The sequence below is a fragment of the Myroides sp. genome (assembly GCF_032073645.1).
Classification (GTDB): Bacteria; Bacteroidota; Bacteroidia; order Flavobacteriales; family Flavobacteriaceae; genus Flavobacterium; species Flavobacterium odoratimimum.
In genome coordinates, this window is the sequence record NZ_DAMANB010000010.1 from 1 (window position 1) to 57,671 (window position 57,671).

Below are 57,671 nucleotides of genomic sequence, written 5' to 3' on the forward strand. Positions count from 1 at the left end.
AATCAATATTTTTTGCTTACATAAAAGTGCTGTTTTTTGTAATCAAACTAGTTAGCCTTCAAAAATTGTAATCAATATTTTTTGCTTACATAAAAGTGCTGTTTTTTGTAGTCAAACTGATTTGTATGAAAGTAGTGAACTTTTGGCGTTTTTTTAAATTGTGTAATTAAATGGCCTAAAAAAGAAATATATATACTGTTTGCTCTTTTAGCTTTTTTTGTAATACACTAAGGTTATATACCTTTTTATATTTGCTTTATTTTGCGGGTATCTTGTTCGGTTTGAGGTATAGTTTTTATTTAAGGTAACATAATTATTGTTAGGTTCTTGTATTGATTAGTATAGTTTTAAGAAATTCTAGAAATGCCCGATTCTAACTAAGAATTGAAATTGCTTAAAATCAAGCTTTTTTTATTTGATGGTTATTTGATACAAACCTAGTTTTAAAAGTTAAACTACTTAAAATCAGTTGTTTTTTTATTTGATGGTTATTTGATAAAGGGGATTTTTAGCTTCTAAGTAAAATTCATTTGAGTTAAATACAAAAGTGAAAACTAGAGTAATTAAGAATATATAAAAAAACAAAGACACCTATAAGGTGCCTTCGTCTGCAAAGGAGTAGTAACTCTCTTCGGTTATAATTAAGTGATCTAAAAGATTAATATCAAGTATCTTACTTGCTTCTTTTATTTTTCTTGTAATTTGTCTATCAGCATCACTTGGATCTAACTTTCCAGATGGATGATTGTGAATAATTATAAAAGCTGTAGCATTAGCCTTTAGTAAAGCTGAGAAAATAATTCTTAAATCTACTATTGTTGCGGTTATTCCTCCCGTTGAAGCTTCTAATACTCCAAGTACTTTATTGTTGTTAGAAAGCATAAGAACTTTAAACTGTTCTAATAATTCAATCTTATTACCATCCCAAGCCTTTAATGCTATTTGATATGCACTATAAGAAGATGTAATTTGAGGTCTCTGTGAAGCCTTTACTTTTGATTTGTAAATTAATTCTACTTCTGAAGCGATAAGCCAATCTTTGTTTAAAACTGTAGTTTCCATAATATTAAATTTTTAAATTAATTATGGAGCCACAGTTGGTAATGGCTTAGCAAGCGCAAGAAACGGGCGCAATAAAGCGAAGACTTTAGTCAAGCATTTATGGGGGTTTTCTTGCTAGCGAACCGCGAGGCATTGCCTAACTTTGTGTAATTATTAATAAAAAATAAAACTAAAAATCAATGTACTATAAAGGCTTTTTTGTGTTATTTTCAGAAGAAATTTTCCACTTTTTATATACCTCAAAGTTCTTTGGATTCTCTTTAAAGAACTGATTCAGATACATTAATTCAAGATTCGATTTCTTATTATTTTCTATTAACTGATTATAATCAGAGTAATGAATTGATTTTTTAATCGCAACGTAAATTGATAAACCACTTGTGAGTAAAAGAAAAATATTAAGGGCTATGATGTAGAACATCTTCTTATGACTAATAGCCCTATATACTTTTAAAAGGTCTTCTTTAGTATCATAAAGTGTGGACTGAAATGCAGTGAAATCATCTTGTAATCTTTGTCTATTATTTGACTCAATTTTGTGTAATTCAGACACATTTACTTTTACTTCAATATTATTTATCCTGTTTGAAAGCTGAGTTTGCAGAGTAATATTTTGCTTGAGTTTTTCTTGCAAGTGAACTACCTGCTGAAATAGTAACTCAGTGAGTTCTGTGAGTGTAGGTTGTTTCTTTGCCATAGTTAAAGATTTAATGTTTGTGTTTGTTTTCGTTTTTTCTTTTTAGTTATATCAGGCATATAATCCTCATAGTAATTTCCATAAGCGTTTAAAAAACTAAATAGACTTACTGTATTTGTATTCCAATTTTCAAAACAGATTTGTTTGTCTTGGTCTTTATATAGTACAGTATGAAATAAATCATTATTTGGTTTTGGTATCTTATTTTCAAAGAGTTCATTCAGTTTTAAATTCCGATCAACCTCACTTGCTTTTAGGTTCGTGTTGGTTGGTAAATGAATAAATCTATAGCCTTGAATATTACCTTGTTTGTTTACAGTTGGTTTTACTTCTATTTGATGTGCTAGCATCATATTGATGTACTGATCTAAGTTTTTAGGACGCTCTTTTAAAACAAAATAATGAGCCTTTTTTATTATTTCAGCTGTCTGTTTCTGATTAGTTTTTAAAAGCTCTTTTCTATTTAGATTTTCTTGTCTTATTGAAGTCCAATTGTATTTTAGGGCTATTTCGTGAGCGATACTCTGTGCTTGAAATCCGATATAGTTATCTTTTAGTGCTTTTCCATTCTCATCAATACGGTTAATCAAAATGTGAATGTGTTTGTGCTCTTTTTCAGTATGTAAGTAAGCGATGTATTGCGCGTCTTTGGGATTTAATTTTAAACCAACTAAAAAATCTTTTACGAGATTTTCTAAATCTTGGTCTGTCATTTTTCTACTATCTTCAATAGTAGGAGATATAACAACGGAGATTGTATTGTTTTTACAGCGAGTGTTTTGATTTTGTAGAATCTGCATGGTTTGATACATATCTTTCGGAGTTTCCCCCGAAAGATTGTTTCTAGCAAGTTCATAACCTTTGTTTGGATTAATTACATAATTAAAAAGTGCTGCTCCTCCAATACATGTTTTTGCTTTAGCTATCATATTACTTTAGTTTTTCAAGGTGAGCTCTAATTAAGTTTGCTGTTTCAATGGTGGATTCTTTTACCTTAGTGGTATCTCCAAGTTTAAAAAGGTTACCTATTCTTCTAAAGTTATCAGCAAATTTGTTTAGTAGTTTGTAAGTTTCAATTTCATCTTGAGTTAGTTTATAACTTACAGAATATCCCAGGGCAGTACTTCGTAAATATTCAGAAACGCTACAACCAATTTTATTTGCTTTGTTTTTTATAAGCAGAGATTCAGTAAGGGTAACTCTAAATTCTATCTTGTGTTCTCTTTTCATCGTCTTACCAATTTTGCGACCTTCGGGAGAAAAACGAGTGGTCTTTGTTCCGGTTCAAATTTTCAATTTGTAAGGACAAAGACACATCTCGATGATTCTCACGTCAGTTTATCGCGGTTAATACTCAGTAAATAATCATTGACATCCTTGTAATCTTTATATTTAGCTCTTGCATCTTTTGTAATTAATGGAAATGCTGCAATTAATTTCTCAGTTGCTTTATCTCCAGCAGTATCATTGTCAAAACAAGCAACTATGGTTTTATATTTAGATTCAAATGTTTCTGAATCGTCTAAGGTTTTATATAAAAACTTGTTCGAGGATTGAATAAGGGTACTTTCTAAAGTGTTAACGGAGTTTAAAATGATGTAATCAAACCTATGTTCTAAATTAGGTTTAAGAGTTATAAAGGATAAAAAGTCGATAAAGGCTTCAAATAAAAATACGGTAGATGAATCATTATTTATATAGGTAGGATACTTGGAGCCAAAGCACATTTGAACATATTTGTTTCTGAGTTCTACTCCATCAAGTTCATTTTGAAAGCCTATTGCATAATAAGCTTTATCTTTAAGGATATAATGTATTTCCTTACAATACCTTTGAGTTGTTTTAATGCATAAGCCTCTTTGCTTGATGTAATATATAAGGTATTTATTTCTCAGAGGTTTAATGGCTGTAATCTCATAATCTTTCTCATCTTGATTAACCTGTGGATTAAAAAGTTGCTGGTGAACAGAAAAAGAATTGTTTGCTAAGATTTTTAGAGCTTCTTTTATATCACATTTGTAATATAGCATTACAAAGTCAATTACATTTCCTTTATATGTACTATCACCAAAGTCATAGAATACATTTTTAGTTACACTAACACTAAACGAAGGGGTGTTTTCTGCTCTAAAAGGAGAATGGTACCAGGCTTGTTTATCATTGATTTTAGTTGGTTTTATACCAAGGCTATCTAAAATAGAAATAATCGATATGTTTTTTGCTTCTTGAATATTCATAATTTGGGTTGTTTAATTGTATGTTATTGATTTATAGTGTTTAAAGTAATATCTGTATGTCATTTAGTTGTCATCTGATCATCTGATCATAATTGTACTAATAGTGAATTACTTTCTTTAGATGAGCGCAGATGAATCGTAGATGACAATCAGTTTATGATTTATTAATACTTAAGTTATTGGTAAATAGTTTATTAGTTATTTATTTCATCTGTCATCTGATTTAAAAGTGTTTCTTTTGAAATCCTGTAATATTTACCCTTGTGAATAGTCCGTTTTAAAGTACTATCCTCTATCTTGACTCGTTCATAATTATTTGAGTTAGTTGATCTAACTAAAGCTATGTTTTCAAGTATTGTTTGTATCTCTCTCATTGTGATATTATGACCTCTGTTATAATAATTCAGAAGAGCATTAATATCAGAAGGAGTGGTGTCTATTTGATCCATATCAAATTCATTGAAAATAATATCAAGTATATCAAGCACCAGGTTTTTGTTTTGAAGATCTACATCGTGTTTTAGTTTATGTAAGGCTTCTGTGTGTAGAGTCTCTGGAGTAAACCACATTCGGGTTTTCTTTTCAGTCGTGAAAGGAACTCTATAGAGATAGTTTAAGAAAATAGGAATCTCCTGAATGAGTTTGGTGAAAAATTCAGTAGATCTCTTTCTTATCGGAGGGACTTTAATAACCCAAAACCTTGTTTCTTCTTTATCTATCTTTAGAAAATTATGCTCGTGATTACTTGTCATGATAATCTTAAGAAAAGACTTCTGCTCAACTTTTTCTTGGCCTTTGTATTCAATTGATTGATACATAGCCGTTGAAATGTATTTGATTGCTTCAACAATATCTTTGTTCTCAGATTTTACTTCTTCTATTAATAAGAGAAGTTTACTATCCATCTCACTATTGAATTTTTCTGTAAATGCATTTGCCTTTACAAAAACAGCATTTTTATCAAAGATTTCTTTTATCCAATTTAAAAATGTGGTTTTTCCTGTTTCACGATTCCTAGATACAAGCACTATAATTGGCAATATTTGTTCTGGATAGAATAATAGAATTTTAAAATAATCTATTGCAAGTAGATATTGATTTCCAAAGATGTGTTGTAGAAAATAATAAGTAATAGGTATCTGTTCTTTAAGTGAATTTAATGAAAGTTCAGAAGTAGTGTCAATGTTATATAGAATAGGAGAGTAGGAATTAAAGTAATCTCCTATAAAATGAGTGTAATGAATGTGATTAGGTTCACATTTATAACCAAAGAATTTAGGTAACTCTTTGATGATATCCTTTCCAAAGTCAGTGATGATTTCAGACTTTCTCCACAGTTTACGTTCAACAATGATTTCTTTACCGTTGACGTTCTTCTTTCTTATCGCATAGTACTCTGTTCCTATTCGAATATATTCTGTTGCAGTTGTATTCATATCAAAAAATTTTCAGAAAGAAGTAGTTATATTTACTACTGTTTTCTTTTGTTATAGAAATAGTTATTTAAGCATTGATAGTAGGGCTATCAATGCTTTTATTTTTTTAACTGTTTTGAAAATTGTGATAGAACTTCTTGGTCGGTAAAGACTCTATATTGTTTAATCCACTCAACTATCTCAAGGCGGTCAAAGAATAAGGTGCCATTGGTAGGTTTGTGATGAGGGATTAAGTTTTTAGAAGTTAACTTATGAATAGTACTGTCTGAAAAGCCAGTATAAGCCATCAAATCTTTAATAGTAAAGATTTCTTTTTGAAACTGATTACCTTTAGTAATCATTAGCTTGATCTCGTTAAGCTCTTGAATGATTTTTAGCGTTGTCATAATAAATGTTTTTTGAATTATGACGCTAAACTATTGCAATGAAGCTACTTGAAATGGTTGTTTGTCAGTTAACTGACATTTAATTTTAGTCTTAGGACAGTTTTTTAGATAACTGACTTTTTACATTTTCTAAGATTTTAGCATAAGTTTCTTTATGAGCATTTGTAATTAACTTTCTGCCCTTTTTATTTATTGAATCATAGTTTATAGCTGAATAATCTTCTACAGTTGCATATTTAAAGTAGCGACAACTTTCTTTTAGTGTGGTTTTGTGTAAAGTAAATAAATGTACAAATGGTATAAAGAAAGCTTCTAAGAACATGGCACAATGTTGAGACTGAAGTTCTAACTTAATAGAAGAATCAGGATTATCTGTTTTTTTACTAATACAAGATTCTATAACTCTTTTAAAATCTTCCATTGTTGTGTCATCATTAATAACTTCTTTCTTTAATTCATACAAAGTTTCTTTAATGATAGCCTGATGTGCTGTGCTAAAAACAAATACATTGTCTTTCTTTTGCTCCTGTTTCTTTTTAGAAGGAGTAGTGATATTAATTGTAATTGTTTTTTTAGAAGGAGATATTAGTAGATACTCTTTAGAATTTTTAAATGATTTAAAAGATTCTTTATATATCAAACTTAGGTGACTGATTAAAAATATGTTCTGCCCTTTGTCAAAATTAATTGCAGCACTTAATAATAATATAGAGTAAATCAATGCTGTTAAAGGCAAAAGGATGTACCATTTAGATATACTATAAAAATATGGTAATTGAAAAGTGGATGTTACCAGGGATATTATTGGTAATAATGCGGCAATTATGTAAGTGAACTTCTTGGAAAGAGTTACAGAGCTTAGCTTTTCAAGCTTCTGGTGAAAGAAAAAAAACGGAGTTTCAATAATAGTATTCATAGTGTCTTGTTGTTGGTTAGTAATAAAAGTACTAAAAATATAACTAACTGCAAGAAAATGAAAACTTTACTATCTTTATAGGGTAAAACAAATTGTTGTACTTTTGTTGTACTGATGAAAAAAAAGGTGAAAAAAGGGCAAAAAAAAAGCACCTATTTTACAATAGATGCTTCTCTGAAATTTTAGTGGTCCCACCTGGGCTCGAACCAGGGACTTACTGATTATGAGTCAGTTACTCTAACCAACTGAGTTATAGGACCGCTCATTTTGAGCGAAAAATTTCGTGGTGGTCCCACCTGGGCTCGAACCAGGGACTTGCTGATTATGAGTCAGCTACTCTAACCAGCTGAGTTATAGGACCAGTTAAAACGTGTTTAACGGGTGCAATATTATGGTTTTTTATTGGTTCATGCAAGAGTTTTAAAAGAAATTATTTAATTTCTTGACATAATTCTATAAGCACCCCATTGGTTGTTTTTGGGTGTAAAAAGGCAACTAATTTATTATCAGCTCCTTTTTTAGGAATTTCGTTTAATAATGTGAATCCTTCTGCTGCTAATCTTTTCATCTCTGCTTCTATATCTTCGACATCAAAAGCGATATGATGGATGCCTTCTCCTTTTTTTTCTAAGAATTTGGCGATAGGGCTATCAGGGTTAGTTGCTTCTAATAGCTCTATCTTATTAGGGCCATTCATAAAGAAAGAAGTTTTTACTCCTTCGCTTTCTACAGCTTCTTCTTTATAAGCTGGAGCACCGAATAGTTTTTCGAATAAGGCATTAGACGCTTCTAAGTCTTTTACAGCTATTCCGATGTGTTCTATTTTTCGCATTTCTTAGTGTTTTGGGTTATATAAACAAAGATAAAAAAGTTTACTATTCAAAAAATTGTATTTTTGCATCATGGAAACTAATAGACAAAAGAAGATGGGAGCCTTATTGCAAAAAGATATCGTGGATATCTTGCAAGGTGAGGTGCGTAAGAACGGGATAACTAACTTAGTTATTTCGGTTTCTAAAGTGAATATAACAAGTGATTTATCAGTAGCGAGAGTGTACTTAAGTATCTTCCCTATCGATAAAGGTGAAGAGCTACTAAAAGGGATAAAATCTAATGCTCCGTTAATTAAACACGAATTAGCACAGCGAGTAAAACACCAAATGAGAAAGGTGCCAGACTTACTGTTCTATGTGGATGATAGCTTAGAGTATATCGATCAAATCGACAAAGCGCTTACGGGTGATGAAAACCCTATCGCTAATCCTGACTTATTAGAAAAGAGAAAGAAAAAATAGATTGAAGTTTTCCCTATACATAGCGAAACGTTATGCCTTTAGTAAAAGTAAGAGCAAGGCAATTAATGTTATTACGACAATATCTTCTGTAGGTATTGTGGTGAGTGCTATGGCTATGTTTATCGTGTTATCGGTATTTAGTGGGTTAAAAGCGTATAGTCTTTCTTTCGTTGATGATTTAGATCCAGATTTAAAAGTTTTTACCCCAAAGGGTAAAAGCTTTGTAGTCGAGGACAGACAGATTCTGGATTTAGAAGAGTCAGGTTATTTTAAGGGTGTAGCTAAGGTAGTAGAGGATCGCTTGTTGTTTTCGTTTAAGGATAAGCAGGCAGTCTCTATGATTAAAGGGATTGACTCGGACTTCGTTAATGTGACTGACTTTGACGAAAAGGTAGAGTACGGTAGTTGGTTAGAACCAGATACGCATGATGCTGTAGTAGGAGTGGGTATGTCTCACTTACTATCTATGGGACTGTTCGATACAGAGAATGCCTTTGAAGCGCTGGCTTTAAAACCTGGTAAAGGAACTATCGAAAATCCTGAAGATGCTTTTATTAAAAGACATTTAAATCCTACAGGAGTATATGTACTAGGTAACGATGATCTAGATAATAAGTATGTGTTCGTCGATATAGATAATGCACGTGCACTACTGAATATACCTACTAGTGAGGTGACTAATCTAGAGCTGGCTATCGCTGAGGGAGTATCTGAAGGTAAAGCTATTCAGAAGATTAAGGAGGTACTCGGTGAAGAGTATATCGTAAAAAATAAAACACAGCTAAACGATGGATTGTACCGTATGTTGAATATGGAGAATCTAGTTGTTTATCTGATATTCGTATTGGTGGTGATTATGGCTCTGTTTACATTAGTAGGGTCTATGATTATGATCATTCTTGAAAAACAGCCTAATATTAAAACGCTGAACCAAATAGGTGTGCCTGTGAGTGACCTGCGCAAGATATTTTTATTCCAAGGATTAATTATCTGTGTGTTAGGGAGTGTGATAGGATTGGTGTTAGGTGGTATTGTTGTTTCGTTACAAGTTGCTTTTGGGTTTATTTCTATCCGAGAAGGACTTGCTTATCCAGTTGCTTTTAACTGGGTAAATATCTTCGTTGTATTAGTATCTATTATTGTGTTAGGCTTGTTAGCCTCTCTTGTCTCTTCGTCAAGAGTAAATAATAGTTATTTAAAATTATAATTTATTTGCCTTCCACTTTAAAAGGAAATTGTTAGTTCGAAAGCTTGTCGAACGGTTTTTGAATATTCTTTATTTGATTTATTTACTTATTTGTTGACTTAATTACGGTGCTAATGTTTTGATAGGGTGGGTGTAAGCTGTTTTTAAATTACAGTATGTGTACTTTATAACTAACTTCTTCTACTATTTGTGAGTGTTTTTCTAAAAGAGCCTTTTTTTCTTTTTTTTCTGTTATTTTTAAGTAAAAAGCATGTTTTTTTGAAATATTGGTAGTATTTTAATTAACTGTTTGAGGGTGGTATGTGTGTGATTTAGGAATTTATTATTTCATGTATTAATTGCCATTTTCCTACATTTGCTATAAAATGAAAAAGAACTAAAAAAATCAGCTTGTTTACAAGGTAGTTATGAAACAGTTTACTATGGAATATTTAAATTACGTTAGAGAATTTGCAAATGACAGTGTGTCTATTACAGCACATGCTGAAGAGTTTTTAAATAAGAATGATTACAGCAATCCACATGAGTGGTATAAAGCGCATGCAATCTGTATGCTGGCTGAACAAATAGGGAAGAATAATGAGGTGCTGGAGAAGCTGTATGATCAGCTGAATGAGGACTCTAACTGTCTTCATAGTAGTATGAGTCTTAGTGATGAGGATTATGCAGACTGGTTTACAGATGTGAAGGCATTGAATGACATATTTATAGATAGAGGATATAAACATGCTTATGCGTATCAATATGAATTATTCATTAACTCTAGATACGGATTTAGAGATGAAGAAAGAGCTGTAGGCTATCTAAAGAAAGGTGTGGAATTAGGAGATGACTTGTGTAAATGTTATGTAGGATATGCTATGTATTATGGTACACAAGGGTATGAGAAAGATGAAGAGGGAGCAGTAGCACTTCTAAAAACGGCTGTAGATGGAGAGAGAGCAAATATCGCTAATCTGTTTTTGTTAAACATTGAGTTTAGAGGATGTACTTCAGGAGAAGAAGGTAAAGCTGTGGTAGAGAAGTTCTCTGAACTAATCAATGTGAAGAAAAGAGGGCTTTATATCTTAGCTGATTATTATCTAAGAGAAGATGATAACGTTAGTGCTGAAGCTGCTTTAAAAGATGGTATTGCAAACAATAGTGCTTACTGTAAGTATTTGTTAGGAATGATGGCTTGTAATGGTCGTTTTGAAGAATTAGGCTATACAGAAGAGCAAGGTAGAGAGTTACTAGCGGATGCTTATGACTATGGTATCACACATGCAGGATATGTACTAGGGTATTCTTACTTCTATCCTAGAACAGAAGGACTAGAAGCTAAGCAAGAGGCAGGTATTGAAATGTTCAAGAAATCTATTGCTTACTATTCTAGTGAGGCTACACTAGAGCTAGCTATTATCTACTTGTACAATGAAGAGTTTAAAGATATCGCTAAAGGGATGGAGTTCTTAGATAGAGGAGTTGAGTATAAATACGATAGAGCAATGTCTGAAAAAGGTTTTGTTTTATTAGACTTCGAAGAGGTAGAGCGCGATGTAGAAGGAGGAAAAGCAATGTTAGAGCAAGCTATGGCAGAAGGTAACGACTATGCTCCTTATCGATTAGGACTAGCGTATCAGAATGCTGATTTTGAAGAAGAGGCAGATTATGAAAAGGCATTATATCTATTCGAGTTAGCAGCTGAGCGAAATAACTTATCAGGATTAGAATTAGCGGGTCGTTATCACCGTTTTGGGTATGCTGGAGAACCTAATCTAGAGAAAGCAGTTAGCTACTACCAAAGAGGGATAGAATACTTTAACTCTAATTACTGTAAGGTAGAATTAGCAATGCTATTAGAGAGAGGAGAAGGTATAGAGCAGGATGTCGCTGAGGCAGCTCGCTTATATGAGGATGCGCTGAATGAAGGGTATACTTATGCGGCTATTCGTCTTGGGTTTATCTATGAAGAAGGTAGTGTAGGAGAACCTGATTATGCTAAAGCAAGAGCTCACTTCGAGTTAGCTGCAGAACAAGATATGGCAGAGGGTGTGTATCACTTAGCTCGCTGTTATAGATATGGTACTGGAGGTGAAGAGAACCAAGAGAAATCATTTGAGTTATTTTCTAAAGCACTAGAGTTAGGTTTTGTAGACGCTAATGTTGATATCGCTCTGTTCTATGAAGAAGGTATTAACGGTGGAGAGCCTGATTATGAAAAGGCTTTTGAATACATGATAGTTGGTGCAGAGGCAGGGTTTAACTATGCACAGTATAAAGTAGGAGTTTATTACTCTTATGGATATCTAGCAGAAACAAATGTAGAACTAGGTAAAGAATGGTTTGAAAAATCAGTAGAGAGTGGTTCTCCTCTAGGGATGTTGTCATTAGGGGATTATTATCTATATGGGTATGGTGAAGAGAAGGAGTATGACAAAGCCTTTGAATACTATATCGCAGCAGAAGAGAGAAACTATATCTCTGAAGGACTTGGTATTTGTTACCAATTCGGATTAGGAGTAGAGATAGATGAGGTTAAGGCATTCCACTATTATAAATTGGCTGCTGATAGACAGTATGATTCTGCTATATTCCGTCTGGGATTATGTTACTTCTATGGCAATGGTACTGAGAGAGATCTAGTAGAAGCATTCCATTACTTAAAGCAAGTAGCTGATAGAGGTAATATGGATGCTGCTAGTTATGTAGGGTTAATGTTAGTGAAAGGGGATGGTGCAGAGAAAGACCCTGAATATGGTGTGAGTTATTTGATTCAGGCTGCTGAAGCAGGTTTTGATATGGCACAGTACGAGTTAGCTAACTGTTATTTAAAAGGAGAGGGTGTTCCTCAGAGTGATGATTCTGCTATGGAATGGTATCAACAGGCTGCAGAGAATGGCAATGAAGATGCACAGAAGATAGTAGGAGGTCCTCGTAAAAGAAGAAGATAATGGAAAATCAGAAACAATTTCAGTTTCAAGTGAATATGAAGGGAATGATAGAACTGTTGTCAGAGCATATATATAGCTCTCCAACAGTATTCGTCAGAGAACTTCTACAGAATGGTATGGATGCGGTGACAGTCCGAAAAGGCATCGATGAAAGCTTTAAGGGAAAGATCAATATCACCTTTGAAGGAGATCGTCTAATCTTTCAAGATAATGGAGTAGGACTTACACAAGATGATGTACATCAGTTCTTGTCTGTTATCGGGCAAAGCTCTAAACGTGGAGAACTAGCTGATAAAGACTTAATCGGTAAGTTTGGTATTGGGTTGTTATCATGTTTAGTTGTGAGTGAGGCTATTGTTGTAGAATCGCGTTCGCTATATAAAGACGAGTCTGTAAGATGGACAGGTAAGGCAGACGGGATGTATGAAGTAGAGATGATCCCTCTATTAGATGAAGTAGGTACTAAGGTAATCTTAGATGCAAAGAAAGCTTGGCGTAGTCTGTTTAAGCGTGATGAGGTGAAACAGAATGTGCTGTTTTATGGTAGTGCATTACCTATAGAAGTGAACCTAATCGAAAAAGGAGAGGTAGAACAATGCTTAGATGGTAATCCTGTTTGGTTAGATAACGGAAGTTCAAAAGAACAGTTATTAGATTATGGTAAGGAAGTGTTTAAGACGAAGTTCTTAGACGTGTTTAGACTATATTCTGAAGCAGGTGAGATACAAGGAGTAGCTTATATTATCCCGAATAAGGTGAATACTACTGCTACTAAAGAGCATAAAATATTTCTGAAAAAGATGTATTTATGTGATCAGGCTACTAATCTGTTGCCTGAGTGGACTTCTTTTGTGCGTTGTATTTTTAATTCGAATGCATTGCAACCTACGGCTTCTAGAGAGTCATTAATGAATAATGCGGTCTTACAAGAGTCTAAAAAGGAGTTAAGTGAGTGTTTTAAAGATTACTTAAAGACACTTTCTATTACTAATCCTGAGATTCTAGAGAAGATTATTAGTATTCACCATATGTTTATTAAGGCATTGGCGGCATCTGATAACGAGATTATGACCATGTTCGAAGATTACCTTCCTTTTGAAACTAATCAGGGAATGATGGCTTTCGGAGAGATTAAAGAGACGTATAAGAATATATACTATACTCCATCTCTAGATGATTATAGACAAATACGTCGCATAGCTGGTTCTCAGAATAAGTTAGTGATTAATGCAGCGTATAGCTATGAGACGGATCTGATAGAAAAGCTTAAACGCTCTCATGCAGAGTTAAAGCTAGAACGTATCGCGCCTAATGATATTCTAGAGGAATTCGAAGATGCAATAGAAGATAGTAAGCGTATAGAGCACTTTATAGATAAAGCGAATAAGATATTAAAGAGACATTTCTGTAGAGCAGAGGTGAAGAGATTTGAACCAAAAGATACGACAGCAATTTACATTGCTAATGAGGACGCTTTGACTTCTAAAAATATTCAGAGTCTGTCTCAAACGTCTAATCCTTTTGCAAGTACGTTACAGCATTTTAAAAAGAAAGAGGAAGTAATGCCGACACTGTGTTTTAATCAACAAAGTGAGTTGGTAGAGAAAGTAATGCTTATCGATGATGATGAGTTGTTTGAAGCTTTAATTAATGTGCTTTATGTACAGGCTCTTATGCTAGGAGGGTATACTATTAATAAAAGAGAAATGGATACCTTCAACGATGCTCTATATCAGTTTATGATCTTAGGAATGTCTAATTTCTTACCTAAATTTTAAGTATGTATCGGTTAGAAATACAAAAGCTGTTATTGGCTATTGATGAAAATCTAGATGATCAAGAACTGTGTTTAAGTTTCATTCGTCAAGGTATTCAGATTGCAGATAAGCACAATGATTTAGACTGGGGCGTAGAGTTGCGTTATAGTTTAATACACGAAGAACGCGCTACTTCTGGATGTACAGAAAGTGTATTGGCTTTTGCTTGGATTCTAGATGTCTGTGATCGATACCCTGAGCGTTTTCACGAGTCAGAGTTCTTGTTAGAATATGAGTGGATGTTGTGCTCTGCATATAGTAATGCTTCACTGTCTACAGAACAGATTCTAGCAGTAGCGGATGATCTGTATGCAAGATTAGAGCGCAACCATATCAGCAAAAGAGGATATTACTTCACTATGGCGGAGTATGTGCAGAATATAGGTGATTATGCGAAAGGCGAAGAATACATTAAACTAGCGATGCAAGAACCTTATGACGATGAAAATATAGAGATAATGGAGTATGATTATCGCATAGAGAATTTGGTTTTAATGGGAAGGTTTGATGAGGCAATCGTGTTAATGGAGCAAGTAGAGTTAAAGAAGTTAAGTGATTTTGCTTTGCCTTTTGAGACCTATTGTGCGATGGCTTATTGTATGGCGAAGGTTGAGGATGTAAGAGCGTCTATTTATTTAGAAAAAGCAAAGGCTTCTTTTGAAACATTAAGGGAAGTAAACAGTTCTATGCTATACAGTATGACACGTTTGATGTATGCTATGTATTTACTAAAAGATAGTGTAATGTGGTCTACTTTTGAGCGTATTGCTGATTGGGAGATAGATGCAGAAGATGACTTGCAGTTTATGTTGAGTAGACATGCAGCTTTAATATGTGCTCAAGGAGGCGTGATAGCGTTAGACCTTTCTCCGAGGTTATCATATTATGAGCCTACCGGCAAGTATGATTTAACGCAGTTATACGAGTATTATGACAATATAGCGACTAGATTAGGACTACAGTTTGACTCGCGCAATGGCTCAGATTTTTGTTCTAAGGAGTACAAAGAGTTAAAAATGATGAATGGAATAAAAGTATAATTATGAATTATAATTTAGAAATACAGAAGATCTTATTAAAGGTAGAAGAGTTACCTAGTTTTAGTGATAAAGTAAAGGCATTAAAAGAGGCTATTGCCCTTGCAGATAAGCACAATGATTTAGACTGGGGATTTGATTTAAGATTGACTTTGATTCAAAAAGAGAGAAATACCTCTAAGTGTGAGGAGAGTTTTCCTGCTTTTGCCTGGATACTTAATGCAAGTGATTCTAACGAAGATTATTTTGACGAGTCAGAGTTCTTATGGGAATATAAGTGGATGTTTTGTTCTGCTTACCGCAATGCTTCTATTTCTTTAGAGCAAATTAAAGAAATAGGGGATGACCTAAGAAGACGTCTTACAAAGAACGGATATAGTGATAGAGCATATTATAATGTAATGACTGGATATGCATTGCATCTAAGAGATTATAAGTTAGCACAAGAGTATATTCGCTTGGCAGATGAAGAGATCTTAGACGATATGGCGAACTGTCCTGCTTGTGAGTTAGATACTAAAGTAGAGACTTTATTGGATCTAGGTCATATAGATGAATCATTAGTAAAGGCGCAAGACTTGATCAATAAGAAGTTGACGTGTTATTCAATGCCATTCCAGACTTTCTGTAGTTTCGCTAATAAGTTGTACGATGCGGGTGATGATAGAGCTTCTATCTACTTCGATAAAGCATTAGAAGAATATCATGCGCATGATCAATACGATAGTTCTGTAGGATACTCTATGGGAGAGTTAGTGTCTTATATGGCAAAAACAAAGCATCCTGAGATGTGGAGCTTCTTCTCTCGTATCTGTGAGTGGCAGTTAGGTGCTGAAGATATACATATCTATAACTTTGCTAAAGCAATGGCTCCGTTGATGCAAGGAGAAGGTGAGGTAACATTAAGCTTATCTCCACTATTGCCTTATTATCAAGAGTCAGGAGTGTATAAGTTATCTGATTTATATACTTACTTTAAAGATACGGCTTATGATTATGCTAATAGATTCGATCAACGCAATCACAATACTAATTTTAAACAAGAAGTAGATAAGGCATTAAACTAAACGTGCTTATTGACTTTAGATATTTACAGCAAGACTTCAGAATATGAGGTCTTGCTTTTTTTATATTAAAAAAGCCACTCTTTTTTGGAGTGGCTGTATCGTTAGAATAGGCTAATCTGTCCGTCTTGTTCAGCTTTGACTATTTTCTTTTCTTTTTTCTTCTCTTTCTTTTCTTTTTGTTCATTAGGTTCAACCTCGATCATTTCTACATCAAATATCTCTATTTGCATAACATCTTGGCTATACGGGATGTCCTCTTCTTCAGTAAGTAGTGTATTCATTCCTTGTTCTGGCTGAGATGAGATGATAGGTTCGTGATTGATAAGATCTTGTTCATCTACATTAATACCAGTTTTAGCAATATTAAATAACTCGTTGTACTTAGGGTCACTAAAGGTTACTTGTTCTATTGTATTCTTTTTCTCTGAAGATGGTGCAGGGTCTTCTGTAGTAATTCTCTCCCAATCTAACTTAGGTTGACTTTCTGGTATGCTTGTCATGAATAAGTCTTTCTCTGTGCTGTAGATCGTTTCTTGAGTAGGGAATGTTTCAGTAGTTGTATTAGGTTCCTCAGTAGGAACTATTGTTTCTTCTATCACATCCATTTCTTTCTCTAGATAAGAATTATGATCTAAAGGAAGTTCGTTATCAGGGATTACTTCATCCTCTACAGAAGGCGTGAATAATTCTTCTAAGGTATTAGGCATAGTAGATACTACCTCATGAGATAATTCCTCGTTAGGCATATTTATTTCTTCTTCATGATCACTAAAAGCATCTGTCATATCAAATAGGATAGGTATCTCTACTTGATTAGGATCTACTGTATGAGCGTCTTCTACACCTTCTAATACTAAAATTCTCTCAGGCTTAGTCTCTGTAACCTCTATTGGGTTATCTTCTACTAAGTCTTCATCTATGATAGTGATATCTTCTTCTTTAGCGAAGATGTCTAGTTTATTATGTAGTTCGGAGATAAGTCTTTTTATCTTTTTGATATGTAGGTTATCACTGAATAATTCTTTTTCGTGAACAGCCTCTAAAAGCTTATACATAGAATACGCTTCATGGTATTTCAATACTAATGAATGCTTTTTATTATGATCAAGAATAGAAACTTGTTTCTGTATGGTCTTTGCTTTATCTTCTAACTTATTGATTAAATCTTCTTTGATGCTTATTAGTAATGCGTCTGTGACATTCTCTACAATATAGTCATCTGTATGCTTAACCATTTTGATGACTGTAAGCAATACGTCATTATTTAATTTAAGTTGAATTTTTGCAATCATTTTATTCGTGAAAAAGGCTTGTTTATTTACGTTCAAGAAAGTTCACAAAATAATGAAAAATTATTGTAAGTGCTACGTATTTAGGGGAAAATATTATTAATTGGAGTGGGTTAGGAGGATTTATAGACTAGAATAAATAGTTGTTTTTGTAATGAGTTGATTTGTTTAGTTTTATGTTTTTGTAGTGTCCTTTTTTTCTTAGTTTACCTCATAAGATTTTGAAGATAAATGAAGATATATAAAATTGTTATTAAAAGGATTGCTTTTAACCCTACGTTTATTGGGTAAAAGAAGTCGCATTACGTGGTTTAATGGTTTTTTATCAGTAACTTTAATAAGTGAAACAAGGAAAATACCTTGTCTCATAGAGACAGAAATAATAATATTAAAAATAGTAAGATATGAAGATTGCTTTTTTTTCTACGCAACCTTATGATGTGACATTCTTTGATAAGGAGAATAAACAATTTGGCTTTGAATTAGAATACTTTGAAACGGGTTTGGATGAACAAACAGTGAATGTGATTACAGAAGGTACTGATGTAGTATGTGTATTCGTAAATGATAAAGTAGACGCTGAGGTGATTAGTAATCTAGCTAAAAAGGATGTTAAGTATATTGCTCTTCGTTGCGCAGGGTTTAATAACGTAGACTTGAACGCTGCTCATCAACATAATATACGAGTTTGTCGTGTACCTGCATATTCACCAGAAGCAGTAGCAGAGCATACACTAGCTATGCTATTTACTATTAATAGAAAGATTCACAAGGCGTATAATCGCGTTAGAGAACAGAACTTCTCTTTAAATGGATTGTTAGGAACGAATATCTATAAAAAAACAGTTGGTATTATAGGTACGGGTAATATAGGCGCGGTTTTTTGTCGTATGATGAAAGCTTTAGGTACTGAAGTGCTAGCTTATGATATCTATAAAAATGAACAATTAGAGGCTGAAGGGATTCGTTATGTAGAGTTGGAAGAACTATTTACGAAGTCTGATATTATTTCGCTACACTGTCCACTTACACCAGATACGATGCACCTGATTAATGAAGATACGATTAGTAAAATGAAAGATGGAGTAATGCTGATTAATACGAGTAGAGGTAAACTAATCGATACACACGCTATTATACAAGGGTTAAGAGCAAAGAAAATAGGTGCTTTGGGAATAGATGTATACGAGCAAGAAGAGAAGGTGTTTTTTAGAGACTTATCAGGTACAATATTAGAGGACGAACGTTTACAATTATTGACTTCGTTCCCAAATGTATTAGTAACTGCTCATCAGGCTTTCTTTACAGATGAAGCACTGACTCAGATAGCCTTTATTACATTAGATAACCTAAAACAACTTAAAACGAATAATGAGATAGTAGGTAGAAATGCTGAACTATAACTGATTTATTTTTGAGATTTTATGTAAGGCAAGTAGGGTAATTAGATTACTCTACTTGTTTTTTTTTATATAATATCCATATCTTTAAATGTTAATAGAAGAGTTATAATGCGAAGATTTCCAGAAGACATATCATTTAAATATCCTTGGCGTTCTTATCAGGCACGTGTTCTAGATAACCTAGAATACCATTTAGATAATCATAAATTACACGTTATAGCGCCTCCTGGTTCTGGTAAGACAGTTCTAGGGTTAGAGGTCATGTTAAGAATAAATAAACCTACACTAATTCTAGCTCCTAGTATTGCTATTAAACAGCAATGGATAGATCGTTTCTGTGAACTTTTTCTGCAAGTAGAGACTAAGCCAGATTGGATATCTACTGATATATATAACCCTTCATTTGTGACAGTTTGTACTTACCAAGGGCTATATGCTGCTTTTAATAATACGATAGAAAAGGAAGAAGAAGAGGAGTTTGATACAGAAGAAGATTCTATAGAAAATAAGAGTAATAATAAGGAGCAACAATCTAAAATAATCAAAGTTTTAAAGAAAAAAGGAATCAAAACTATTATAGCAGATGAAGCACATCATTTAAAAAATGCTTGGTGGACTGCTATTACAGCTTTAGTGGATGAGATAGATCCTAAAGTAGTAGGACTTACGGCAACGCCTCCTTATGATGTATCAATGGCAGAATGGAGAAGATATATCGCCCTAAACGGTGAGGTAGATGAAGAGATATCTGTGCCTGAATTAGTAAAGGATTATGACTTATGTCCACATCAGGATTTTATTTACTTTAATGTTCCTGCTAGCAGTGAGCGAGAGGCACTTCTCAAAAGTAGAAATAAAGTATATGAGTTATATCAAAAGCTTATAGAGGAGCAAGCAATGATGGAGGAATTAATTAGTAGTCAACTATTAATAGATCCAGAAAGCCATTTGAATTGGATATATGATAATACAGAGCACTTCTTTGCTTGCTTAGTTTATATCCATCATTTTGATGTTGAATTAGCCAAGAGTAAGCTGTATATTCTTGGGAATACTGATATAGAGATACCTCCACTGAATTTTGTTTGGATGGAGAAGGTTATACAGTTTTATTCAACTAAAGGGATTGGCTTTTTTGAGAACGAAGAAGAGCATAGAGAGGAAGTTACTAAGCTTTTTAATCGATTGCGTCACTATGGAGCAATGAACCAAGGGCAAGTCCAATTTAGTAATAATACCAAACAGAATGACTTATTGACCTCTAGTGTGAATAAGTTAGAGAGTATTCATGAGATTATAAAGCTAGAATATTCAATGCTTCAGTCTTCTTTGCGTTTAGTCGTTTTGGCTGATTTTATTTATAAAGAGTATCACGTAAGTACAGCTATAAATGATATAGAAATAAGTAAGTTAGGAGTCTTACCTATTTTCGAATACCTTCGACGTACACCTATAAACCAGGAACTGAAGATGGGAGTATTATCAGGTACATTAGTAATTATTCCTATTAGAGCAGTACCTTTACTATTAGAGTTGTCTGTTACAGCTATTGGTAAAGAGATTATCTGTAAACCTATAACTTATGACTCTAATTACGTTGAGGTTGTTGTAAGTGACTCTACTAGGCATCAAGTTGTTGCTTTAATAACACAGCTTTTTGAAAAAGGAGAGATAGAAGTGTTAATTGGTACTAAAGCTCTACTTGGAGAAGGATGGGATGCACCATCTATTAATTCACTTATTTTAGCGAGCTATGTAGGTTCTTTTGTAATGTCTAATCAGATGAGAGGTCGTGCTATAAGAAGTTTAAAGCATAATCCTGATAAGACTTCTAATATATGGCATTTGGTTAGTATTGATCCTTATGTGGAAAATGGAGGAACAGATATTTCTTTTCTAACTAGACGCTTTAGAGGTTTTGTCGGTGTGTCTAATGATGCTGTATTAGAAGATGTAGAAATATCTAATGGAACAAGTAGACTGAGATTACCTTTACATTTGGACTCTATAGAAGCAATCAAAGAACAAAATGACAGAAGTTTTTTATTAGCTAGACAACGTGATTTACTACATAAAAGATGGCAAATAGGAATAGCGAAAGGGACTTCTTTAATCAATGCTATAGAGGCTCCTTTTATTGAACGCAATAAGAGAGAGACGGCTAGCGAAGTAGAGTCTCTTTATACTCGTAAAACCATAGAGGCTTCTATATTTTCGTTAGTAGGGGTAGTCTCATTATATTTTTTTAATCAAATATTTGATCTAATATGGACTTCTTTGATTAGTGGTGGTCTTACGATGAAGAGGATTATTTGGGTTTTAGTAAATGGAGGTATATTCGGTTTTATTTTTAAGTTTGGAAAACAAGGTATTAAAACACTTAAAATAGCGAGAAGCTATAGAGATGTAAGCCATGATTTGTTTCCTATTGCAAGAACTTTATTGAAAACATTATGCCACTTCAGTCTAATCAAAACGGAATATAAGAGTTTTACTATTATAGGTAATGTTAGTTTTGTAGGAGAAGTAAACTTCGCATTAAAAGGAGGAAGTATTATAGAGCGTAAGTTATTTATCAAGAGTTTAAAAGAAATACTTAGCCCAGTAGAGAATCCTCGTTATGTGATAGAACGCAAATCTTTTGTTGCCTTTTATGGAACGTCTTCAGATTATCATGCAGTACCAGAATGTATCGGAGCGAATCAGAAAAGAGTGCAGTACTTTGAAGCTGAATGGAAAGCCTCAGTAGGGAAGTGTAATATTATTTATACCCGAACTCCTGAAGGAAGAAAAGAGCTGTTGCGCACTAGATTATTAGCTGTGTCTAATCTATTGTCTGATCAGCCTATCTTAGAAGAAGATGTATGGAAATAAATATCCCCTTACTGATAGGTAAGGGGATGATAAGTAATAATTGTTCTAACTAACTCAATTCATTTAATTACTTCTGTTTTTATCTTCGAAATTTGCTTCTTGTATTGCTTTCTTGTTCTTAGAGTTACCGAATGTATAGGATGCACTTATACTGAATCTACGAGAGTTCCAAGAGTTCTTGAAAGACTGTACATTATCTTTGTAATAAGAAGTACCATTGCTCTTACCAGTATTGAAGATGTCTTGCATGGTCATATTAATATTCAGTTTTTTGTCTAGTAAAGCTAGTTTAGCCCCAAATGAGAGTGAGCTATATGAGCTGTATCTAGTGTTGTCTTCCTTATGTGGTATTTGGTGATACCAGTTAAGTAATAGTTTTAAAGTCTTTGCATTATTCACAGAGAATGTGTTTTGTGAATAGTAATCAAATAAGTTTCCTTTTAGTCCTACTTGTGTTGCTGCTTCATTTCTGTAGTATGGAGATGACATTATGTATTCTAATCCTGAATTTGTTTCCCACCAGGCTGTTATCGCATTGTTATAAGAGATATCTACACCATAGTTATCACTGTTGAGCATATTGTATGTCGAACTCATGAATACACCATCTACGTACTTATTCATATAATCAAACTGATCAGTCATATGATAGTAATTAAGATTCACAGATAATGCCCCATTATATACATAGCTTAATTCGTAGTTGTTTGTATAAGAAGGATTAAGTTCTGGATTACCTTGATGATATGTATAGCTATTAGAATAATACTTAAACGGATTTAAGACATTAGAGTATGGTCTATTAATACGCTTAGAGTAGTTAAAACTAAATGAGTGTGTCTCATTAGGCGTGAATGATACATACGCTGTAGGGAACCACTTACCATAAGACTTCGTGAACTTCTCGTTATTATCTAGTTGATGACCTTTTGCCTCTGTTTGCTCATAGCGCATTCCACCTTTTACACTCCACTTCTCTGTTAGCTGTTTAGTGAAACTTAGGTATGCAGCATAGTTATCTTCAGTGTAGTTAAATCGATTACTCTTTAGAGGATCTAATGTAGCATTGCCATTCTTGATATTAAAATAAGTTACTTGAGCTTTATTGTCATAAGTAGTATACTTTGCTCCAAACTCTACTTCTGCCCAAGGCAAGTGATAAGTTAAATCCGCATTTAGACTATATACACTATACTTAAGCGTATTAGTATAGGTATTATATCTTCTAAGTACAGAGCTATTATCAAATTCTTTGATATCAAATGATTGGTCTGGTGAATTAGAGAAATAATTAGCACCTATAGCTATTTTACTCCCTAATGTATCTAGTTTCTGATCAAAGAATAGATTAGCTGTATGATAGTTATTTTTAGTATAAGATCGGTTTACTGAATTAATAATAGAATCAGTTGCTGTAAAAGGATAACTTTTATAAGTAGAAGTTGTAAATGCTCTTGGATCCCCAGAGAATTTAGTATAATTGTATGAACCTCCTATAACAGCATTGTCTGTCAGCTGATAGTTCGTAGTGATACTTGCTCCTCTATTTTTATAAGAAGACTCATTTAAAGAGTTGTTGCCTAAGTACCTCTTATCATCTTGATAAGTGTTGTCATTGGTGTTAGAATTGTTGCTATTATTGATATTCCCTTTAAGCATTACGCTCCACTTCTTATTTTGATAATTTAAGCTACCATTACTACCTCCAGAGTTATAGTTGTTATATGAATAGTTAGAGCTTACTGTTCCATATACTCCCATGCGTTTATTCTTTTTTAAGATGATATTGATGATACCTGCATTACCACTCGCTTCATATTTAGCAGAAGGAGTTGTTATTACTTCTATTTTTTCGATATCATCAGAGCGCAGTGTACGTAGATAGTTTGTTAGTGCATCCCCTTGTAGTTCTAGCATTCTATCATCTACCATGATACGTACATTGTTTTTACCACTGATACTGATTTTGTCGTTTTGTACTTTGATCATTGGCGTAGTAGCTAGTGCTTCTAAGGCGTCCATTCCTTGAGAAGCGATACTATTTGCTGTATTGTACACCAGTCTATCTACTTTTCGTTCTACTAATCTTTTTTCAGCATGTAGAACGATCTCATCTAATTGTTGATCATTTTTTACGGAGATATTTTTTAGATCGACATCACTCTGAACTGCTAATTGTTGTTCACTTACTAATTGACCTAAGTGGAATATCTTAAGTACATAATCTCCCTTGGCAATATCCTCCATACTGAATAGACCTGTTTCGTCAGAGAAACTCTGTTTTACAAAAGTATCATTAGGTCGAAATAATTGTATCTCTGCATAATCCACAGGTTTGTCAGATTGGTCTAGCACAGTCCCCTTGATAGAAGACTGTGCTAGTATGAATTGACTACATAGAATAGTTAAAAGTAATGTGAATAAGTTTTTCATCGTTAGTTAGTTGTAGTAGGTTGTATTATATTATTTTCTGTTTCTTTCTTCAGCGTTACCACCTTGGTGATCTCTTACTTTAATCTTACTATTTCCAAATGAGTAACTTACACCTAAATTGAAATAACGTTGGTCGTAGTAGTTATAGTATTTTTGATTTACATTGTTTGTATTGGTAGAAGCTGTTTGCGAACCAGTTTTAAAGATGTCATTAGCATAGATTGATAGGTTTAACTTTTTGTCAAGCATGGCGTATTTCATTCCTAAGTTTAATGCATAGACCTCAGTTACTTCCCAGATACCTACTTTTAAACTTGGTTGGTACCAGAAGTCTACTTGAGCAGTCCATGTCTTAGAAGAGTTTAGGTAAGCTGTATTATTCGATGTGAAGTAATAACCACCTCCATTGTTTATGTCTAATTTTACATCTTTACTAAGCTTAGATTCAGCATAGAATGCATAGAAACCATTTTGAGATTGTAACCAAGGGAACGTATTAAATGTATAACTCACTCCAGCGTTATATCTTGTATAATCTAATATATTATCTCGTAGATAAAGTGTTTTATTAGTTGCTATATCTACTATTGGATACTGAGAGTATTCGTCTTTCGTATTCGAATAAGACATACTAAAGTCTAGTTTACCTTTATAGTTATAATTAAATTCTACTTTATCCGTAAAGGCTGGTTGTAGTTTAGGGTTTCCTTCAGCTACACTATATTCAGTGATGTACCATTTAAAAGGATTCAACTCCCAAAATGCAGGTCTAGAGATACGTCTGTTATAGTTGATCGATACTGTATTATCATCATTTACCTTATAAGCTATATAGACAGTAGGGAATAGTTTCGCATAGTTCTTTTTATTCTTGATGTCATATACCACAGATGTCCCAGTAGTCTGTGTTGTTTCTAATCTCAATCCTACTTGAGCAGTCCATTTATCATTAAATTCTTTACTAGCATTAATGTATAAAGCTTGTGTATTTTCTTTGTATTCAAAGTTGTCTTTTTGTTTCAAGTCTTCTATTGGTGTACCAGATGATAGATTAAAGAAGTTTGTTTTGTTATTTGTTACAACGAAACTTGCCTTAGCTCCATAAGATAATTTAGCCCATTTTAAGGGTTGTTCGAAGTCTATCTTAGCGCTGAAGTTTTCTATTTTTTGATTACCCGTAGAGTTTGCTATGAACATATTGTTAACAGAGTTATCAACAGTTGTTGTATTTGTGTTGAAAAGTCTCTCTTTGTTGTTCACATAGTTGAAGTAATCAACATCTATTGAATACTTAGTTCCTAGAGTATCAATCTTATGTACTAAGTTTATGTTAGCAGAGTGAGTGTTATTAACTCCGTCATTTTTAGCGTTAGTTTTGACGTATTTCACAGGGTTATTAACAAGGTTATTAACAGTGATAAGACCACCATCATCAAACTTAGGATCTCCCGTTCCTCCATTGTATTGAGCGCCTATAGATGTTTTATCAGTGATTTGATAATCTATCTGGAAGTTACCCGATAAGTAGTCATTATTGTTGTAACGCGTACTTTTTCCATTCCAAGTTTCAGTTGGATAGTATACTGTTGAGTTCTCTACAACATTAAACCCTCCCTTGCTGCCAGTAATTCCTGCTTTTAGTGATACTTTATCTTTATTATAGCTAAACACATCACTAATTCTGAATAGGTTCTTAGTAGACTGTTTATAACCTGCACTGATTTGGTTATTCCACGCATCAGGAAGAGCTTCTTTTAAGATGATGTTGATTAATCCACTATTTCCTTCAGCATCATATTTAGCAGGAGGTGTAGTGATTACCTCTATTTTTTTGATATTGTCAGAAGGAATACTTTTTAAGTATTGTAGTAGTTGTTCACCAGTTAGCTGTACTAGTTTATCATTTATCATTACACGTACATTACTTTTACCTACTATAGAGATGTTCTCGTTATCTACTTTTAGACTAGGAGTTAGTTTTAATAAATCTACTGCATCGTTATTCGTAGCGTGTACAGAGTTCTCTATATTAAATACAGTACGGTCTACTTTGCGCTCGAATACTTTCTTAGTTGACTCTACTACGATCTCGTCTAGTTTAGTATCTTGTTGTATCGTGATAGTTCCTAAATCTAAAGATTGGTTTACTTCTATATTTTTGTCATAGGCTTTTACTCCGAAACTGTGGATTTGGAATGCGTATGTATTATTTTCTATATCGTGTATCTCGAAAGTCCCTTGTTCGTTTGTGAAGGCAGATTGTACTAAGTTACCTTTTGTGTCTAGTAAGTATATTTCTGCAAAGTCCACAGGAGCTTTTTCTGTATTCTGTACAGACCCTTTTAATGTGTTTTGTGCATTTACACTTAATGCAGTTAAGAATAAAGCAGTTGAGATAAATAATGCTTTCATTGAGTTTTATAGTTTACTTGTTTGTAAAGTATAATTCTATTTGTGTGCCAATAAATTAAATATATTGTAAGGTGTTGTTATTTAGTTATTTGAGTTTGTGTTGAAATAAGGTACTGTTCATTATCGAACAGCTTTTTTCTGAAAATGAACATTTTTTGAACACCAAAGGTCAGTAATGTTCAGTAGAAGTAAAAAAAGTTGTACAGTTGTAGAATAGATAGGTCTATAAACAAAGAAAACTGCTTGGGGAAGCAGTTTTCTTAGGCTAGATTATATGATTAATGAATTTCAAATTGAAGTTTTAATCATTTTGAGCTAGACTGGCTTGTTGTTTATGAAAATTTGTTCTACAAAATTAAGTATATTTTTGATATGTTTTACTTTATATGCAGAAAAGTGGTACTTTTGTTAGATAGATTAGTGTAAAATTAGTGTTTTACGGGAAGTCAGTCTTTAAAAGTAATGCTATGGATATTGAAAGAATCAAGAGTATAAGAAAGAATTCAGGCTATTCACAAGAGTATGTCGCTGAAAGATTAGGAATTTCGCAAAAAGCATATTCTGATATAGAGAGTGGAAAAACAAAGCTAAAGAATGAGGTGTTGTATGAAATCGCTAAGATTTTAGAAATATCTCCAGCAGCTATTTGTCCTATTTCTTGTGAATGTATCTCTAATATAGAGAATAAGCATAATGAGCTTTTAGCTTATTTAGATGCGAAAGGGATAGAATACCCAGCTAAGTATATCTAAGAAATAGATGAACAAACTTTCATTAAGAAGAGAGTTTATACCGAAATAAGAGATATAAAAAAAGTCCTTCGAATATGGTGTTATTCGAAGGACTTTTTATGTATTTACAAAGGTGATTATATTGACCAACGCAATAAGCTAGCTCCCCATGAGAACCCTGCTCCAAATGCTGTTAGAAGCACTAAGTCTCCTTTTTTAATCTTATCTGTATTTTCCCAAATACACAATGGGATAGTTGCCGCAATAGTATTACCGTAGTTAGCGATATTGACTAATGTCTTCTCTTCTTGTATTTCTATTTGCTTCCCTACAGCATCGATGATTCTTTTGTTTGCCTGATGAGGTACCAGCCAGTTGACATCTTCTACTGTAAGGTTGTTTCTTTCTAGAACATTTAGACAAGCATCACTCATAGACTGTATAGCCTGTTTGAAGACTACTTTACCATCTTGTTTGATATATTTTTTGTCATCATCCTCTTCTAGATCAGTATTAGGATATAATGAACCACCACCCTCTATATTTAAGAATGCTTTTCCTTGGCCATTACTCTGCATTAGTGCATCCATAACCCCTATCTCTGTAGAAGGCTCTAACCATACTGCACCTGCACCATCACCGAATAGTATATTCGTAGAGCGATCATGAATATTGACGTACGCACTGATCTTATCTGCCCCGATGACTACTACGTTTTTATAACGTTGGCTTTCTACTAGAGAGGCTCCTAGGTCTAATGCATATAAAAATCCCGAACAGGCAGCATTGACGTCGAATCCCCATACATTCTCTATACCTAGCTTTTCGCATACAATATTGGCTGTAGCAGGCATAGGCATATCAGGTGTAGACGTAGCTACTATGATAGCGTCTATATCTGTTAGTTTTTTGTTATATGTAGTGATTAGATTTTCTATGGCTCTTACAGCCATATCAGAAGTTGCTAGTCCTTTCTCAAGTATTCTTCTCTCTTTAATCCCTGTTCTTTTTGTAATCCATTCATCAGACGTGTCTGTTACCTTAGCTAAGTCCTCATTCGTTCTTTTTTGCTCAGGTACATACCCACCGATCGCTGTGATATTTGCGTATATAGTTTTGTGAGTAGTTGTTCTTATCATATTGTTATGCGTCTTTATTTCAAGTGAGTTAAATCTTCTTAACTCTTGCTATCTTTAGATTTTATGCATCAAATATCGTTATTATTACTTGTTTTATAATAGATAATTAAACGGCAATAATTGTCTAAAAGGCGTTTTTATACCAAAGGCTTCTAAATAAACTTTATAGATTATTTTTAAAGTCAGTAGGAGATACTCCTGCATGCGTTTTAAAAAACTTACTGAACACGGATAAATCTGTAAAGTTCAACTCATTAATGATATCTGTGATAGATGATTTAGGATTTCTAAGGAGTACCTTAGCCTCTAAGATTATGGTTTCAGATATGATCTGTTTTGGCGTTTTTTGGAATACCTCTACTATGATTTTTGTAAGGTGCTTTCTACTGATATACATGGATTCTGCATAGAACTGTACACTTCTCTCTTTCTTGAAATGAGTTGAAACAAGGTAAATGAATTTTTTTGCCAACTCTTCTCTTCTCATCAGTTTAGTATTGCTTTTTTGTAATACAGTTTTGCTGTAGAAGTTGCCTAGTTCATACATCAGTATAGAGAAGTGGTGTATGATGAGTTGTTTAGCATAGATATTATCTGTGTTATAAGACAGTTGTGTCAGCCTTTTGATATTGTTCTTAAACTCTCTAAACACCTCTCTAGTCAAGGTGATAATCTTAGGGTATTCAGAAGATAAGAAAGAAACCAAACTATGAGATTTGACGTGAAACCCCGCTTCTAAGAATAGGTCTGGGTCAATGAATACCGTCTTTACAGAGAAGTCTTCTGTTAGTCTTTTGATCTCAAAGAATTGATTAGGTAGCACTACTAGTAAGTCATCCTTTTTAATGATAGTAGGTTCTAGATTAATCGTAATCTCACATTTACCCCCTGTCACTAAGATTAACCCAAAGGTGGTAAACTGATAAGGTTTATCAATAACGAAATACTGCTTGTGCTTAGGGCCTATATCTAGTATAGCTAATCTTTTGTCCGTTAGAACATTCTTATAGCGATGCGTTATATCGCTTAGAGAATAGACTTGTATATATGAAGTATCCACGATGAATCTACAGTTTTAATTATTGTCTAAAATTAGTAATTAGATTGTAGATAGAAGTTAATATAGATTAATAAACGTATGAGAGAGTTTGATTATTATCTATCTATAAAACAGCTATACATAAGTGCTATAAAATCAAAACCTCTGAGAGAATATGATATCTCCCAGAGGTTTCTACTTGTTGTTATGAATGTTCTATTATTCTTTATCTATATATTTAGCTGTGAACTCATCGATAAAGCCTTCATTGTAGTCATAGTCAGCAGTCATTAGCTCATTATAATCTACTTTTTCTTTTTTAGAGAATCGGCTTCCTATCTTATCGAAGATAGAGTAGATGATAGGCACGATGACTAAGGTCAGTAGTAGAGAGGATAGTAGTCCTCCGATGATCACTACTGCTAGCCCGTTATTCATCTCAGCACCTGCACCATTCGCTAATGCGATAGGCACCATCCCGATCACCATCGCGATAGTCGTCATTAAGATTGGGCGTAGACGCGCATGGTTAGCTGCGATAAGCGCATCGTGTACACTGTCTCCAGCATCTACTCTGTGATTCGCAAAGTCTACTAGTAAGATAGCATTCTTACACACCAGACCGATTAGCATAATGATACCCAGTATCGTGAAGATGTTCAGTGATATATTCGCTATCGCTAATGCTAATAATGCTCCAATGAATGATAACGGTACAGAGAAGATTACGATGAATGGCTTAGAGAAACTATCATATAGCGCTACCATTACTAAGTACACTAATATAATAGCAGCTAATAAAGCTACTCCTAGTGTACCAAATCCTTCTTCTTGATCCTCCATCGTCCCAGTCCATAAGTACTTAACCCCAGGTTTTATAGTCAGTTGTTCGAACTGTGGTACCCACTCTTCTGCTATCGCACCAGGAGCGCGTCCTATCGTTTGAGATTTAATAGTCACAGACGGACTCTTATCTCTGCGCTCTAGGATAGAGGGACCAGAACTATACTTAATATCTGCGAACTGAGCTAGCTTTATATCTTGCCCTACATTATTCTTAAAGCTGATCTCTTTTACATCATCTATCGTTGTTCTAGCATATTCCTGAAATCTGATATTGATGTCGTACTCATATTCTCCAGCTCTAAACTTACCATCAGTATTCCCGTTGAACGCGGTCTGCATCGTCATTCCTACTGTGTACATATCTAGACCTAGTGCTGCCATCTTATCACGGTTTACCTGTACATTGATCTCAGGGCTACCCGTTTCCGTAGTCAGCTTTGTCTCCATCGTACCCGGTATTTTATCTAATAGCTCTTTCGCTTGTATAGCGAAGTCCATAGCATCGTCTAAGGTAGATCCTGTTACTGTTAGGGCTAGTGGTGCTTCTTCAGCTCCGATTAGTCCTACGGGTACTGTCTTTACTTTTGCCTCAGCGATGAGTGGTGCTAGCTCATTCTTTAGCTGTGCAGCATATACGAATGAGTTCTCTTTACGCTCTTTCTTATCTGTTAGGATTACGTGTATCTCAGACTTGTATTTAGTAGCTTGTGCTCCACCATATCCTTCAGAAGATTGACCTACGGTAGTGATCATATCTACTATTTCAGGTTTAGTGCTTAAGAAGTCTTCTACCTTTTGAGTCACTTTATTTGTCTGTTGTAACGACGCATCTTTATCTAGTTCTAATTGTACTAAGAATTCTCCTTTATCCGTCTTAGGGAAGAACTCTGCTCCGATATACCCCATCGGTAATAAGGCGATCGATGCAAAGAAGGATATCGCTACGATTACAATAACAATGATTGTATTACGAGTAGAGTTTAACGACCATACTAGTAAATTAGAAATCCCATGTGTGAATGAGTTTAACCCCTTTTCGAATCCATGTATAATCTTACCAAAGAAGGTAGAGGGCTTAATCACTTCGATACGTCCATATCTAGAGAATAACCATGGTACAATAGTGAATGATACTAATAAGGATAGCATAGTCGCTATAATTACAGTCACACAGAACTGTTTAATGATATTCGGTACTAGACCTGATGACATCGCGATCGGTAAGAATACAACTACGATTACTAAAGTAATAGCTGTAACAGTGAACCCAATCTCTTTAGCTCCATCATACGATGCACGTACTTTGTTTTTACCCATCTCCATGTGTCGGTGGATATTCTCTATCACTACGATGGCGTCATCCACTAGGATACCTACTACTAAGGATAGAGCTAGTAAACTCAGTAAGTTTAGCGTGTACCCCAATAAATATATTCCAATAAAAGTAGCAATCAAAGATAGTGGGATAGCCACCATCACGATGATCGCGTTTCTTAAACTGTGTAAGAAGAACAACATCACGAATGCCACTAAAACTATCGCTAAGAATAAGTCAAACATTACAGCATTCGCTGCCTCTAGGGTGAACTCTGAAGAGTCATTCGCTACTTTTATCTTTAAGTTTTGATCACTGTAGTTGCGTTCTACTTCTGTGATAGTCTCATGTGTTAGCTCTGATACAGTCACCGCATTGGCATCAGACTGTTTGATGACTTGCATTAAGATAGTAGATTGTTGATTTAGACGGGCGATCTTTTCGATCTCTTTAATACCGTCCTGTACATCAGCTACATCACCTAAGCGAATATCTATACCCCCCTGAGAAGCGATGACTAGCTTTCTCATTTCCTCTACATCCTTGTATTTCCCTTCTAGGCGGATGATGGTTTGTTTGTCATTCGACTTTACGTTACCTGTAGGGAAGTCTAGGTTAGACCCTAAGATGATCTGCTGTACCATAGGTACGCTCAGACCATAGGCTTCTAGCTTTTTAGGGTCTAATAATACCTGTATCTGTCTTTCTTCACCTCCGATAAGCTCTACCTTAGCTACTCCATTCACACGAGAGAAGATAGGTTGTATCTTTTTGTCTAATAAGTCATATAGCTCTTTCTCTGTTAAGTCACTCGTGATACTTAGTGTAAGAATAGGTAAGTCACTCAGTGAATATTTTTGTAGCGAAGGAGGATCTACGTCCTTAGGTAAGTCCTTTAGGATAGCGTTGATCTTGCGCTGCGCATCGTTAAGAGATAGGTCTACGTCAGCAGTAGAGTTTAAGTATATCATCACGGTAGACAAACTCTCGAATGACATGGCTTCTACTTTCTTTACGTTCTCTAGCGAGGCTACAGCATCTTCTATTTTTTTGGTTACAGTGTTTTCTATCTCAGCAGGTGAAGCTCCTGGATAGACTGTGGCTACTGTAATTACGTTTACTTCAAACTTAGGAATTAATTCGTAACTCAGATTTTTATAACTAAATAAACCACCTAGTAGTAATGTGATGAACATTACGATAATGATACTAGGACGTTTTATTGATATTTCGGCTATTTTCATAAGTCGATCCTTTGATTTTAGAGGATGTTATTTAATGATTGATACAGGTGCACCTTCTGTTAGGTTAATTTGCCCTGATGTGATAACAGTCTCACCTTCTTTAAGACCTTCTAGTACTTCTACGAAGTCTCCGAAGTTACGACCAGCTACTACTTTCTTAGATACTGCTTTGCCTTGTACGATAGTGTACACCTGATTAGAACTAACACTACCTACGAATGCATTACGCGGTACTAATAGGATAGGAGTACCAGCATCTTTCTCTCCATCGAACAGTGCTGAGCCATACATACCTGCTCTTAATTTGTTTTCTTGGTTGTTAGCAATTAATAAGTCTACAGGATAGTTAAGCGCAGCATCTGCTTTAGGAGCGATGAATGTCACTTTACCTTGGAAGGTGTCATTAGGTAATACACTTGCTTTTACCGTAATAATATCTCCTTCTTTTAGATTAGCCACATGGCTCTCATCTACATTCACTCTTAATTTAAGCTGTGCTACATTCACTAGATCAAATAGCGGAGCACCTGGCGCTACGAAAGATCCTAACTCTACGTGTTTCTTATTAATGATACCACTGATAGGAGCCTTAATATTAGCATCACTTGCCGTGATACGAGCAGACTTCAGGTTAGCCTCTGCATTTTTTAGCATAAGACGCACTTGATCCAGCTGTTGTTGAGTCACTCCCCCAGTCTTAAAAGCACTCTCAAATCGAGTAGCATCAGCTTTAGCAGTAGCTAAGGCGGCTTCGGCATTCTGTATCTGTACATTGATCTGATCGCTATTTACCAGTGCTAATACTTGACCTTTCTGTACACGAGACCCTTCATCTACTAATAGTTTATGGATACGTCCAGGTGTTTCTGCGGAAATTGTTACTTCTTGTTCTGGCATGAAGTTTCCATTTGCTTTATAGGAAGCATCGAATACCTGTAGTTTAGTCTGTTCTGCTCTTACCGTTACCTCTGCACTGCGTTCAGCCACGATAGCAGTTTCGCGGTCATTCTTAGCTTTATTACTCGATAATATATAGACAAGACCTCCTCCTAAAACGACTAGTACTAAGGCGATAATAATTTTTTTCATGATGATAGTGATGTTAGATTTTTTGTACGATTAATCTAATAATGTCTTTAACTCTCCTTGAGCTTTTATTAATTGGATCTGTGCTAGTTTATAGTCTAGCATAGATGTAGTATAGTTATTCTCTGCCTCCGTATAGGCATTCTCAGCATTGAGTAAGTCTGTTAGTGAAGCCAGACCGTGCTTATAGTTATTCTGGATATTAGACAGTATACTTTTGGCTAAACCTACATTATCTTTCTGAATATCTATGGTGATTAGAGCATTCTCTAGGGACTTCTGCGCATTGCTAAAGTCTAGTGATAGTGCCTCTTTCACATCGTGTATTTGTACATCCACTTTCTTTTGTTCGATTTCTACTTGTCTCACCTTAGAGCGTGTAGCGAACCCACTAAACACAGGTATCTTTAGTTGTAAACCTACTGCTGAGGTATTCATCCAATACACTTTATCTGCTGTAGAACCTCCCCATGGTAGTTTGTCTCCAAGCCCTTGATAAGCGAAGTTTCCGAAGGCTGCTAACGAAGGATAATAGTCTGCAACGATAGACTTTCTCTTGTACTCTAGTAGGTCTTTTTGCTTCTCTAATAGGTGTATTTCTGTTCTGTCATCTATTCTATTCTCTGCTAGTATGCCACTGTCATCTACTGTGAAAGTCGTGTCTGGCATCGCGATAGGCGTGTTCACATCCATTCCCATAAAGAACTTTAGTGCATTCTCTTGTAAGTCTATCGCATTGACGATCTTCTGTCTAGTAGCTTTGATATTACTAAGACTCACCTTAGTACGGTCTAGGTCTATCTGCGTAGCCAGTCCATTACTGTGTAGGTTCTCTATAATATCCTTTATTTTCGTAGTACTCTCTATCGTAGTCTCTATCGTCTTCAGCATAGCTTTCGTCTGATATACCTGATAGTATGTACTCGCTACTTTCTCTATAATTTGCTCATCTGTAAGCTCCTTATTGATAATGTAAAATTCTTTAGCAGTGCGTGCCGCTTTAAGCCCCATGAAGACAGCTTGGTTAAACAGTACTTGTGATGCTGTAGCAGTGATACTAGAGTTCCATTTTAGATTAAAGGGAATCATCTGTGTCTGTCCACCCATTGTTAGAGGCATCTCCTGTATCTTCACATTGTTCAGTAAGTTCGCTTCTATATCTATACGAGGTAGTGCATTCGCTCTCACTTCTTCTATCTGATACTGACTGTTCTCGATATCCAGGCTAGCTTGCTTAGCCTCAGCTTTGTGCTGTAAGGCATAGTGCAGTGCATCTTTAAGACTTAAAGGCTCCTGTGCATTTACAATAAAAGTCGCTAATAGTGTAATAAGCGTTATTTTAAAGCTGTTCATTATCTATTCTTCTGGGTTAATTCTTTGTATATTTTTAAGCCTTTATCCGTAGCGATACTGCGTATGTGATACTCTAGGTGTAGTGCATGTATCTCTAGATGACTATAGCCCGAGTCAGGGAAGTAGTCTAGGTCTTCTATCGCCACTAAGGATGCGATGTGAAATCTAGCTACATAGTCTATGTCTATCTCAGAACGATATACTCCTTCTTTGATCCCTTTTTCAAGGTTCTGTTCTATAAGGCGTACATATTTTTTCTCATGAAATACCTTTTGCTTTTGCGCTAGTTTAGGATAATACTTCGTCAGCTGATAGAAGCAAGCAGAAGAGTCTATTAAGAAGGTCTCATTGATGTCATCATGTGCAGCTAGTATTTCTGGGATAGCTTCTTTACCCTCTTTTAGCGTCTGCTCTATTGTGTTTAGAAACTTAGCATTTATACTCGCCAGTGCTTTTTCTATTAATTCTGGTTTAGAAGCATAGTGTTGGTAGATTGTTTTTTTAGAGATACTTAATTCTGCTGCGATATCATCCATAGTCACTGTTTTAAAACCTTGACTAAGAAACATTTGGGTTGCTTTTTCTAATATTTGGGTTTCCATGTTCTTAATTATTTGTAGGGCAAATATAGTTTGGAAACGTTAATAATAAATTCGTTTCCATGCTAATTAAGGAAACTTTAACACGTGTGTTGGTTTTTTAAATTTTGTAAAATATTGTATATGAGTGTTTAATGTTGTTTTTTAGAGAAAACTTTTTGGTATAAAAAAGTTTCTAAACAAAATGAAGACTAGATTATAACGATCATATTTACGAACAATATCGTCTTACTTAGAAGATATACTCATCTTTAGAGGTACTGCAATGCTATCTACTACTGAAACCTTTGTTAGTACTGCGTCGCGTTTGATTTTTGAGCACTGTTCGCATAGTTATCGGATACTTATCGCATAGTGGTCACATAATTAAGGCTGTTTTTTATGCGATCATTATGTTATCAAATTACGAGTGTGATAGTAACAAGGCATTTGAGATTGGAGTAGGGCGAAAGGAATATTTGTGATAACAGGGACACTAAAATGACCATCGCTATAGGGAGGTAACTAATGTAGTAGCGAGTGTTTGGTTGGTTAGTATGAGATGATTCGGGTGTGAGATGAATATAGTTCGGTAAATAACCTTTTACCCCTAGTAAATACTGCATATTACCGAACACTATCCGAAGGATATGAGAGTTAATATATGTTGTGTTTTGAGTATTAGTGAGTTGTGATTATATGTGCTAGTCATAGTAGGGCAATACATCCATAAGTAGGCATTATCACCATAATAGACTATTATGGAGATTTATAGTTTGCGAGTTAAGTATTTACAACTTGATTAGTTATTTTTTACTGATGAATTTTAGAAATTAGGGTTCGATTAGGGTTAGGGTTGAAACTTGAAAAATAAGCTTAATTAAAAAGACTTAGTTATTTATAACTAAGTCTTTTAGTGTCATGTCAGGTTGTAAATGACAGAGCTCCAAAGTTTAGAATTGCACTTAAATAGATAAGAAAGAATAAAAATGATATTGCTTTTTGTTAATTAGGGAGTGATTAATTTGTTTAAATATTAATTAAATATAATAAAGTGTTGTATTTTAGGGTTATATAAATAAATGTAGAGGTGCTACTAAATTATTGAATAGGATATAGATATGTATAGAGTTTTATTAATAAACATGATCTCATTAGTACTGCTGTTTAGTAGCTGTAAGGATGATGAAGAGCAGGTGGTTATTGATACCTCTATAGAGGAGGTGATGATGGAGAGTATTGAGGCTATGGATGAGACTAATTTTGGTTGGGAGTTAATAGAGTTAACTACAGAAGAGAAGAAAGCTAGATTAAGTGCACTCTACGCAGGACAAGAGGTGGAGGTGATTACAGATAGTATATTAGGTGTGATTACTAGATTTAAGAAACAAATGATAGATTTAAATCAAGTACTAGGCGTACCTGATAGACGCTATTTTTTTGATAATCCTGAATTGTTACCAGTATTGATTCCTCATAAAATTAATTATGTCGATGGTACTTCTGGTGAGGCGGCAGGAATCTATGTAACTACAAAACGTGCTAGTGGTGAAGAACGCCAAAGAGATAATGTACTGACAGATGTAGATAAAGAAAGAATAACCCAACTAGAACTGAAAGTATGGGAAGTGTATGATGAGTCTGTGAATGTATTCGGGTATCTCGTAGAAAGGCCTATACGTTCTATTGTCTATAATGGTACGATAGATATGCTAAAGCACAATACGTATGAGATTAGTAATAAGGAACCATTAATAAAGACAGAGATAGGTGAAGTAAAGTTACTGAAAGCAGATGAGAATGAAGTGACGCTAGATTTGCCTTATAACAGCGATTATTATGTGGTAGTCTATGGAATATCTGAAGAGAATAAGGTCATAAGAGATATCTCTAGAACTGGAGAAACTAAAAAAGTGAAAAAAGGTGTGCACCACAAAGGGAGGGATCAGGTGTATATCGCATTTGCTCATCCGATAGAGAAGCTTATGATCAGGGTGTATAAACGAGCTGAGGTTTCCTCACTCCCTTTTAGCTTTGAGCATCGTATAGCGCCTGATACGGAAGAAAGACTGATGACCGATAACTAGGGATTAGTCTATATAGTCGTGGTGTTCTGTACTAAAGTTAGGTATATAGGTGTACTACTGCTAGGAGGAGATAAGAGGATTAAATAGCATAATCAACATATATTAAGAATACAATTGCTATCCTGTATAGTGAAATAAGAAGTAGGTAGACAGAATGATATTTATACGTAAGCATTAGTGATAACCGTTTAAAAAAGGCATATAGATGATTATCTTCGAAAAAAACACGTATTTTTACACAAAATAATTTAAGTAATGCAATCAATAGTTAAGTATAAAGAGCAGATTTCTGAATTTATAGATTCAATTTCTTTATCAGGTACTCCAAAGGAACTTTACGAACCGATATCATATATATTATCATTAGGGGGAAAACAAATTCGACCAGTATTGACTTTAATGGCAGCTGATGTTTTTGGTATTGATCCTAAGAAAGCCATTCACGCAGCTACGGCTATCGAATTATTTCACAACTTCTCTTTAATGCATGATGATATCATGGATGATGCTCCACTGAGAAGAGGGCATCAGACAGTACATGAGAAGTGGAATACCAATACGGCTATCTTGTCTGGAGATGCGATGTTGATATTAGCATATCAGTACTTTGAAAACTATGAGAGCGATACGTTCCGTAACTTAGCTAAACTATTTAGTAAAACGGCTATTGAAGTATGTGAAGGACAGCAATGGGATATCTGTTTCGAGAATAGAAATGATGTGAGTATTCCAGAGTATATCCAGATGATTAAGTTTAAGACTGCAGTACTAGTAGGAGCAGCCTTAAAGATGGGAGCTATCGTAGCAGGTAGTAGCCAGAAGAATGCTGAGGATATCTATGACTTTGGTATTAACTTAGGGATTGCGTTCCAGTTACAAGATGATTATTTAGACGCATTCGGTGATGCAGCTACATTTGGTAAACAAGTGGGAGGTGATATCTTAGAAAACAAAAAGACATTCTTATATCTAAAAGGAGTAATGAATGCAAATGAATCACAACGTGAGGAACTAGTAAATTATTTCTCTAGCACTGAACAGAATGCAGAGGAGAAAGTAACTCGTGTAAAGGAGTTATTTATAGAGACAGGTTCTGCTAGTGATTCTAAAAACTTGATTGAAGAATACACGATTAAAGCATTAGCTATCTTAGACCAAATGGACATTGCGGAAGATAAAAAGCAGCAATTGAGAACATTTAGTCATGAACTAATGGATAGAAGAGTATAAACAGACTAGGTCATGATAGAAGAGGCTGTACTGTATATAGAACAGAAGGTAGGTGAGTATAATCTACTAGGAGAATTAGTAAAGCAAGTCGAGAAAGACTTCCGTATGACTGTGGATCCTTCTATAGAGATAGTGGCAGATACCCCTTCTAAGTTGGTCTATGAGGTTTATAATCAGTTGCATAAAATAGTCACACAGACTTCTGTGTCTAAATTTTCTAGTCTACTGTATAGAGTAGATATCGCAGAGGCAGATATCAAGGCTATTAAGAGTGTAGATATAGAGGATTACTTAAAGCAAGTGACTTTTCTAATCTTAAAACGAGAATATCAAAAAGTGTATATACGAAGTACACTGTAAGTATAAAACAGAAGAAGTACCTCATAAGGGTACTTCTTCTGTTTTATACTATAATGGTTAGAAGTAAAATCTAACGAAAGGCATATAGGCACTTCCATACACCATGTCTTTTTCTTTATATAGGACATTGTATCGAACACCGATTGTAACAGGTCCGTTACTGTATCCAATACCTAAGAATAAAGCAGTGTTCCAGAAGTTGTCATCTAGTTTTTCTCCTGTGTGATACTTATAGGTGTTGTTTACTCTTAGTTGTTCTAATTCTGCCGAAAGTTGTATTTCAGGTATAGGATTTGACAGTGCGATTATACTACCTCCGTATAACCAAGAGTTGTATTCTTTAACACTACTGTTGTAGTAGCTTCTGTTTTTACTGCTGATATAGCTTCCTTGTAGTCCTACACCTGCTGCAAAATAAGGGTTAACCTGGTATAATGCACTCGGAGCAACCATCACATCAGTGTAACCACTTCCGAAGCCAACTCCAAGGCCTCCACCAAATTTCCACCTTTTATTAAAATCATAATTTTTGGAGCTATTTCCTTGATCTTGTGCAAGAATGGAAAAAGAGCCACCTAAAAAAAATGATATTGATAAAAAAAACAGTAAATAGTTGATGTTAAATCTTTTCATTTCAATTTTATAAAATAATTATAAGATAAAAATAAGCAAAAGTTTATAGTTTTGTCATAAAGAGTTGTATTTTTGTAGATATAATATTTAAACAAAAGGTCTTTAGACGAAATTATGGATAGATATTCCTTTTTAAATGCGGCACACACTGCATTTTTTGCAGATTTATATGATCAATATTTAGAAAGCCCAGATAGCGTAGAGCCAAGCTGGAGAGCTTTCTTTCAGGGATTTGACTTTGCAAATGAATACAATGGTGGGCCTGTTGAGCAATTATCACAAGCTTATACGTCAAGTAATAGTGTTGGTGTAGATAGTTCAGCGCAGTTAGGGCAACTTCAAAAGGAGTTTGCTGTATTAAAATTAATTGACGCTTACAGAACTTATGGGCATTTATTGACTAAAACAAACCCATTAAGAGACAGAAAAGTAGAGCATCCAGATTTGAGTTTAGAGAAGTTTGGTCTTTCTCAAGCAGATTTGAATGTTAATTTTGAGGCTGCAAAAACAATACAACTACCAACTACTACATTGGGACAAATCATTGCCCAATTAGAGAAAATTTACTGTACTACATTAGGTATTGAGTACAAGTACATCACTGATGAAGCTGCTGTACAATGGATTCAAAATCACTATGAGGCTACAGAGGCAAAATTTGATAGTGAAGAGAAGAAAGAAATTCTGCACAAGTTAATTGAGGCAGTGTCTTTTGAAAACTTCCTAAACACAAAATACGTTGGACAAAAACGTTTCTCACTAGAGGGTCTAGAGGCTGCAATACCAGCGATGGACTTTATGATGGACGCTGCTGCTGAAAAAGGAGTAGAGGAGATCGTAGTAGGGATGGCACACCGTGGACGTCTTAATGTATTAGCTAACGTATTCCACAAACCTGCACAAGATATCTTTGCTGAATTTGACGGTAAAGATTATGATGCTGTTGAAGGTTTTGACGGAGACGTTAAGTATCACTTAGGTCTTACATCGACACGTAAGACTCGTTCTGGAAAAGAGATCCATGTTAACTTAACTCCTAACCCTTCTCACTTAGAGACTGTAGGGGCAGTTATCGAAGGTATCGCTAGAGCGAAACAAGATACTATATTTGTAAACGAACCATCTAAAGTTTTACCTATCGCTCTTCACGGAGATGCTGCAATCGCTGGACAAGGAATTGTTTATGAAATTGTACAGATGGCTAAACTTAGAGGGTATAAGACAGAAGGTACAATTCACATTGTATTAAACAACCAAGTTGGTTTTACAACTAACTATTCTGATGGTCGTTCTTCTACTTATTCTACAGATGTTGCTAAAGTAACTCAATCTCCTGTATTACACGTTAACGCTGACGATACTGAAGCTGCAGTAAGAGCATTCTTATTCGCTTTAGATTACCGTATGCATTTTGGTACAGATGTATTTATTGACTTAGTTGGATACCGTAAATACGGACACAACGAGGGAGATGAACCAAAGTTCACTCAACCAATCTTGTACAAGTTAATCTCTAAACACCCTAACTCTCGTAATATCTATAACGCTAGATTATTAGAGGATAAAGTGGTAGATGATGCTTTCGTTAAATCTTTAGAGAAACAATATAAAGATGCTTTAGAACAAGAGTTAAGCACTTCTCGTGAAAAAGAATTTGCTAAGGTTAGAACATTTATGGAAGAGAACTGGGATGGATTCCACATCGCAGGTCGTGACAAAATGGTAGCTGACTACGACACTAAAGTTTCTAAAGAGAAATTAACTGCAATTGCTGAAGTAATTACTGCATTGCCTGGTGATAAAAAATTCATCAATAAGGTGACAAGACTTATCGGAGATAGAAAAGCTATGTTCTTCGAGAAAGATGCTTTAGACTGGGCTATGGGTGAGTTATTAGCGTATGGTACACTATTGACAGATGGATACGATGTGCGTATGTCAGGTCAAGATGTAGAGCGTGGTACATTCTCTCACAGACATGCTGTAGTGAAAACAGAAGATACAGAAGAGTCAATCATCTTATTAAACCAATTAAAAGAGCAAAATGGTCAAATGAGAATATTCAACTCTCTATTGGCTGAGTATGCTGTTTTAGGTTTTGAGTATGGTTATGCATTGACTAATCCTAATACACTAACTATCTGGGAAGCACAGTTCGGGGATTTCTCTAACGGAGCTCAGATTATGATGGATCAATATATCTCTGCTGCTGAAGATAAATGGAGCAACCAGAACGGTATCGTGATGTTATTACCTCACGGATATGAGAATCAAGGTGCTGAACACTCTTCTGCTAGATTAGAGCGTTACTTACAGTTATGTGCTGAAAGTAATATGTTCGTAACGAATGTAACTACTCCAGCTAACTTCTTCCACTTAATGAGAAGACAAATGATCACTGACTTTAGAAAGCCATTAATCAATATGTCTCCTAAGAGTTTATTAAGACACCCAGCTGCGGTATCTTCTATCAGTGACTTTACAGATGGTAAATTCCAGTACGTGATAGACGATGCTAATGTAAATGCTGCAGATGTAAAATCAGTAGTATTGTGTAGTGGTAAGTTCTACTACGACTTAGTAGCTAAGCGTGAAGAATTAGGTAGAAAGGATATTGCATTTGTTCGTATCGAACAATTATTCCCATTACCAATCGAGCAAATTGCTGAGGTATTAGCGAAGTATACTAATGCAGACGACTTCGTATGGGGTCAAGAAGAGCCACGTAACATGGGTGCTTATGGGCATATGTTAATGAACTTTGACTTGAAACCATTGCGTTATGCAGGTAACCAAGCATTTAGTGCACCAGCTTCAGGAAGTTCTGTACGTTCTAAAAAACGTTATGCAGAAGCTATCGCAAAAGTGTTCGACAAGAATTTATAATAGAAAAAAAACGTATTTTTACATAACAATATTTAATTAAAGCATATACAGATGAGCATCTTAGAAATGAAAGTTCCTTCGCCAGGTGAATCAATTACTGAAGTTGAAATCGCTACATGGTTAGTAAAAGATGGAGATTACGTTGAAAAAGACCAAGCTATTGCTGAAGTAGATTCAGATAAAGCAACTTTAGAATTACCAGCTGAAGAAAGTGGTATTATCACTTTAAAAGCAGAAGAAGGTGACGCTGTTGCTGTAGGGCAAGTAGTTTGTTTAATCGATATGAGTGCTGCAAAACCTGCAGGAGGTGCTTCTACAGAAGCTAAACCAGCTCAAGAGGCTCCTAAAGCAGAAGCTCCTAAAGCTGAACCTGTGCAAGCTGCAGCTACTACTTATGCTACTGGAAGTGCATCTCCAGCTGCTAAGAAAATTTTAGATGAGAAAAGCATCAACCCAGCTACTGTAACTGGTACTGGTAAAGATGGTAGAATCACTAAAGAAGATGCAGTAAACGCAAAAGCTTCTATGGGTACACCAACTGGAGGACCTAGAGGAGAAGAGCGCAAAAAAATGTCTATGTTACGTCGTAAAGTAGCTGAGCGTCTAGTGGAAGCTAAAAACACGACTGCTATGTTAACTACTTTCAACGAAGTTAACTTAACTAACGTAAACAAATTAAGAGCTGAGTATAAAGATGCTTTCAAAGCTAAGCATGGTGTAGGATTAGGATTTATGTCTTTCTTCACTAAAGCGGTTACTCGTGCTTTAGAATTATATCCAGACGTGAACTCTATGATCGATGGTCAAGACCAAATCAAGTTTGACTTCGCTGATATCTCTATTGCTGTATCAGGACCTAAAGGTCTAATGGTGCCAGTAGTGAGAAATGCTGAGTTATTATCTTTCCGTGGTGTTGAGGCTGAAATCAAGCGTTTAGCTATCAGAGCTCGTGATGGACAAATCACTGTAGATGAGATGACAGGTGGTACATTCACTATTACTAATGGTGGTGTATTCGGATCTATGTTATCTACTCCAATTATCAACCCTCCACAGTCTGCTATCTTAGGTATGCACAATATCATTGAGCGTCCTATCGCTGTAGATGGAAAAGTTGAGATTCACCCAATGATGTATGTGGCGTTATCTTATGACCACAGAATCATCGACGGACGTGAGTCAGTAGGTTTCTTAGTAGCTATTAAAGAGGCTTTAGAGAACCCAACTGAATTATTATTAGGTAATAATCCTAAGAAAGCTTTCGAACTTTAGTAGTTAGAAACTTTTTGAAATATAGAAAACGGCGACTATTTATAGTTGCCGTTTTTTTGTGTTCTATATTGTACAGATAAGAGCTTTTTGTGTTAAATAACTGAGCTGTATCTCGCAAGATTTAATCGATTAGCTTACTGTCTTGAAAGGAGCTCTTATCCCTTAATGGTAGTAGGATGAGGTTGTTTAGTGTAGTAATATTTTTTTTGTAAGATGTTGTAAATTAGTTGTTTGTGTAAGTTGTTGATTGCTAGCTATTGTTAATAACTTGTACCATTTGTGAATAACTAGGTTGTACACTAATTTTTTATAGAGCAAAAAAAACATCATATTTGTAAAAGAGAGGGAGAATTCTCTCGTGATATTTTAATCTTTTATATTCAATATAGTATGGCTGTTCAAGAACCAATTTTAACTGAAAACAAAAATAGATTCGTAATATTTCCTATCAAGCATCATGATATTTGGGATTGGTATAAGAAGATGGAAGCTAGCTTTTGGACAGCAGAAGAGATTGATTTGCATCAAGATTTATCTGATTGGAACAATAAGCTAAATGAAGATGAACGTTATTTTATCAAACATATTCTTGCTTTCTTCGCCGCATCTGATGGTATAGTGAATGAAAACTTAGCAGAGAACTTTGTGAATGAGGTACAATACGCTGAGGCAAAGTTCTTCTATGGATTCCAGATTATGATGGAGAATATTCACAGTGAAACTTATTCTCTACTTATCGATACGTATGTGAAGAATGAGGAAGAAAAAGATAGATTATTCAGAGCTATAGAGGTGTTCCCGGCTATTATGAAAAAAGCAGAATGGGCACTGAAGTGGATAGAGTCTGATTCGTTTGCAGAGCGTTTAATCGCCTTTGCAGCTGTAGAAGGTATCTTCTTCTCAGGAGCGTTCTGTTCTATCTTCTGGTTGAAGAAAAGAGGGCTTATGCCAGGTCTTACTTTTTCAAATGAATTAATATCTAGAGATGAGGGAGTACACTGTGACTTCGCAGTACACTTACATAATCACCACTTGATTAATAAAGTTCCTAAAGAGCGCATTAGAGAGATCTTAGTAGATGCTTTAAATATAGAAAGAGAGTTTATTACAGAGTCTTTACCAGTTAGTTTGATTGGTATGAACTCTACATTGATGACTCAATATTTAGAGTTTGTGACAGATAGATTATTAGTGGAGTTAGGTTGTGCAAAAGAATATAATGTAGGTAATCCTTTTGACTTTATGGATATGATCTCTCTACAAGGTAAGACAAACTTCTTTGAAAAACGTGTGTCTGAGTACCAAAAAGCAGGAGTGATTTCTAAAGAAGAAGGAGGTAATAAGATTAGCTTCGACGCAGATTTTTAATTGTTAACTTAAAAAGGAAAAGAGTAGATGTACGTAATAAAAAGAGACGGAAGAAGAGAGCCTGTAAGTTTTGACAAGATTACAGACCGAATTAGAATACTGTGTTATGAGCTAAATGAGTTCGTAGATCCTGTAAAGGTAGCGATGAGAGTTATCGAAGGATTATACGATGGAGTAGCTACTTCTGAATTAGATAATCTGGCAGCTGAGACAGCGGCTTCTATGACTGTGACGCATCCTGACTATGCGCTGTTAGCAGCTAGAATAGCAGTATCTAATTTACATAAGAATACTAAAAAAGTCTTCTCAGAAACGGTAGAAGATTTATATAGATATGTCAATCCTCGTACAGGACAGGAAGCTCCACTTATTGCTGACGACGTGTATGAGGTGATTAAAAAGCATGGTGAGAGATTAGATTCAACTATTATCTATCAACGTGATTTTAACTATGATTACTTTGGGTTTAAGACATTAGAGCGTTCTTATTTATTAAAGCTTAATGGTAAGATAGTAGAGCGCCCTCAGCATATGCTAATGCGAGTAGCTGTTGGGATACACTTAGATGATATTGATTCTGTTATAGAAACATACGAATTGATGTCTAAGAAGTATTTTACACATGCTACGCCAACGTTATTTAATTCTGGAACACCTAAGCCTCAGATGTCATCTTGTTTCTTATTAACAATGAAAGATGATAGTATTGAGGGAATATATGATACCTTAAAACAAACGGCTAAGATTTCTCAATCGGCTGGGGGTATAGGTCTATCTATTCACAATGTACGTGCGACAGGATCTTATATCAGAGGTACGAACGGTACTTCTAATGGTATCGTGCCTATGCTACGTGTGTATAATGATACAGCTAGATATGTGGATCAAGGTGGAGGTAAGCGTAAAGGTAGTTTCGCTATTTACCTAGAACCATGGCATGCAGACGTGTTTGACTTTATCGAATTGAGAAAAAACCATGGTAAAGAAGAAATGCGAGCACGTGATTTGTTCCTTGCTTTATGGATCAATGACTTATTCATGCAACGTGTAGAGGCTGATGAGAAATGGACTCTAATGTGTCCTAATGAGTGCCCTGGTCTTTGTGATGTATATGGAGAGGAGTTTGAGCAACTTTATTTGAAGTATGAGAATGAAGGTAAAGGTAGACGTACAATCAAGGCACGTGAGTTATGGGAAGCAGTTCTAGAGGCTCAGATAGAGACAGGAACACCTTATATGCTATATAAAGACGCGGCTAATGCGAAGTCAAATCAGAAGAATTTAGGTGTGATTAGATCATCTAACTTGTGTACAGAGATTATGGAGTACACTTCTCCAGATGAAGTGGCGGTATGTAATCTAGCGTCTATCTCATTGCCAATGTTTGTAGAAGATGGTCAATTTAATCATCAGTTTTTATTTGATGTAACGAAGCGTATTACACGTAACTTAAACCGTGTTATCGATAGAAACTACTATCCTGTAGAAGAGGCGTATAATTCTAATATGCGTCATAGACCTGTGGGATTAGGAGTACAAGGATTAGCAGATGCATTTATCATGATGAGAATGCCGTTCACTAGTCCAGAAGCAAAGCAATTAAACCAAGAGATATTCGAAACGATATACTTTGCAGCTTTAACTGCTTCTATGGAAATGGCTAAAGAGGAAGGAGCATATTCTACGTTTGAGGGATCACCTATTTCTAAAGGAGAGTTCCAATACAATATGTGGGGTGTGAAAGATGAAGAATTAAGTGGAAGATGGGATTGGGCTTCTTTGAGAAAAGAAGTAATGGCTAGTGGAGTGAGAAACTCTTTATTATTAGCGCCTATGCCTACAGCATCTACTTCTCAAATCTTAGGAAATAATGAGGCATTCGAACCTTATACATCGAATATCTATACTAGACGTGTGTTATCAGGAGAGTTTATTGTTGTAAATAAACATTTATTGAAAGACCTTGTAGAGTTAGGTCTTTGGAATGAAGATTTAAAACAAGAGATCATGCGTGCGAATGGTTCTATCCAACATATTGATTTTATACCTGCTGATATTAGAGAATTGTATAAAACAGTATGGGAACTTAGTATGAAAGATATCATTGATATGTCACGTCAACGTGGATATTTCATTGACCAGTCTCAATCTTTAAACTTGTTTATGGAAGGAGCGAACTATGCTAAGTTAACCTCTATGCACTTCTATGCGTGGAAGTCAGGGTTAAAGACAGGAATGTATTACTTGCGTACGAAGTCTGCTGTAGATGCGATTAAGTTTACTTTAAATAACGAGAAGAAAACTAATCCAAATGCTATAGAAGAAGTAGAGCAGGTGTCTGTAGAAGACTATCAAGCGATGTTACAGCGTGCTAGAATGGCTGCTAATAATGATGAAGATTGTGAAATGTGTGGTTCTTAAAGAACATACTTTATTGATATTAAAAGGTAGTTCACTGAGCTACCTTTTTTGTTGTATCTTTGTGCCATTAACAGTTATATACTATGTCTAAAGAAACTAAAAAAGGTATTTTTAAAGGAGCGATAGAGAAAGATGCTAAAGGAAATTATTTCTGTGGGCCTTATTTATTAGATTACCAATATACAGAAGCAAACTTCAAAGTAGGTGATGTGATCAGCATTAAGAAAGCTATTGCTAACCCTAGTAATATGAGTAGAGAAGACTACCCAATGAAGTCAATGAAGTTCTTCTTAGCAGGTGAAGAATAAGATTATAGAGACGGAGTTATACCAGAACTATAGATAAGAATAGGTAAGGAGTGATGAATAGTCACTCCTTTTTTGTTTATGTTCTGTAAGATAATCGTTATATTTACTGTTAAAGAAATAAGCTATGAGAAAGATATTCTCTATTGTAGGAGGATTGTTATTATTGGGGATAGGTGTTTTTGTATATCAGAATTATTATGAGGATAACAACTACCCTTCTAAACCTAAAGTAGTAAAAAATAGTAATCGTATCCGTACTATAATAGATGAGAAAGATATAGGATTAGATATATATTATCTAATCAAACAAGATAATGGAGAAGATATAAGAATAGATCATGTATATTATTATGACGTAGTCGCTCCTGATTATTCTAGTGAGAATTATATTCGTTTTACAGATAAAGACAGAGAGTTAGTAGGCCTATATAATGATAAAGGACAAGTAATTATAGAACCTATATATTCGGGATTAACCAAAGTGCATAATGGTATGTTATATGCTCTAAAAGGTGCTGTGAAAGATAATATAGGGAGGAATGGTGATAGACATAATGTACTTCTAGGAGGAGATACCTATCTTTTAAATACAAAAGGGGAGGTATTAATTGAAGATATGCTTGAACCTCATATTGATTTGGATATGTTTAGCTTAAAAATTACTGATGAACCTTTAGAAGATAGTTATTATGTTAGCTTAAAGGGGGTGAATGGTAAGTATTATAACTTCGTTCAATTAGAGAAGTATTTACAGTATTTCACAGAACAGGTATTCTTACCAAGTACAGAAGGAAGTAAATGGGAGAAGTATCTATCAGATAATCTGAAAGTGAACTTAGAAGTAGAGAATGATAATATAGGAGATTATATAGTCATCGATAAAAAGGAGTTGTTAGAAGATAAGAGAGAACTAATAACTCAAGCATTTGACTTAGTAAGAACGGGAGATAGCAGTCGTTATCACATTGATTATTATATAGAAGATGGAGTGATCACTGATGATACAGAAATCACATCTGAGCAAGACAGAAAGTTATATTTAGATGAAGAAGGCAAATGGAGAAGTGCAGAGTTTCCTGCGTTTAGTGTAAATATAAAGGAAGTTAAAGGTAAGCAGACGAGATCTAATCACTTTGATTTCTATAGAAATAAAGATGGCGGAATGACGCTTTATCAGATTACTATTCGCGCTCGTTATTTCTAATCAAGGCGGAATGGTTTTATTTAGGGGATTAGTTGTGAATGTACTAAAATGTTCTTTTTTCTCTTTTCTGGAGGAGTTAATCGAGGAATATAAGCAGTATATTTGTGGTTTAACACACAACAAATTTATTGTTTAATATGAGTTCTTTATATTATATAGATCGCACTAAGATTTCTTTAGACGATGTCATGTTTAATGACAACGTAAAAGCTGAGATTACTCAATTTCTAAAAGAGTATAAATACCGTGATATACTGATGAAGTATAATCTTCCTGTTAGTAATAAAATATTGCTTTATGGTAAGACAGGATGTGGTAAGACCATGACAGCTAAGGCTATTGCTAAACATTTAGATAAGAAACTTATCATTGTTAATCTTGCTACTATTGTTTCTTCCAAGCTAGGAGAAACGGCTAAGAATATTGAGAGTTTATTTAAAGAAATTCAATACGAGAGTTCTGTCCTATTCTTTGATGAGTTTGACTCATTAGGCCAGATTAGAGATTATGACAATAAGGATAACAGTGAGATGAAACGTGTAGTGAATGCTATCTTACAGTTGATAGATAATCTACCACAGAAGTCTATTCTTATGGCAGCTACGAATCAGATACACATGATTGACGAAGCTCTAGTTAGACGCTTTGAGTTACAGTTAGAATATACAGCTCCGAATAAAGAGGCTCTTGACTTCTATTACGATAAGTTACTTAAGGAATATCCAGAAGAATACAGAACGTTAACGAGGATATATGACGTGTCTTATGCAGAGGCAAAGAACCATGTATTCAAAACAGTAAAAGATAATATTATAAATAGCCAATTATTATTAGAGGCTAATCAAAATAACTAGTTGAACATTTGCTTATGATGAAATGGGAAAAGTTACTATCACTAAAGAAGTATGGTGACACTTTTGTTAGAAATAGATTAGATGAACTAGAGACTCGTATAGGGTTTGAGGTGGACTATGATAGAATCATCTTTTCATCGCCATTTAGAAGTTTACAAGATAAAACACAAGTAATCCCTCTGTCTAAGACGAACTTTGTTCACACTAGATTGACACATAGTTTAGAAGTGTCTGTGGTAGGACGTTCTTTAGGTAGAATAGTAGGTTCTAGTCTTTTAAATAAATATACTTATTTAGCAGAAGAATACGGATATACAGTAAATGATTTCGGGGCTATAGTAGCAGCGGCTTCATTAGCACACGATATTGGTAATCCTCCATTTGGGCACTCAGGTGAACGTGCGATAGGTGACTTCTTTAAACGAGGACTAGGAGCTAAGTATAGAGATCAGGTAACAGATAAGGAATGGCAAGACTTGATTGACTTTGAAGGTAATGCAAATGGTTTTGCTATATTGACGAAGAGTCGTCCTGGTATGGCAGGTGGTTTAAGAATCTCTTATGCTACACTAGGAGCCTTTATGAAGTATCCTAAAGAGAGTTTGCCTAAGAAATTGACTAGAGATATCTCAGATAAGAAATATGGCTTCTTTCAAGAGGATAAAGAGGCATTTATTGATGTAGCGAATGAACTAGGTCTTATATCTAAAGATGATCGTACTGAAGCAGCATATTTTAGACACCCTTTGGCTTTCTTGGTTGAAGCAGCAGACGATATATGTTATACTATAACAGACTTCGAAGACGGTATTAATCTCGGATGGATACCAGAAGAGCACGCTCTAGAGTTTTTAATCAAGATTGTTCAGAACAGTATTAACCCACAGACTTATGCTCAGTTAGCATCTAAAGAGGATAGAGTGAGTTATTTAAGAGCCTTAGCGATAGGGAGTTTGATACAGGATGTGTGTAGAGTATTCTTAGAGAATGAAGATAAGATATTAGCAGGTGAGTATCCTTATGCCTTAACGGAGAAGTGTAGTTATATCGCTCAGATGAAAGATATTCTTTCTGTGAGTATTAATAAAGTATACCAGAGCCGTGAAGTGATAGAGAAAGAGATAGTAGGATATAAAGTGATCAATGCTCTGTTAGAAGCGTTTACGTCAGCTGTAAATAACGTTTATTACGGAGAAGAGAGTCAGTATGATCTATTGATTATGTCTCTATTATCTGATAAGTATAGAATAGAGAGTGATAGTGTATATGTGCGCTTAATGAATATATGTCACTTTATCTCAATGTTGACTGATGGTAAAGCTCTAGAGTTGTATAATATGATAAAAGGAAACGATAGATAAAATTGTATCATTTATAATAAATCAAAAAGAGGTAATAGTATTCAACTATTACCTCTTTTTTTAGCTTAAAATATCTGTGAAATTAAATTACTCTCTTGTAGTAGGGATCCAAAGATGTGCGTATTTCATCATACCTTCTTTAGGATCAAATATTTTATCTGCTGATGGAGCTTTAATTTGAATAGCCTCTTCTTTTGTTTTAGCTATTGGCTCTCCTTGACCTAATATAGTATTACTTCCATCTTTTGTTGCTATTGCATAAGTTGCTTTAGATCCATCTTCAGCGATATCTTTTACATAGATAGTTAAGAAATAACCTACTCTTCTAGCATAGTATCCTTCTCCTTTAGTTATTTCATAAATGATTTGACCCTCTTTTTCATTTGTGAATACCTTTTTAAGTGTAGCTCTACCTCCTTCTTTCATTTCTGCATTAGGATCGTCACTAAAGTTACCAATCATTATAAATGCATCATCTCCTTGACCTACTGTAAACTTGTAGTATCCAAATCCATTATTGATTATTTCAGTAGTATATGTACCGTCTAGTACACCGAAGATTGCATTAGTGTCTTTTTGGTATCTATTGAAGGTTACTTCTTTTTCCCCTTTGTTATCTTTTAGTTTAGCGCTTGAAGCAAATTCTTTTTCAGCTTTATCTTTCTCTGTTGGTAAGTATGTAGTACGTCCTATCTCTACAAGTTTACCTTTGATGTTCTGTAATTGTATAACATAGAATCGCCCTTTTACTGATTCATCTTTACCTTCAAGAAGTATTTTGTTTGTGTTCTTATTATGAGCAAGTACTGTCATGTCATAAGCTGAGAATCCACTATTAAAGTTTACTACTTCATCTGAGAAAGTATATGTGTATTTATGCCCTTGATCTTCAAATATATATAATCCGCTTATAGGTAGTTTAATAGTTTCAACTATAGTTCCTTGTTTCATAGGTAACCAACCAAATTGACCTTTATCATGCTCAACTATAACATCTTTTGCTGGGTAAGCTGCTTTAATTGTCTCTATTTCTGTTTTAGCTGTCAAATCGATATTTAATAAAAACTCACTTTTATTATCTTTAATATCTCTAAAAAAGAATGCTTTGTATTCATTGTTGTCTTTATTTTTAGCAACAGTTTTTAGAACACCTTCTGCATTCTTGTATGTTGTGATAACATTAAATACTTCATCGTCTTGACCACTACCTGCCATTCCTGACATCTTCATCGTGATTGTAGTCTTTTCAAAATGAAAAGGGATAGGGTTACCAGCGTGATTAAATGAATAATCACCTATAATAGGAGATTCTTTACTTACCTCTACTTGATCTTTTTGTTCTGGTCTGATGATTTCGTTATCATCACTAGAACAACTCGTCAACAAAAATGCAGTGATTGCAAATAACGAAAGTACTTTTTTAATCTTCATTTTTAATAAGTTAGATTGTTTAATTATTTAGAACAAATGTAAATAAAATATCTAATTCTACAATAGTTATTTTTATTTTGTCTAAATAATTAATATTAAGTGCTGATTTATAGTTTGTTATGTTGTTTTAGGGGATGGTGTTTATTGTAATGAATCTAAATAAAATAGATAATCTAAAGAGCTTTATTAGTTTTTTGAAGAGCAAAGAAAGTAAGGAGGTAAGATGCGAGACTATAGTGCACAAAAAAAGGCGCTATAATTAATTATAGCGCCTTCTCTATGTTTTCTATTTATTTGTCTTAAACAAATAAATAAGTTTGATTCTTAAGCTTCAAATGGTAAAATAGAAACGTAAGACTTGTTGTCTTTTTTCTTTTGGAATTTAACAACACCGTCAACTTTTGCATGTAAAGTATGATCTTTCCCCATGTAAACGTTTTCACCAGCATTGTGCTTAGAACCTCTTTGTCTAACGATGATATTTCCAGCGATAGCTGCTTGACCACCATAAATCTTAACGCCTAAACGTTTCGATTCTGATTCTCTACCATTCTTAGAACTACCTACACCTTTTTTGTGTGCCATGACGTTTTAAATTTAGTTTGTTAATTACTCAGCTGCTTCAGCAGTTTCTTTTTTAGTTGCTTTCTTTTTAGCTCCTCCTGCATTGATTCCCTCAATAACAATTTGAGTTAAAGCTTGTCTGTGTCCGTTTTTCTTTTTGTAACCTTTTCTTCTTTTCTTTTTGAAAACGATTACTTTGTCACCTTGTAGGTGTTGTAAAACTTTAGCTTCCACAGAAGCACCTTCTATAGCTGGGGCGCCTAGAGTGATGTTGTTGTTGTCATCAACTAAAAGAACTTTGTCAAAAGTAACTTTTGATCCTTCTTCAGTTGCTAAACGGTGTACATACACTTTTTGGTCTTTGCTAACTTTGAATTGTTGCCCTGCTATCTCTACGATTGCGTACATAACAAAAAATTAAAATGTTTATTAAGGGTGCAAATATACATTTAATTTCTTATTTACAAAAGTTTTACACCTCCCATTTAGAATATTTTTTATTTCTATTTTGGTGTAAATGAGTTAGTTCTGATATACTTCATTATCCTATAAAGTTTGCTTAAGGAGAGGTGTGATAGATCATTAGTAGTAGATCTATGCCTCTGATGGCGGTGTTATCTGTTTGATGAAGTTTATTTAGTACTGTCGATGAATGTCAATTTGGTGGTGTATTGGACTGTTTATTTAATAAAATATAAAAATATTTTAGAAATAGTGTAACATAATTTAAAATATGGCTACTTATTAGGTTATAACCTAATTTCAAAATATTGTAGAATGAAAAAATCTTTATTGGTTTTAGGCTCATTATTCTTCGGAATATCTGCCTTAGCTCAAAAAGTGGAATTCGAGCAGTACACTTTAGATAACGGATTACACGTTATCTTACATCAAGACAAATCAGCTCCTGTAGTAGTGACATCAGTGATGTATCACGTAGGGGCTAAAGATGAGAACCCTGATAGAACAGGATTTGCTCACTTCTTTGAACACTTACTATTTGAAGGAACGAAGAATATTGAGCGCGGTGAGTGGTTTAAGATAGTAACTGCTAATGGAGGTAATAATAATGCTAATACCTCAGATGACCGTACTTATTATTATGAAGTATTCCCTTCTAATAATTTAGAGCTTGGGCTTTGGATGGAGTCTGAGCGTCTGATGCACCCTATCATTAATCAGATAGGTGTAACTACTCAGAATGAAGTAGTAAAAGAAGAAAAGAGACTACGTGTAGATAATCAGCCTTATGGTCAATTATTCTCAGAGGTGAAGAAAAATCTATTCGTTAAGCACCCTTATCGCTGGGCACCTATTGGATCTATGGAACATTTAGATGCTGCTACTTTAGATGAGTTCTTAGCTTTTAACAAGAAGTTTTATTTACCAAATAACGCTGTTTTAGTTGTAGCTGGTGATTTTGAGAAAGATCAAGCAAAAACGTGGATTAAACAATATTTTGGACCTATTGCTAAAGGAAGTCCTGTTGTAAAAAACAAATTTGAGGAAGCTCCTATAACAAAAGAAATTCACGCTGAGTTTCAAGATCCGAATATTCAACTTCCAATGTTAGTAGAAGCATATCGTACACCATCTATGAAGACTCGTGATGCTCGTGTGTTAGATATGATCTCGTCTATTTTATCAGGAGGGAAAAGTTCTAGATTGTATAAAAAAGTAGTTGACCAAAAGAAGATGGCTTTAGAAATGGCTTCATTTAACTTAAGTCAAGAAGATTATGGAATCTACTTTATTTACGGTATTCCGATGCAAGGTTTTGCTTCGGCTGATTTAATTAAAGAGATTGATGAAGAAATCGAGAAATTACAGACTGAGTTGATTTCAGAGCGTGACTTCCAGAAACTTCAGAACGTTTTCGAAAAGCAATATGTTGATTCTAACTCTAATGTAGAAGGATTAGCTGAGAATCTTGCTTCTTATTACCTATTGTACGGTGATGTTAATCTAATTAATACGAATATAGATATCTATAGAAGTATCACTAGAGAAGAGATTCGCGATGTAGCTAAAAAATACCTGAATAAAAATCAAAGGTTAATTTTGGATTATATCCCTACAAAGAAAGCTAATAACTAATTTTAACTGTAGACTAGAAATGAAAAAAATATATATTTATGCTGCAAGTGTAGTGTTTGCTTTGGCAGCTTTAGAAGTACAAGCTCAAGATAGAAAACAGCCTGTAGCGGGGCCTGCGCCAGTAGTACATGTAGGACAGCCTACCTCTTTTGTATTAAAGAATGGGATGAAGGTGATGGTTGTGCAGAATACGAAGTTACCTCGAGTATCTTATACATTGAGTATTGATAATCCGTTAATCTATGATGGGGAGAAAGCAGGAGTAGCTTCTATCTTATCTGAAATGTTGGGGAATGAGACGAAGAAGATGAATAAAGATCAGTTCTTAGAAGAAATAGACTTCTTAGGAGCTAGAATTAATTTCCATACAGGTGGTGCTTCAGCGAATGGGTTGTCTAAACACAATGAGACTATTCTAAACTTACTAGCTGATGGAGTAATCAACTCTGTGCTGACACAAGAGGAATTCGACAAGGCAAAGGCAAAAGCTATTGAAGGAGTAAAGGCCGGTGAGAACAGTGTGACTAATATTGCTCGTAGAGTAGAAGACGCTGTGCTATACGGGAAGAATACTCCAGTAGGAGAATTCGAAACAGAGAAGACATTAAGCAATGTAACTTTTGCTGATGTTCAAGCATACTTTAAGAAGTATTACTCTCCTGAGAACGCATACTTAGTAGTGGTAGGAGATATTGATTATAAAAAGACAGAGAAGTCTATTAAGGGGCTTTTTGAGGCTTGGAATAAATCGAATACACAGTATAAAGATGTTGTCTATAAAGGGAACGTTAGCGCTACAGAGATTAACTTCGTAGATATGCCTAACGCTGTTCAGTCTGAGATAGCATTAGTAAATGAGGTTGAATTAAAAATGACAGACAAGGATTATTTTGCTGTTATTTTGGCTAACCAAATTCTTGGAGGTGGAGGAGAAGGTCGTCTTTTCTTAAACTTGCGTGAAGCACATGGTTGGACGTATGGAGCGTACTCTTCTATAAGTCCATCTCGTAAGTATCCTGGTAAATTTAGAGCCACAGCTGCAGTGCGTAACGTGGTTACAGATAGCGCTGTAACAGAGTTTGTAAAAGAGATAGACCTTATCCGTACAACTCCTGTTAAAGAAGATGAACTGAAGTTAGCGAAAGCTAAATATGTAGGGGACTTCGTGATGGAAATCCAGAAACCTGCTACTGTAGCTAGATATGCTCTTAATAAAGAGTTGTATAAACTTCCAGCTGATTTTTATGAGAACTACATTAAGAATATCAATGCTGTAACAATAGCAGATGTACAGAAAGCTGCTCAGAAGTATTTCCTTAAGGATAATATGCGTATCGTTATCGTAGGTAAAGGTAGCGACGTATTATCAGGATTAGAGAAATTAGGATATTCTATTAAGTACTATACTAAAGAGGCTGATGAAGCTAGTAAGCCAGACTTTAGTAAAGCAGTACCTGCTGGAGTAACTGTTAATTCTGTAGTAGATAAATATTTGAACGCTATCGGTGGAGAGAAGAAAGTAGCAGAGATCAAATCTGTTGTCATAACTAGTACTGCTGAAGTACAAGGGATGAAACTAGAATCTATATCTAAAATGAAAGAGGGATATATCTTAGTAGAGCAGAAGATGATGGGGAATACTTTATCTAAGCAAGTAGTGACTCCAAAAGCTGGTTATGTAATGCAACAAGGCCAAAAACTGGAACTTACAGGTGATAAATTAGCTGAAGTACAAAGTGAAGCAACAATTTTTCCTGAGTTAA

44 protein-coding genes and 2 tRNA genes (1 of these 46 running past the window's edge) are annotated in these 57,671 nt (G+C 34.7%); 22 read left to right on the plus strand and 24 right to left on the minus strand.

The window, feature by feature from the left end:
• Positions 1-591 precede the first annotated feature (591 nt).
• From RT228_RS08975 to mce, 11 genes are all read right to left on the minus strand, one after another.
• The gene (locus RT228_RS08975; protein WP_006260540.1) at positions 592-1,062 is read right to left on the minus strand and encodes a JAB domain-containing protein; all 471 of its coding nucleotides are present in this window, start codon (positions 1,060-1,062) and stop codon (positions 592-594) included.
• Between the two features lie 184 nt (positions 1,063-1,246).
• Positions 1,247-1,759, minus strand: a complete 513-nt coding sequence (locus RT228_RS08980; protein ID WP_006260541.1) for a hypothetical protein — start codon at positions 1,757-1,759, stop codon at positions 1,247-1,249.
• A 2-nt stretch (positions 1,760-1,761) separates the two neighbouring features.
• Positions 1,762-2,688: a relaxase/mobilization nuclease domain-containing protein gene (locus RT228_RS08985; protein ID WP_006260542.1), complete on the minus strand. Its 927-nt coding sequence runs from the start codon at positions 2,686-2,688 to the stop codon at positions 1,762-1,764.
• A 1-nt stretch (position 2,689) separates the two neighbouring features.
• Positions 2,690-2,989: a plasmid mobilization protein gene (locus tag RT228_RS08990; RefSeq protein ID WP_006260543.1), complete on the minus strand. Its 300-nt coding sequence runs from the start codon at positions 2,987-2,989 to the stop codon at positions 2,690-2,692.
• Positions 2,990-3,087: 98 nt separating this feature from the next.
• Positions 3,088-3,996 carry a toprim domain-containing protein gene (locus RT228_RS08995; RefSeq protein WP_006260544.1) on the minus strand — a complete coding sequence of 303 codons (909 nt, stop codon included), beginning with the start codon at positions 3,994-3,996 and terminating at the stop codon, positions 3,088-3,090.
• Between the two features lie 194 nt (positions 3,997-4,190).
• On the minus strand, positions 4,191-5,432 hold the full coding sequence (locus RT228_RS09000; protein ID WP_006260545.1) for a primase-helicase family protein: 1,242 nt from the start codon (positions 5,430-5,432) through the stop codon (positions 4,191-4,193).
• 98 nt (positions 5,433-5,530) lie between these two features.
• Entirely contained in the window at positions 5,531-5,818 is a 288-nt protein-coding gene (locus RT228_RS09005) for a helix-turn-helix transcriptional regulator (RefSeq protein WP_006260546.1), read from the minus strand.
• A gap of 91 nt (positions 5,819-5,909) precedes the next feature.
• Positions 5,910-6,734 carry a hypothetical protein gene (locus RT228_RS09010; RefSeq protein ID WP_006260547.1) on the minus strand — a complete coding sequence of 275 codons (825 nt, stop codon included), beginning with the start codon at positions 6,732-6,734 and terminating at the stop codon, positions 5,910-5,912.
• A 186-nt stretch (positions 6,735-6,920) separates the two neighbouring features.
• Positions 6,921-6,994, minus strand: a tRNA-Ile gene (locus RT228_RS09015).
• A 24-nt stretch (positions 6,995-7,018) separates the two neighbouring features.
• A tRNA-Ile gene (locus RT228_RS09020) sits at positions 7,019-7,095 on the minus strand.
• 69 nt (positions 7,096-7,164) lie between these two features.
• Entirely contained in the window at positions 7,165-7,566 is a 402-nt protein-coding gene (gene mce, locus RT228_RS09025) for a methylmalonyl-CoA epimerase (protein WP_006257444.1), read from the minus strand.
• Positions 7,567-7,636: 70 nt separating this feature from the next.
• On the opposite strand from mce, the gene rbfA reads away from it, so the two are divergent.
• The 6 genes from rbfA to RT228_RS09055 all read left to right on the plus strand — a co-directional run bounded on the left by rbfA (position 7,637) and on the right by RT228_RS09055 (position 16,090).
• A complete protein-coding gene (gene rbfA / locus RT228_RS09030; RefSeq protein WP_006257441.1) occupies positions 7,637-8,029 on the plus strand; it encodes a 30S ribosome-binding factor RbfA in 393 nt (130 codons plus the stop codon).
• A 1-nt stretch (position 8,030) separates the two neighbouring features.
• Entirely contained in the window at positions 8,031-9,236 is a 1,206-nt protein-coding gene (locus RT228_RS09035) for an FtsX-like permease family protein (RefSeq protein ID WP_313138588.1), read from the plus strand.
• 407 nt (positions 9,237-9,643) lie between these two features.
• Positions 9,644-12,169 carry a tetratricopeptide repeat protein gene (locus RT228_RS09040; protein ID WP_313138589.1) on the plus strand — a complete coding sequence of 842 codons (2,526 nt, stop codon included), beginning with the start codon at positions 9,644-9,646 and terminating at the stop codon, positions 12,167-12,169.
• The gene (locus tag RT228_RS09045) at positions 12,169-13,947 is read left to right on the plus strand and encodes an HSP90 family protein (RefSeq protein WP_313138590.1); all 1,779 of its coding nucleotides are present in this window, start codon (positions 12,169-12,171) and stop codon (positions 13,945-13,947) included. Before RT228_RS09040 ends, RT228_RS09045 begins: the two co-directional genes overlap by 1 nt.
• Before the next feature lie 2 nt (positions 13,948-13,949).
• Positions 13,950-15,026, plus strand: coding sequence for a hypothetical protein (locus RT228_RS09050; protein ID WP_313138591.1), 1,077 nt, complete (start codon positions 13,950-13,952; stop codon positions 15,024-15,026).
• Between the two features lie 2 nt (positions 15,027-15,028).
• Positions 15,029-16,090, plus strand: coding sequence for a hypothetical protein (locus tag RT228_RS09055; protein ID WP_313138592.1), 1,062 nt, complete (start codon positions 15,029-15,031; stop codon positions 16,088-16,090).
• Positions 16,091-16,191: 101 nt separating this feature from the next.
• On the opposite strand, the gene RT228_RS09060 is transcribed toward RT228_RS09055, so the two are convergent.
• The gene (locus tag RT228_RS09060) at positions 16,192-17,382 is read right to left on the minus strand and encodes a hypothetical protein (RefSeq protein WP_313138593.1); all 1,191 of its coding nucleotides are present in this window, start codon (positions 17,380-17,382) and stop codon (positions 16,192-16,194) included.
• 401 nt (positions 17,383-17,783) lie between these two features.
• On the opposite strand from RT228_RS09060, the gene RT228_RS09065 reads away from it, so the two are divergent.
• Positions 17,784-18,782 carry a 2-hydroxyacid dehydrogenase gene (locus tag RT228_RS09065; RefSeq protein ID WP_006262761.1) on the plus strand — a complete coding sequence of 333 codons (999 nt, stop codon included), beginning with the start codon at positions 17,784-17,786 and terminating at the stop codon, positions 18,780-18,782.
• A 108-nt stretch (positions 18,783-18,890) separates the two neighbouring features.
• Positions 18,891-21,656, plus strand: a complete 2,766-nt coding sequence (locus RT228_RS09070; RefSeq protein WP_006262762.1) for a DEAD/DEAH box helicase family protein — start codon at positions 18,891-18,893, stop codon at positions 21,654-21,656.
• Between the two features lie 63 nt (positions 21,657-21,719).
• Here RT228_RS09070 and RT228_RS09075 read toward each other — a convergent pair whose 3' ends face one another.
• Together RT228_RS09075 and RT228_RS09080 are read right to left on the minus strand one after the other, a co-directional pair.
• A complete protein-coding gene (locus tag RT228_RS09075; protein ID WP_313138594.1) occupies positions 21,720-24,089 on the minus strand; it encodes an outer membrane beta-barrel family protein in 2,370 nt (789 codons plus the stop codon).
• Between the two features lie 30 nt (positions 24,090-24,119).
• Positions 24,120-26,501 (minus strand): outer membrane beta-barrel family protein, encoded by a 2,382-nt coding sequence (locus RT228_RS09080; protein ID WP_313138595.1) that lies wholly within the window; start codon positions 26,499-26,501, stop codon positions 24,120-24,122.
• A gap of 467 nt (positions 26,502-26,968) precedes the next feature.
• Here RT228_RS09080 and RT228_RS09085 point away from each other — a divergent pair, with 467 nt between their 5' ends.
• Positions 26,969-27,253: a helix-turn-helix domain-containing protein gene (locus RT228_RS09085; protein WP_006262765.1), complete on the plus strand. Its 285-nt coding sequence runs from the start codon at positions 26,969-26,971 to the stop codon at positions 27,251-27,253.
• 116 nt (positions 27,254-27,369) lie between these two features.
• On the opposite strand, the gene RT228_RS09090 is transcribed toward RT228_RS09085, so the two are convergent.
• From RT228_RS09090 to RT228_RS09115, 6 genes are all read right to left on the minus strand, one after another.
• Positions 27,370-28,371, minus strand: coding sequence for a beta-ketoacyl-ACP synthase III (locus RT228_RS09090; protein WP_006266272.1), 1,002 nt, complete (start codon positions 28,369-28,371; stop codon positions 27,370-27,372).
• A 163-nt stretch (positions 28,372-28,534) separates the two neighbouring features.
• Positions 28,535-29,431, minus strand: a complete 897-nt coding sequence (locus RT228_RS09095) for a helix-turn-helix domain-containing protein (RefSeq protein WP_006257429.1) — start codon at positions 29,429-29,431, stop codon at positions 28,535-28,537.
• A 198-nt stretch (positions 29,432-29,629) separates the two neighbouring features.
• Positions 29,630-32,815: an efflux RND transporter permease subunit gene (locus RT228_RS09100; protein ID WP_313138596.1), complete on the minus strand. Its 3,186-nt coding sequence runs from the start codon at positions 32,813-32,815 to the stop codon at positions 29,630-29,632.
• Positions 32,816-32,842: 27 nt separating this feature from the next.
• Positions 32,843-33,904 carry an efflux RND transporter periplasmic adaptor subunit gene (locus RT228_RS09105; RefSeq protein ID WP_313138597.1) on the minus strand — a complete coding sequence of 354 codons (1,062 nt, stop codon included), beginning with the start codon at positions 33,902-33,904 and terminating at the stop codon, positions 32,843-32,845.
• A 30-nt stretch (positions 33,905-33,934) separates the two neighbouring features.
• Complete coding sequence (locus tag RT228_RS09110; RefSeq protein ID WP_006266274.1) at positions 33,935-35,254, minus strand: TolC family protein; 1,320 nt, start codon at positions 35,252-35,254, stop codon at positions 33,935-33,937.
• Complete coding sequence (locus RT228_RS09115; RefSeq protein ID WP_006257424.1) at positions 35,254-35,856, minus strand: TetR/AcrR family transcriptional regulator; 603 nt, start codon at positions 35,854-35,856, stop codon at positions 35,254-35,256. The genes RT228_RS09110 and RT228_RS09115 overlap by 1 nt, the downstream gene beginning before the upstream one ends.
• A gap of 1,097 nt (positions 35,857-36,953) precedes the next feature.
• On the opposite strand from RT228_RS09115, the gene RT228_RS09120 reads away from it, so the two are divergent.
• From RT228_RS09120 to RT228_RS09130, 3 genes are all read left to right on the plus strand, one after another.
• On the plus strand, positions 36,954-37,919 hold the full coding sequence (locus RT228_RS09120; protein WP_313138598.1) for a hypothetical protein: 966 nt from the start codon (positions 36,954-36,956) through the stop codon (positions 37,917-37,919).
• A gap of 255 nt (positions 37,920-38,174) precedes the next feature.
• Positions 38,175-39,149, plus strand: a complete 975-nt coding sequence (locus tag RT228_RS09125; protein ID WP_313138599.1) for a polyprenyl synthetase family protein — start codon at positions 38,175-38,177, stop codon at positions 39,147-39,149.
• Between the two features lie 12 nt (positions 39,150-39,161).
• Complete coding sequence (locus RT228_RS09130) at positions 39,162-39,509, plus strand: hypothetical protein (protein WP_253113077.1); 348 nt, start codon at positions 39,162-39,164, stop codon at positions 39,507-39,509.
• Positions 39,510-39,566: 57 nt separating this feature from the next.
• Here RT228_RS09130 and RT228_RS09135 read toward each other — a convergent pair whose 3' ends face one another.
• Entirely contained in the window at positions 39,567-40,142 is a 576-nt protein-coding gene (locus RT228_RS09135) for a hypothetical protein (protein ID WP_006257420.1), read from the minus strand.
• A gap of 114 nt (positions 40,143-40,256) precedes the next feature.
• On the opposite strand from RT228_RS09135, the gene RT228_RS09140 reads away from it, so the two are divergent.
• The 8 genes from RT228_RS09140 to dgt all read left to right on the plus strand — a co-directional run bounded on the left by RT228_RS09140 (position 40,257) and on the right by dgt (position 51,816).
• Positions 40,257-43,028, plus strand: a complete 2,772-nt coding sequence (locus tag RT228_RS09140) for a 2-oxoglutarate dehydrogenase E1 component (protein ID WP_006257419.1) — start codon at positions 40,257-40,259, stop codon at positions 43,026-43,028.
• Between the two features lie 51 nt (positions 43,029-43,079).
• Positions 43,080-44,300: a 2-oxoglutarate dehydrogenase complex dihydrolipoyllysine-residue succinyltransferase gene (odhB, locus tag RT228_RS09145; protein ID WP_006257418.1), complete on the plus strand. Its 1,221-nt coding sequence runs from the start codon at positions 43,080-43,082 to the stop codon at positions 44,298-44,300.
• A gap of 390 nt (positions 44,301-44,690) precedes the next feature.
• Entirely contained in the window at positions 44,691-45,668 is a 978-nt protein-coding gene (locus tag RT228_RS09150) for a ribonucleotide-diphosphate reductase subunit beta (RefSeq protein ID WP_006257417.1), read from the plus strand.
• A gap of 27 nt (positions 45,669-45,695) precedes the next feature.
• Positions 45,696-48,089 carry a ribonucleoside-diphosphate reductase subunit alpha gene (locus RT228_RS09155; RefSeq protein ID WP_006257416.1) on the plus strand — a complete coding sequence of 798 codons (2,394 nt, stop codon included), beginning with the start codon at positions 45,696-45,698 and terminating at the stop codon, positions 48,087-48,089.
• A gap of 83 nt (positions 48,090-48,172) precedes the next feature.
• Positions 48,173-48,397: a hypothetical protein gene (locus RT228_RS09160; RefSeq protein ID WP_006257415.1), complete on the plus strand. Its 225-nt coding sequence runs from the start codon at positions 48,173-48,175 to the stop codon at positions 48,395-48,397.
• Positions 48,398-48,521: 124 nt separating this feature from the next.
• A complete protein-coding gene (locus RT228_RS09165) occupies positions 48,522-49,601 on the plus strand; it encodes a hypothetical protein (protein ID WP_073145195.1) in 1,080 nt (359 codons plus the stop codon).
• A 137-nt stretch (positions 49,602-49,738) separates the two neighbouring features.
• A complete protein-coding gene (locus tag RT228_RS09170) occupies positions 49,739-50,455 on the plus strand; it encodes an AAA family ATPase (RefSeq protein ID WP_253113083.1) in 717 nt (238 codons plus the stop codon).
• Positions 50,456-50,469: 14 nt separating this feature from the next.
• Entirely contained in the window at positions 50,470-51,816 is a 1,347-nt protein-coding gene (gene dgt / locus RT228_RS09175) for a dGTP triphosphohydrolase (protein ID WP_313138600.1), read from the plus strand.
• A gap of 87 nt (positions 51,817-51,903) precedes the next feature.
• On the opposite strand, the gene RT228_RS09180 is transcribed toward dgt, so the two are convergent.
• From RT228_RS09180 to rplU, 3 genes are all read right to left on the minus strand, one after another.
• Positions 51,904-53,247 carry a hypothetical protein gene (locus RT228_RS09180; protein WP_313138601.1) on the minus strand — a complete coding sequence of 448 codons (1,344 nt, stop codon included), beginning with the start codon at positions 53,245-53,247 and terminating at the stop codon, positions 51,904-51,906.
• A 324-nt stretch (positions 53,248-53,571) separates the two neighbouring features.
• Positions 53,572-53,832: a 50S ribosomal protein L27 gene (gene rpmA / locus RT228_RS09185; protein ID WP_006257409.1), complete on the minus strand. Its 261-nt coding sequence runs from the start codon at positions 53,830-53,832 to the stop codon at positions 53,572-53,574.
• A 24-nt stretch (positions 53,833-53,856) separates the two neighbouring features.
• Complete coding sequence (rplU, locus tag RT228_RS09190) at positions 53,857-54,219, minus strand: 50S ribosomal protein L21 (protein WP_006257408.1); 363 nt, start codon at positions 54,217-54,219, stop codon at positions 53,857-53,859.
• Between the two features lie 369 nt (positions 54,220-54,588).
• On the opposite strand from rplU, the gene RT228_RS09195 reads away from it, so the two are divergent.
• Together RT228_RS09195 and RT228_RS09200 are read left to right on the plus strand one after the other, a co-directional pair.
• Positions 54,589-55,908 carry a M16 family metallopeptidase gene (locus RT228_RS09195; RefSeq protein WP_006257407.1) on the plus strand — a complete coding sequence of 440 codons (1,320 nt, stop codon included), beginning with the start codon at positions 54,589-54,591 and terminating at the stop codon, positions 55,906-55,908.
• Positions 55,909-55,927: 19 nt separating this feature from the next.
• On the plus strand, positions 55,928-57,671 hold the 5' portion of the coding sequence (locus RT228_RS09200; RefSeq protein WP_253113086.1) for a M16 family metallopeptidase. Its footprint extends 308 nt past the window's final position; the window shows 1,744 of its 2,052 coding nt (coding positions 1-1,744); the start codon lies at positions 55,928-55,930; the stop codon falls past the right edge of the window.

Coding starts and splice junctions, on each gene's coding strand:
- RT228_RS08975 (WP_006260540.1), bottom strand. CDS start 1,062: ATGGAAACTACAGTTTTAAACAAAGATTGGCTTATCGCTTCAGAAGTA.
- RT228_RS08980 (WP_006260541.1), bottom strand. CDS start 1,759: ATGGCAAAGAAACAACCTACACTCACAGAACTCACTGAGTTACTATTT.
- RT228_RS08985 (WP_006260542.1), bottom strand. CDS start 2,688: ATGATAGCTAAAGCAAAAACATGTATTGGAGGAGCAGCACTTTTTAAT.
- RT228_RS08990 (WP_006260543.1), bottom strand. CDS start 2,989: ATGAAAAGAGAACACAAGATAGAATTTAGAGTTACCCTTACTGAATCT.
- RT228_RS08995 (WP_006260544.1), bottom strand. CDS start 3,996: ATGAATATTCAAGAAGCAAAAAACATATCGATTATTTCTATTTTAGAT.
- RT228_RS09000 (WP_006260545.1), bottom strand. CDS start 5,432: ATGAATACAACTGCAACAGAATATATTCGAATAGGAACAGAGTACTAT.
- RT228_RS09005 (WP_006260546.1), bottom strand. CDS start 5,818: ATGACAACGCTAAAAATCATTCAAGAGCTTAACGAGATCAAGCTAATG.
- RT228_RS09010 (WP_006260547.1), bottom strand. CDS start 6,734: ATGAATACTATTATTGAAACTCCGTTTTTTTTCTTTCACCAGAAGCTT.
- mce (WP_006257444.1), bottom strand. CDS start 7,566: ATGCGAAAAATAGAACACATCGGAATAGCTGTAAAAGACTTAGAAGCG.
- rbfA (WP_006257441.1), top strand. CDS start 7,637: ATGGAAACTAATAGACAAAAGAAGATGGGAGCCTTATTGCAAAAAGAT.
- RT228_RS09040 (WP_313138589.1), top strand. CDS start 9,644: ATGAAACAGTTTACTATGGAATATTTAAATTACGTTAGAGAATTTGCA.
- RT228_RS09045 (WP_313138590.1), top strand. CDS start 12,169: ATGGAAAATCAGAAACAATTTCAGTTTCAAGTGAATATGAAGGGAATG.
- RT228_RS09050 (WP_313138591.1), top strand. CDS start 13,950: ATGTATCGGTTAGAAATACAAAAGCTGTTATTGGCTATTGATGAAAAT.
- RT228_RS09055 (WP_313138592.1), top strand. CDS start 15,029: ATGAATTATAATTTAGAAATACAGAAGATCTTATTAAAGGTAGAAGAG.
- RT228_RS09060 (WP_313138593.1), bottom strand. CDS start 17,382: ATGATTGCAAAAATTCAACTTAAATTAAATAATGACGTATTGCTTACA.
- RT228_RS09065 (WP_006262761.1), top strand. CDS start 17,784: ATGAAGATTGCTTTTTTTTCTACGCAACCTTATGATGTGACATTCTTT.
- RT228_RS09070 (WP_006262762.1), top strand. CDS start 18,891: ATGCGAAGATTTCCAGAAGACATATCATTTAAATATCCTTGGCGTTCT.
- RT228_RS09075 (WP_313138594.1), bottom strand. CDS start 24,089: ATGAAAAACTTATTCACATTACTTTTAACTATTCTATGTAGTCAATTC.
- RT228_RS09080 (WP_313138595.1), bottom strand. CDS start 26,501: ATGAAAGCATTATTTATCTCAACTGCTTTATTCTTAACTGCATTAAGT.
- RT228_RS09085 (WP_006262765.1), top strand. CDS start 26,969: ATGGATATTGAAAGAATCAAGAGTATAAGAAAGAATTCAGGCTATTCA.
- RT228_RS09090 (WP_006266272.1), bottom strand. CDS start 28,371: ATGATAAGAACAACTACTCACAAAACTATATACGCAAATATCACAGCG.
- RT228_RS09100 (WP_313138596.1), bottom strand. CDS start 32,815: ATGAAAATAGCCGAAATATCAATAAAACGTCCTAGTATCATTATCGTA.
- RT228_RS09105 (WP_313138597.1), bottom strand. CDS start 33,904: ATGAAAAAAATTATTATCGCCTTAGTACTAGTCGTTTTAGGAGGAGGT.
- RT228_RS09110 (WP_006266274.1), bottom strand. CDS start 35,254: ATGAACAGCTTTAAAATAACGCTTATTACACTATTAGCGACTTTTATT.
- RT228_RS09115 (WP_006257424.1), bottom strand. CDS start 35,856: ATGGAAACCCAAATATTAGAAAAAGCAACCCAAATGTTTCTTAGTCAA.
- RT228_RS09120 (WP_313138598.1), top strand. CDS start 36,954: ATGTATAGAGTTTTATTAATAAACATGATCTCATTAGTACTGCTGTTT.
- RT228_RS09125 (WP_313138599.1), top strand. CDS start 38,175: ATGCAATCAATAGTTAAGTATAAAGAGCAGATTTCTGAATTTATAGAT.
- RT228_RS09130 (WP_253113077.1), top strand. CDS start 39,162: ATGATAGAAGAGGCTGTACTGTATATAGAACAGAAGGTAGGTGAGTAT.
- RT228_RS09135 (WP_006257420.1), bottom strand. CDS start 40,142: ATGAAAAGATTTAACATCAACTATTTACTGTTTTTTTTATCAATATCA.
- RT228_RS09140 (WP_006257419.1), top strand. CDS start 40,257: ATGGATAGATATTCCTTTTTAAATGCGGCACACACTGCATTTTTTGCA.
- odhB (WP_006257418.1), top strand. CDS start 43,080: ATGAGCATCTTAGAAATGAAAGTTCCTTCGCCAGGTGAATCAATTACT.
- RT228_RS09150 (WP_006257417.1), top strand. CDS start 44,691: ATGGCTGTTCAAGAACCAATTTTAACTGAAAACAAAAATAGATTCGTA.
- RT228_RS09155 (WP_006257416.1), top strand. CDS start 45,696: ATGTACGTAATAAAAAGAGACGGAAGAAGAGAGCCTGTAAGTTTTGAC.
- RT228_RS09160 (WP_006257415.1), top strand. CDS start 48,173: ATGTCTAAAGAAACTAAAAAAGGTATTTTTAAAGGAGCGATAGAGAAA.
- RT228_RS09165 (WP_073145195.1), top strand. CDS start 48,522: ATGAGAAAGATATTCTCTATTGTAGGAGGATTGTTATTATTGGGGATA.
- RT228_RS09170 (WP_253113083.1), top strand. CDS start 49,739: ATGAGTTCTTTATATTATATAGATCGCACTAAGATTTCTTTAGACGAT.
- dgt (WP_313138600.1), top strand. CDS start 50,470: ATGATGAAATGGGAAAAGTTACTATCACTAAAGAAGTATGGTGACACT.
- RT228_RS09180 (WP_313138601.1), bottom strand. CDS start 53,247: ATGAAGATTAAAAAAGTACTTTCGTTATTTGCAATCACTGCATTTTTG.
- rpmA (WP_006257409.1), bottom strand. CDS start 53,832: ATGGCACACAAAAAAGGTGTAGGTAGTTCTAAGAATGGTAGAGAATCA.
- rplU (WP_006257408.1), bottom strand. CDS start 54,219: ATGTACGCAATCGTAGAGATAGCAGGGCAACAATTCAAAGTTAGCAAA.
- RT228_RS09195 (WP_006257407.1), top strand. CDS start 54,589: ATGAAAAAATCTTTATTGGTTTTAGGCTCATTATTCTTCGGAATATCT.